We start from the raw sequence: 57671 nt of genomic DNA, 5'->3' as shown, positions 1-57671 counted from the left end.
ACGCAGGGCCTCCACGGCAACGTCGGGCCCTGCAGTCGACGACGCGGCTGCGACACCAACAGGGCACGTGCCAGTTCGCAGCCGAACGCAGGGCGGATGATTAACTTGAGCACGAAAGTTCGACAGTCGCTTTCGCCCCCGTAGAACACTGGGTCGTGGCGAAGCAGGTCGCCCTCCACAGCGGACCCGACTAAGGTCGTGATGGTGCCCGACCGTGGCCTGAGTAATGAAGCCACCGATCGACCTTAAGGCCGTACTGATCGGCCGTCAATAAGGCCCTTCACCTGGTATTTGATGGCCGATATGGGCCATGACACGGTCAAGGATGAAATCGTACGCATCGCCATCTCAGCAGGCCAGAAAGGTCGCGACGACGAAGAAACCCCTCGAGTCGCCTATCCAGCGCCCCTCGGAATACGTGTCGTGGTCGGCGTAGGGCGAGTTCAGAAACTGGCAGGCCACGGCATCGACCTCGGCGTCGGTCAATTGTGCGAACTGGGAAAGCCGTTCTGCGCCAGGCGCTTTATCCTCCTCAACCATGTCGACACTGAGTCGCTCGTCAATCCCGTTGGGAGCGTCGGGACGCCGAAACGGCGCTGCGCGCACCGGGCCGCCAGATTCGCGACGAATGTAATCGGCGTGCGGGGCTTTAGTCCCTTTCGCGGACTTCCGTCGAGTGCTCAGCTTGAAGTATCTAGCCGTCCTTTCGTCACATAGACGTCAGGGGCTCTCAGGAGGTACGACAAATGAGCTCGACACAGGTGCTGCCGAGAACGCGCATGTTCGCCCGCGTTCTCGGCCCGTTTGTGGGTATCCTCGGAATCGCCGTGGTGGCCCGCGCATCGGAGATGCGAGCGTTGGTCTCTGATTTCGAGTCGAATTCCGCATCGGTTTGGGTGACCGGTGCCCTCGTGCTCTTGATCGGCCTTGTGGTCATCGCGCTTCACCCGTATTGGCGTGGCGCAGCGGCAATTATGGTCTCCCTACTGGGCTGGATGATCGCGCTGCGCGGGTTGGTACTACTGGCATTCCCGGCCTTTTTTGTGAAGGCGGCCGATGCCACGATTGGCTTGGCGCCGTTGTGGATCGGTGTAAGCATCGGGCTCGCAGTGGTCGGGTTGTACCTGACCTACGTCGGCTGGAGGCCCACACCAAGGCATCCGAAGGCGTCGGCGGAAACATCAACCACCGATGAACTTCCGCATGCCGCGTGAATCGCGTGAAACCCGTTGATTCGCAACGAGTTCGATGCTGTTCCTGGGGAATAGATCGAGAGGCGACGTCGAGAGTGGACCCTTGATCAGCGCCGCGGCCGATTCGCGGGCGCCGGCCGCAAATAATCTCGTTCGGTGTGCAACGACCTTTTGAGGTCACAACGCGCTATCGATACAAAGGAGAAATCAATGATCGAGGTACTGCCGGACATGCCGGAGGGAGTGACCGGCATTCGGGTGTCGGGTCGGCTGCGTGGTGACGACTTGCGGGAGTTCAAGCCCGCTATGGAGGAGCTGCTGAACGCCGGGGAAATCAGGATTGTGGAGGTCATCGCGTCCGATTACGAAGGCTTCGGGCCCGGCGGACTGGCCGAGGACCTAAAGCTGGGCTTTGGAGCCCTCTTCCAGCACCATTCGGCGTTCAAGCGAATCGCGGTGGTGACCGACAAGGAATGGGTTGCCCACACCCTGCACGCGCTGGCGTGGATGGTCCCCGGCGAGCTCGCCCTGTTCCGCCTCGACGAACTCGAGCGCGCCAAGGACTGGGCCGCCCGCTGAGCCGGCAACTCTTGGAACAGCTGTCGCGAGTGGACGGTCGCGTTTGTTCTCAAGCCACGCGTCAACGCGGGCGTCATGCGAAGGTGGATTCGTCATCTCACTCCGGACCGAACTTGAATCGCCGGCCGGTGATCTCCAAGGCGATCAGCCGTACGTAGAGCGGCTTCAACGTCGTGGTCCACGACAGCAACTGCGCTTCTTGCGCGTCTAGGATCTCGGCAGTGGCGGACAGCAAATGCGCCCTGCCCTTGACGATCACGCTCCACCCTTCGGCGACGGTATGGTCGTCGGCCTCGAAAACCACACGGTCGGTCATCACAGCGCTAAACAACTTGGTGCCCTGGGCAGTTCGGAAGAGCACCGTCCGGCGTTGGATGGCGAAGTTGACCGGGAAGATCTCCGGTTGCCCGCCCAGGCACGTGACCAATCGGCCCAGAGACACCCTTGATAGCAAGCTCCAGCTCTCGTCTTCGCTCAGCACAGTCACCGGATCGCCGTCGGCGGACATGACTCAGCCTAACGCGATTGGTTCTCGGAGCGGTCAGGTACGCGGCCGGCGAGTGCCCAACGGCGCTCGCAGTCGATGACCAATGACCCTGGCGCCGTCGGCCGGCGTGTTCCACGATCGACGCAGACAGTAACCGGAGGTCTATCATGCCCGATACATTGTTGGATGCCGAGACAGTCAGGGCCGCGGTGCAGTTGGCGTGCCGGGCCCCGTCCTTGCACAACAGCCAGCCCTGGAAATGGGTCGCCGATGGGGAGGGACTGCACCTGTACCTGGATCGCAGCCGGATTCTCTACTCGACCGACAAGTCGGGGCGGGAGGCCAATATCAGCTGCGGCGCTGTGCTCGACCATCTACGCGTCGCGATCGCGGCAGCTGGGTGGGCCGCCAACACCCACAGATTTCCCAACCCGAACAGACCGGATCATCTCGCGACGCTTGATTTCAGCCCAATAAGCCTGGTCACCGATGGCCATCGCCGCCGGGCCGACGCGATCCTGCAACGCCGCACCGATCGCCTTCCCTTCGCCGAACCGCGGAATTGGGAGGCCTTCAAACCAGCGCTGCGCGCCGCCGTCGAATTCGAGACAGTTCACCTCGACGTGATAGCCGACGAGTTGCGTCCGGAACTGGCCAGGGCTTCACAACTTACTGAATCGCTGCGACTATACGATTCCTCATATCATACCGAATTATCCTGGTGGACTGGTCATTTCGAGAATTCTGACGGTATTCCGCGCAGTTCATTGCTGTCGGCGGCCGAAAGTGATCGCGTCGACGTCGGACGTATCTTCCCAGTGAGCGCGCACGACGAGCGGCGGGCAGGCGCTGGACAAGACCGTTCTAAAGTGCTTGTCCTGTCTACCGACGAGGACACCCGCGACGACGCGTTGCGGTGCGGCGAAGCGTTGTCCGCCGTGTTGTTGGAATGCACGTTGGCCGGGATGGCGACGTGCACTCTGAGCCATCTCACCGAGCTATGGTCGAGCCGCAACCTCATCGGCACCTTGACCGGACGGGCAGCTGAACCGCAACTTCTCATCCGCGTCGGCGAACCCCAGGTCTTCGGCGAACAACCCCCCATTACCCCGCGACGACCACTTCGCGAAGTCCTGACACTTGATGCCGATTGAGCAGTGGAGCGACCATCACGCGGTAGCCGGCGGTCGCAGAGTGGTCACCCGGTTCCTGCACTGATCGCAACCAATCGGGCCACCGCGCGTTCAATACCGGCAGCAAGCTCGTCGACGTCGGGTACCGCGTCATAGTCGGCGGTGATGCCGAACACCAAATCGTCGCCGTAACTCAGCATGGCGATGCCCGTGCGAAGGTGAAGTGCGATAGGTGGAATCGGTAGCAGGCGCTGCACATTCCGGCCCATCATGCGTACCTGGCGGCGGGGACCGGGCACGTTGGTTGCCAAGGCGACGATCCCCAGTTGAGGCAGCCGACTGAGTAACCGAACTGCCCAGGCCGTCAAGGCGAAGGGGATATGGTTCGCTGCCGCGAAAAACGCAGATCCGGCTTGCCGTTGCCCACTGGACTTAACTCGTGCCAATCGACGGTGCACTGCTTGCAGCTGTTCTACGGGATCCTCGAGCTCGATCGGAAGGCGTGGCAGCATGAGCGACACTCGATTGTCGAGTTTGTCGAGTGCGTCGGCCGACCGGACCGAGACGGGAACCAAGGTGCGCAATGCATTTCGGCGTGGGTGTTCGCCTCGGTGGATCAGCATTGCCCGGAAACTATCGGTAATACCAGCCAGCGCAACATCATTGATGGTCACGTCAAACTTGTGGCAGACCGTCGCGACATCGGCAAGGCGGACTTGTGCCGCACTGTAGCGCCGCAGATTGCTAACCGGGCCGACCAGCGAGGAATCCACCGGACTGGCGAGGCCGGCGACGATTTGAACAGCTCCCGTCGCCAATCGAGCAGCGGCACCCGTCACGGCGGCGGAAAAGTGCGAGATACCGCCAACCCAGTCCAGCGGATTCAGGCTGGGCCCAGACGGACGCAGCGCCGGCGAGCGGTTCGCCGCACGTATCCGATTTGCGAACGTCTCTCCATCCGCGCCGTCGCAAAGCCCCGCGAGCATGTGCGTCGCCGAGATTCCATCGGCGATGCAGTGATGCAGTTTTGTCAGGACCGCCCAACGATTCTCGGCCAGTCCTTCGATAAGCCAGCATTCCCACAATGGTCGATCTCGGTCGAGGCGGCGCTCCATTATCTCGGCGACGACTCGGAACAACATCGCATCGTCGCCGGGCTCCGGCAACCCAACGCGATGCAAATGATGGACGAGATTGAACTGAGCATCATCGACCCATTCCGGTGCCGCGAGGTCGAGCAGATGCGTGTGCACCACCTGCGTGAACCGGGGAATCTCAGACACCCGCCCGGCGAGCACCGAGACGAGGGAGGCGTATTCGGGAGCCGGACCTTCCATGACGGCCAGGCCACCGATTGCCAGACTCACGTGCCGGTCGGAATCTTCGACCTCCAGGAAGCCCGCATCAAGGGTTGTCAACTGTTTCACAGCGATCTCCAAAGTTGTTTCGGTTCAATCACTGTGCCCCTCGTACCGGCGCCCCGGCAGAGTCGAAAGTCCCGCGATCGACAGCATTGAGGCTCCCCGCGTGCTCGTCGTGCGGTAGCCATCCGAGACACGCTGCGTCCTGACTTCAGTCGCTAGCGATTAGGGTCCAAATGCCCTCGTGGCCCCTGCCGTCGCGGCCCATGCTGTGAAAGCGAAGGAGAGCGACGAATGCCCAAAAATTGGTTGGTGATGGAGACTGACGGCCCGCCGACGCCGTTTCGCGCTCGACTGGCCGGGGCAGGGCGGCATCTACCCGCCACTGTTCTCACGACAGACGAACTGATGGCGGCGACGCGTCATCACACCCATATCGATCTGGAACGCCTGACCGGTATCCGCGAACGTCGCGTCTCGGCAGGAGAAGAGGACTCCTATAGCCTAGCCACCTCCGCGGCACTGAGCTGCCTGGATAAGGCACAGCAGCAGGCCGCGTCGCTCGATGTGGTGATCAGTTGCAGTATCACGAAGTTTCGTGGCGGCCTGACGCAGTGGGTGGAACCGACGATGAGCAGTGCCGTCGCTCGCGCGATCGGGGCCGAGAAGGCAGTGACCTTCGATCTGTCCAACGCATGCGCCGGAATGCTGACAGGCGTGACGGTGCTCAACAATTGGATCCGTCAGGGAACCGTCAAGCGGGGGTTGGTGGTCAGCGGCGAGTACATCTCGCAACTCGGTCAAAATGCGGCCCGGCACATCCGCAACATCATGAGCAAAGAACTTGCGTGCCTGACGCTGGGTGATGCGGGAGCGGCGCTCCTTCTCGAGCGTGCCACCTCAGGGTCCGGTGGCATCAGCCTTGCCGGATTCACCACGGTTGCCGACTACAGCCGGCTGTGCCTTGCGTACCCGAAGGGGCATGACCCCGGTGCGAGGATGTTTACCGATTCGCGCGGGATCCAGCGCGCAGCCATCGCCGACACCCCGCTGCTCCTGCGGGAAGTCCTCGAGGCAGCCGGTATCGCAATGCACGACATCGACCATGTGATCACGCATCAGACCTCGGCCCGCGCCATACGCAAGGGGATGGCTGCGGTATCCGCTTCGTTCGGTGACAGTCCACAGCACGACGCCGTGATCACCGTCGATCGGTACGGAAATACGGCGTCGACCACCCATACGGTGGCTCTTGTCGAAGAACTCGAAGCCGGGCGGATCCGGCCGGACGAAACCATCGCCTTGATCGCTTTGGCATCAGGGCTGGAGATCGGCGTCGTTCTCCTCACCGTGGACGAGGATCTGGTGAACCGCTATGGGCACAGTCATTGATCGCCTCGACGTCGCCCGAAGTGGTTGGCGTACGCGGCACAGCGCACTGCATCTGGCGGTCGCGGCGGCCAAGACCTGCTTGCAACGAGCGGGCCGAAACCCCGACGACGTGGACCTTCTGATCAATACTGGTATCTACCGCGACAAGAATCTGGCAGAGCCCGCGCTTGCTGCGCTCATCCAACATGACATCGGGGCAAACCCCGAGGACCCACACGACGATGCTCACGGCACGTTCTCCTTCGACATTTCGAACGGAACCTGCGGAGCCCTCACCGCCTTGCAGATCATCGACGGATTCCTGCGGTCACACACCATCAACTGCGCCCTGCTGGTCGCCAGCGACGCCAACCCGGGGCGCGGGATGGCTGAGCATTTTCCGTTCTCCCCCGTCGGAGCGGCGCTGTTGTGCGGCTGGAGCGACGACGACTTCGGACTCGGCCGTGTGCACTGGGTGAACATCCCCGACGATGGTGAGAACTTCCGCGCCACCGTCGGACTCGAAGATACACGCAACGTACTTCGATTCAGCGGGTCGGCCGCGGTGGACGAGAAATTCGCGGCCGCTGGCGCCCAGGTGGCCCGCGGTTGCCTTCAGGAGGCCTCGCTCGGTCTTTCCGACGTCGACTTCATCGTGGCCGCGCCGGCCCGGCATGGCTATCGCGCAGCACTGGCCGCTCGGCTTGCGGTACCGGTGGAACGGATCATCGTCGCTGAGGACGAGAGCATGCATACCGCCTCCCTGATCGCGGCACTCCGTAGTGCGGCCGACGAACTTCCGGCTGGCGCCCGTGTTCTGCTCATTGCCGCCGGTGCGGGAGTCACTGCCGGTGCCGCTCTGTACCGCGTGGCGCCTTTCGCAGCCCAGAGACCATCGGGTCGGACCAATGCCTGATGACTCGGTGCCGTCCGTCATAGCAAAAAGGTTAAGGAGAATGCTTTGTCGAAACGCAGTACGCATCCGCGGGTCGTCGTCGGTGTCGACGGTTCGCCAGGCTCTAAGGTCGCGGTCCAATGGGCCGCCCGCGACGCCGAGTTACGCAATGTTCCGCTGACATTGGTGCACGTTGTTCCGGCGACAGCGGGGACATGGCTCGAATCGTCGATGGTCCCGGAATGGATGCGTGCGCAGCGCGCGCGTGGGCGCCAGGTGATTGACGAAGCGCTCAAGATCGCGCGCGAAAGCTGTCGGCGTGGATCAGCGCAGATCGAGTGCGAAATGCCTTCTGCGATAACCGTTCCCGCGCTAGTGCACCTGTCTAAAGATGCCGACTTGGTGGTGGCGGGTTGTCTCGGTACCGGCACGTTGCGGGGTCGTCATTTGGGCTCGGTGAGCTCCGGGCTTATCTATCACGCGCGCTGCCCGGTCGCGGTTATCCATGATGGCGTCCAGCTGACTGCCGATGTCGCGCAGGCCCCGGTGCTACTCGGGATCGACGGATCGCCGGAGTCGGAGTTAGCGACCGCGATCGCGTTCGAGGAAGCCTCGCGTCGGAAGGTAGGCCTGACGGCTTTGCACGCATGGAGCGATGTGAGCGTGTTCGATGCCATCGTCAGTTTGCCCGGTCCCGGCTGGCGGGAGCTGAGGGCGGTAGAAGACGAGATACTGGCCGAGCGTCTGGCCGGCTGGGGTGAGCGTTACCCCGATGTGCCTGTGCGCCGGCTGATTGTGCGCGATGAGCCGGCTCGTCAACTCATAGATGCCTCTGAGTCGGCTCAGCTCGTGGTGGTCGGCAGTCAAGGCCGGGGCGGATTTGCCGGAATGTTGTTGGGTTCGGTCAGCGCGGCAGTGGTGCTGATGGCCCGCGTGCCGGTCATCGTTGCGCGCGAACCGCTGGCCTAACGGTGCCGCCACGCCACGACGCACGGCATCACGGTCGTTTGATTCAACACCTCCGAACGGCCCCCTGACGCGGGACTTCCGTCCCTACCGCCGGCGTCCTTCAACTGGTCGGATTCAGTTGTGTCTCCCTACGACCCCGACGGAGCGGAACTCATCACAATGAAGACACCGTCGAAGTCGGGAACCCCGATTGCGACCCTGACGATGAATCCGGCGCTCGACATCACGACCGACACCGATCGGGTCATTCCGACCGACAAGATGCGATGCGGGCCGCCCCGTTACGATCCCGGCGGCGGCGGAATCAACGTCGCGCGAATCGCGCATGTACTCGGCGCGGCAGTATCGGCGCTCTTTCCGGCGGGCGGCCACGCCGGCGACAAAGTGACCGACCTTGTCGCCGACTGTGGTGTGCCCGTGGAACGGATCAACGTGGCCCGCTCCACCAGGGAAAGCTTCACGATCGACGAGCGCAGCACCGGGCAGCAGTTCCGGTTCGTGCTCCCGGGTCCGCAGCTCACCGATGCCGAGCAGACCGAGTGCCTGGACAAACTCAGCGCCACTGCAGAATCCGCGGACCTCGTCGTGGCGAGTGGCAGCCTGCCACCCGGTGTGCCCGCCGACTTCTATCAGCGGGTGGCCCGCATCTGTGACGAACGAGGCGCGCGGCTCATTCTCGATACCTCCGGAGCGGGACTGCGACACATCATTTCCGGCGTCTTTCTGCTCAAGCCGAGCGTGCGAGAACTCCGCGAATGTGTCCAACGCCCGCTCGTCAACGAGTCGGAACAGCTCACCGCGGCGCACGAACTCGTCCACCGCGGCTGCACTCAGTTCGTCGTCGTGTCACTTGGGTCTCAGGGCGCTCTGCTTGCCACACCGGATGGAAGCCAACGCTATTCGCCGGTGACGGTGCCCTCCGGCAGCGGCGTGGGCGCCGGCGACGCGATGGTCGCCGGCATCACCGTAGGCCTCAGCCGCGGCTGGCAACTTGAGAAGGCGGTGCGGCTGGGCGTGGCAGCCGGTGCGGCCATGCTGCTGACTCCTGGCACCGCGCCGTGCACCCGCCCGGATGTCGAGCGGTTTTTCGAGATGGTCGCCGACCCAATCGACATCGACGCGCCGACGCCCGGCGACGGGGAACGGCGTTCTGACACCGCAGACCAATGGTTGTCGGCTCGAGCATGGACAACACCATGAGGCCGCCCGTCACCGTCGACCCGCGCCACCACGATGCCGTGGTCTTCAACATCGACGTCGCGCTGACCGGTACCGGTGTTGATCCTGTGTTCGAGGTGACCATCAACCTGGTGCGAAAGTTGCTCGACGAAGGGGTCGCCACGGCGGTCTACACGCTGTCATCGGGCGGTCAACAACTCTTGAAAGCCGCGGAAGTAGATGACCTGTTCGGCGTCTGCGTCGAAGGGTTCCCAACTACGGCCCTCGCCGAAGCCCCCCACCAACTCGGTGTGCGTGCGGAACGTTGTGTCGTCGTCGACGATGCCGCTGACGGGATAGCGGCGGCCCACGACGGCGGTTTCGCACTCGTCATCGCTGTCGACCGCGCCGGGCAAGGCGACAGGCTGCGTGGGTGCGGCGCCGACACCGTCGTTGCCGACCTGACGGAGGTCGCTGTTCGCGCGGGTGATAAGCGTATGTCGGAGCTCCCCGATGCGGTGACGTCATACGGTCAGCTAGTCGGTGTTCTGGGCGCCCGAGAGCCGGTATTGTTCGTCGATTACGACGGGACCTTGTCTCCCATCGTTGCCGATCCCAACGCGGCCAGCCTGGTCGAGGGAGCGGCCGAAGCGCTGGAAAGCTTGGCGTCGCGATGCCCGGTCGCCATACTAAGCGGCCGCGACCTTGAAGATATCCGCTCCCGGGTACCGATACCGGGTATTTGGTACGCGGGCAGCTACGGCTTCGAGCTAACCGAACCGGACGGAACATATCACCGAAACGAAGCGGCCGCCGCGGCGATCGGTGTCGTCGAGCGGGCGGCGGCCGAGTTAGGTGAGAGCCTGGCAACGATTCCCGGAGTGCGGGTGGAACACAAGCGCTTTGCCGTCGCGGTCCATTATCGCGAGGTCGCTGCGGAGCACATCGGCGAAATCGTGGCCGCCACAAAAAAGCTCGGACAACAAAGCGGTCTAGGTGTGACGAACGGGCGCAGGCTCGTCGAATTGCATCCCGACATCGACTGGGACAAAGGGACCACACTGGCCTGGATTCGTGATCGCATCGACGCTACGGGTTCTCTGCTGCCAATCTACATCGGCGACGATCTCACCGACGAAGACGCTTTCGACGCAGTCCAATTCGACGGCATCGGGATTGTAGTGCGGCATGACGAGGACGGCGACCGCAAGACGGCCGCCCGTTTCGCTGTGCAAAGTCCCGATCAGGTGCGCGAGTTCATCCGGCGCGGGTCGAATTGGTTGGCAAAAAAACACCCGGCGTTGGCAAAGGCTTGGGACGTTACCTTTGACGGGTATGACCCGCAGAGCGAGAAGCTTCGTGAAGCGTTGTGTACGTTGGGAAATGGCTACTTCGCGACGCGCGGCGCCGCCCCCGAATCGAAATCCGGCCGGGTGCACTACCCGGGAACGTATGCCGCCGGGGTTTACAACCGTCTCGTCGATGACGTATCGGGTACCGAAATCGACAATGAGAGTTTGGTCAACCTGCCTAACTGGTTGGCCCTGACCTTCCGGGTGGACGGCGGCAGCTGGTTCGACATCGACGCGGTCCGCGTGCTGTCTTACCGACAGACCCTCGACCTTCGCGGCGCGGTACTGACCAGACAGGTGCGCTTCTGCGACGGTGCCGGACGCACCAGTTCGCTGACACAGCAACGATTCGTCGCGATGCACATGCCCCACGTCGGCGCCCTTCAGACGACGATCGTCGCCGAGAATTGGTCCGGGACAATCGAGGTTCGATCGACGCTGGACGGCAACGTGACTAATTCGCTGGTCGAGCGCTACCGGGATTTGGCCAACGAACATCTTGAGTTGGTGGGCAAGTGGGAGATCTCCGACAACTCGGTGCTCCTGACAGTTCAGACGAGTCAATCGCGCATTCCAATTGCGATGGCGGCGCGAAGCATCGTGTGGCGTAATGGGATTCCCGTCCCGGCCACTTATCGCCTGGTCGGCGAGGCGGCAGAGATCGGTCACGATATCGCCGTCGAAGTGTCAGTTGGTGACGCGTTGACGGTAGAGAAGCTGGTAACCGTCTTCACCGGGCGCGATGTCGCGACCTCCGAACCCGCTGTCGACGCCGAGCGCTGGCTGGGCCGGCTCGCCCGGTTCGCCGAGTTGCGCGACGCGCACCTGAAGGATTGGGCACACCTCTGGGAGCGCCTGTCAATTGAGTTCGACGACTTTACCGACGAATTGCGCATACTGCGACTGCATCTCCTGCATCTGCTGCAGACGGTTTCACCCAACAGTTCTGACCTTGATGTCGGGGTGCCGGCTCGCGGACTGCACGGTGAGGCATATCGCGGGCACATTTTCTGGGACGAGCTGTTCATCTTCCCGGTACTCAACTTGCGGCTGCCCATGGTTACCCGCTCGCTGCTCAAATACCGCTACCGGCGCCTGCCCGAGGCGCGCTACGCGGCCAAAGCGGCGGGTTGCTCCGGTGCAATGTTTCCGTGGCAATCCGGCAGCGACGGGCGCGAGGAGAGCCAACGCCTGCACCTCAATCCGCGCAGTGGACGGTGGAATCCCGACTCAAGTGCTCGTGCGCACCACATCGGCATCGCCGTCGCCTATAACGCGTGGAAGTTCTATCAGGTCACCGGGGACCTCGCCTACCTGATCGACTACGGCGCGGAGATGCTGGCCGAGATCGCGCGATTCTGGGTGAGTAGGGCCACCTACGACCGAGAACGCCATCGCTACAGCATCCGAGGCGTCATCGGGCCCGATGAATTCCACTCAGGCTACCCCGACGCACCATACGACGGCATCGACAACAACGCGTACACCAACGTGATGGCAGTCTGGGTGATCTTGCGGGCCTTCGACGCACTAAAGCTGCTACCACTGCCGAACCGGCTCGATCTGATGGAGACACTCGGACTAGACAACGAGGAACTGGCGCACTGGGATGAGGTCAGCCGGCAAATGTACGTTCCATTCCACGACGGCGTCATAAGCCAGTTCGAGGGATATGGCGAATTGGACGAATTGGATTGGGAGCTATACCGGCGGCAGTACGGCAACATCCAGCGCCTCGACCGCATCCTCGAAGCGGAGAACGACGATATCAACCGCTACAAGGCTTCCAAGCAGGCCGACGCGCTGATGCTGCTCTATCTGATGTCGGTAACGGAATTGTGTGAGGTACTCGCGCGACTCGGCTACCGCTTCATGCCCGACCATGTCCCAAAAATGGTCGACTACTACCTGGCCCGCACATCGCACGGGTCGACGCTCAGCGGTGTGGTGCATACCTGGGTTCTCGCCCGGGCCAACCGGGATCGCGCAATGGAGTTCTTTCAAGAGGCGTTGAAATCGGACATCTCCGACATCCAAGGCGGCACCACGTCAGAAGGCATTCACCTGGCGGCCATGGCAGGCAGTGTCGACCTCATGCAACGATGCTTCACCGGGATGGAGACCCGATCCGACCGGATCATTCTTTCTCCGCACTGGCCGGAAACACTTGGCGTGCTGGCCTTCCCGATCCACTACCGGGGTCTGCACCTGCACCTGCGGGTCAGTGGAAAGGGCGTGATCATCAGTGTGGACCCACGCGATGCTGCCGGAGTCGCAGTTGAATGCCATGGCCGAGTCGTTCAACTGATGCCCGGGACCACCGTGCGATTCCCCGGCTGAAGGCTGCCAGTTGCCTGGGTGCGCTTGATTTCGGCCACCGCCATGCGGACAACTTCTGGCACGGCAGCTGCGACTTGACGCGTCATGCCGATGCCATGGCCGGTGTCGGCTACTTCGATGGTGAATACCACCAGCGCGTCGGGTACTCGGCGAAGCGCCCGAGCCAATGCATAAGTACGGGTGATATCAACGTCGTGCGAACTCAATCCCTCCGATACGACGACCACATCGCTTGCAGCGCAGCGCCTGACGCGGCCCGGCGTGGCCGGGTTCGCGACTGCGGCGTCGATCACCACGGCCAGCCCGGCTCCTGTCCACGCCTCGATCAAACTCATGGGTTCGGCAATATCGGTCACCACACGAACATCGGGCAACGCGAGTTCGTCTAGTGCGGCGGCGACGGCAATTCCCACGCCGTCGTCACGTCGGTAGCGGTTGCCCAGGCCAAGGACAACAGTTTCAGCCCTCATTCTCGCTGCAACCTCAGCGTCAGGAAGTGCGCGGAGCATGAAATGCAGGGGTCGTAGCTGCGAATCAGCTTTTCGCACAAAGTGGTCAACGCGGCATCGTCGAGCGCAAGATTGCCGGCAACCAGGCGAGCAAGGTCAGCTTCGATGGCCGCCTGGTTTTGCGAAGTGGGCGGGATGATTGTTGCCGCGGAAACCAACCCGTCGTCGATCCGGTACCGGTGATACAGCAAGCCGCGGGGGGCTTCGCTGACGCCGTGGCCCACGCCGGCACGTGCCGGAACGTCGACGAACGGGCGCGACGGCCGCTGGTAGTCCTCGATGATCCGCAATGCCTCTTCGATCGCGTAGACCACTTCGACAGCACGGACAACGATGCTGCGGAATGGGTTTCGGCATTCTGTCGATAGCCCGGCCTGGGCCGCGGCCCTTGCGGCGATGGGTGACAGTGCCGCTGAGTTCAGCGAGAACCGGGCCAGTGGTCCGGTCAGATAGCAGCCGCCGTCGAGCGTCGCGTGCAGGGCGGTGGAGTGCGGCACCTGCGACTCGGAGACGTGATCGGTGAAATCAGCCACCTCAAATGACGGGCCGGTGCTGCGCGCGATTGTGCCGTTCTCGATCGGATACTGCCCGAACGCCGTCAGTGCCAAAAACTCATGGCCGAGCTCGAGGTCGGGGAACTCGAAACCGGAAACCCATTTGACGGTGGCGAGCGCGTCGTCGAGGGCGTGGCGCAACTGTTCGGCAATCGGCTTGAACTCTAATCGTGTTGGAACGGAATAGAATCCGCCTACTCGAACATTGACGGGATGGATTGCCCGCCCGCCGACGAACTCCATCAAGCGGTTGCCCGCCTTCTTCAGCGCCAAGCCGCGCTCCACGATCTCGCGCTCGTCGCGGGCCAAGGCGATCGCGTCGGGATAGCCGAGGAAGTCCGGTGCGTGCAAAAGGTAGATGTGCAGAACGTGGCTGTGGATCCATTCGCCGCAATACAGCAACCGCCGCAGCGCGACCAGGTCGGCATCCACCTCGACACCACAGGCGTCTTCGATTGCGTTGCAGGCACTGACTTGATATGCGACCGGGCAGATTCCGCAGACCCGCGCCGTGAGGTCCGGCGGCTCGGTGTAGGCACGCCCCCGCAGAAAGGCTTCGAAAAACCGCGGTGGCTCGTAGATGTTGAGCTCGACGCGTTCCAGTGTCCCATCCTTGAGCGTGACGTAAAGCGCCCCTTCGCCTTCCACCCGGGTCAGGGTCCCGACATTGAGATTTCGCGTGGACGGAGTCACTGCGTGCTCCGCTCGGCGGCGAAACTTGTGACGTTGAACGTTGAGAAAACCCGATCAACATCGCCTTCGGACATGCCGTCTCGGCGCAGCAGGGGGATCAGCGTTGCGGTTCTCGGCGACGCTGACGGGCCGAAACAGCCGTAGCAGCCTCGATGATGGCTGGGGCACAGCGCTCCACAGCCGGCGTGGGTGACCGGGCCGAGGCACGGGGTTCCGTCGGCGACGATTACACATGTCACCCCGTGAAGTTTGCATTCCGTGCACACGGTCTTGGCCGGCAACCGGGGTTTGCGTCCAATCAGCAAGGCCGCGAGCGTGTCTAGCAGCTGTCCGCGGTCGATCGGACAGCCCGGCAGCTGGTAGTCGACCTTCACGTGCGCCGATGCCGGCGTGGAGGTGGCCAGCGTGTCGATGTACTCGGGCTTGGCATAGACGACGGAGGCAAATTCAGCGACGTCGGCGAAATTACGTAGCGCCTGCACTCCCCCGGCCGTCGCGCACGCCCCGATGGTGACCAGCAGCTTGGACTGCTGCCGGATTTCGAGGATGCGCTGTTGGTCGTGCCGGGTGGTGACGGATCCCTCGACCAGCGACACATCGTACGGCCCACCGACCATCGCGCTGGAAGCCTCGGCGAAGGTCGCGATTTCAACTTGATCGGCCAGCGTCAGCAGCTCGTCCTCGCAGTCCAGCAGGGTCAGCTGGCAACCGTCGCAGGAGGCGAACTTCCACACGGCCAGCGTGGTTGGGCTCATCTACAGCTCCTTCACTTGCAGCAAGGGGCCCGCCACGTCGTAACCAACGACGGGCCCATCACGGCACAGCAGCAACGGACCCAGCTGGCAATGGCCGCACCAACCGATACCACACTGCATGTTGCGCTCCAGCGAGACCCGAATATCTTGAGCGGCTATGCCTTTCGCTATCAGTGTTTCCGCGCCGAATCGCAGCATCGGCTCCGGACCGCACAGAAACGCAGTCGTGCGATCCGGCCGTAGCACCAATCTTTGCAGCGGATCGGTGACGAGACCGACTTCTCCGGTCCAGCCGGGGGTTGGAGCGTCCACGATCAGGTGGACTTCGATGCGCGGATCTGCCGTCCACTTCTCAAGTTGGGCGGCGAACAAGAAATCCGACCGGGAGCGGGCACCAACGACAAGCATCATCTTTCTGTAGCGCGAGCGTTGCGCCAGCGCGCCAAGGATCGCCGGACGCAAAGGGCAGAGCCCCACGCCACCCGCGACCATGACCAGATCCCGGCCGGCAGCCTCGGACAGTCCCCAGCTCGTGCCGAACGGCCCGCGCACGCCGACAACGGTTCCCGGCTGGGCATCGTGCAGGGCACGGCTGACCGCACCGACGGCGCGGACGGTGTGTGTGATCGAGCCGTCCGTGACGGTCGGGTCGCCGCTGATCGAGATCGCTACCTCGCCGACCCCGAACGCGTAGAGCATCATGAATTCGCCCGGCTCCGGCGGGCGCAACGCGGTTTCGACTGGTGCCAAGCACAAGGTAGCCGAATCCGGACTCTCCACAACGCGGGTGCGCACTCGATACGGAACGGGCGCCATAGCCGAAACCATTGGCGCAGAACCGGTCACGGCGTCAATCATCGCCGGCCATCTTGTTCATTTCCGCGGTGATATCGATGCCAGTGGGGCACCAGGCGATGCATCGCCCGCAGCCGACGCAGCCTGACATGCCGAACTGGTCGTGCCAGGTACCCAATTTGTGCGTCAACCAATGCCGGTACCGCGATGCACCGGACTGGCGCACGCTGCCACCACCGTGGACGTAGGTGAAGTCGAACTCAAAGCATGACGACCAGTGCCGCCAACGCTCGGCGTGCTCACCGGTGAGATCGCTGACGTCTTCGGTGCTGGTGCAGAAGCAGGTGGGACACACCATCGTGCAATTGCCACAGGTCAGGCAGCGACTGGCCACCTCGTCCCATTGCGGCGACTCGCGCGACCGCATCAGCAGCTCCCGCAGATCGGTATCCGGCATTTGGCGGCCCATCCGATGCGCCGCGGCCTCGACATCTGCGCGCGCGCAACTGATATCGCCGCCATTGGCCGGTCGGTGCGGCAGTGCCGCGAGCACGTCGGCGCCTTCTTCGCTGCCGACTTCGACTAAGTAGGTCACCACGTCGACCCCGAGCCGTTCGGTCAGCGCCAAGTCATACCCGGGCCCGACCGCGGGTCCGGTGCCCATTGACGCGCAGAAGCATAGGCCGCCCGGTTCTGTGCAATTCACCGCGACGACAAAGAGCCGACGTCGACGGGCGGCAAAAGACTGGTCGGGATATTCAGAGCGGCCCAGGACGCGATCGAGGGTCGCAATCGCGGCCAGGTCGCATCCGCGGACTCCCAGGAACGCGTACCGCGGAACTTCCTCGGATTCAACGTCATAGGACCCGTCGCGGGCGCCGGCCCACAGCCGCTGCCGTGGTGGGTGCAGGAACTGCTTCCACGACTGTGGTCCGGCCGAATGCCCGAATACCGCTTCGTCGTCGCGGCGATGCACGCGATAGCGGCCCGGACCCACGTCTACGCCCCAACCGCGTGGAAGATCGCGCGCGGACTCGAGTTCGGCGAGCACAATTGCGTTGTCGCGCAACGTCGGACCGACCACCCGATAACCCCGCTCGATCAGGACGTCGACGAGGCAGTCCAGCCCGGCAGCGTCTAACAGTGCAGTGCCGGGATCTTCGCGTGCCATGTTCATTGCCACATCATCCGCTACCTTTGTCGGCTATGTAAGAGGCGTGGAGCCGAAGTTCCGCTTGGCGCCCAGCTCGCTCGTTAAACCGTTGTTTTCCAACATGTTTCCGTGCATCGAAGCTTCAGGCGGACGTACCACGCGCTGCCAAAAGTCATGTCGAACGCTCACTCCGACCGCGATCGGACGACGATCACCGGGATGCTCGCGGATTGAGCCACTGCAGCACCCACCGAGCCCAGAAGCATGTCGGCAAATCCCCCGCGGCCGCGGCTTCCAACTGCCACCAGCTGCGCCTGTTCGGATTCCTTGATTAGCCAGCGGGCGGGCTGGTCGCAGACGACCCGCCGCCGCACGCTGACGTCGGGATACCGTTCTTGCCAGACGCCCAGTCGTTCGGCGAGGATTTCGTGGCCTTGTTTTTCGTAGTCCCGCCAGTCCATCCCGAGCACCGCAAATACCCCTACGTCGCTCCACGCGTGCAACGCGATCAGGTGCACGCCTCGACGGGAGGCTTCGTCAAAGGCCATCGCGGTCGCCGCTTCCGACCCCGGGGACCCGTCAATGCCGACCAGAACGGGTGCATCATGGTCAGCGCTCTGATCGGCGTGAATCACCGCGACGGGGCAATGGGCATGACGGATCAGGTTTGCGCTCACCGAACCGAACAATGCGCGGCCGACCGCACCAAGCCCGGTACTGCCCACGACCGTCATCCAGGCGCTCTTCGAAGCCTCGATCAACGCCGGCACCACGTTTGCATATGACACCTCGGTATGCACGCCCAGCGACGGGGATTCACCAGAACTGGCCTCCACCACCTTGCGGGCCTGGGCAATGACCTGCTGGGCTGCTTCATTCTGCCAATCCGGCATATCGTCATAGAGCCGGCCGACAGGCCACCCGACGACGATCGGGGCTACGACGTGCAGCAAGGTGACGGGCATGTCGCGCATCACGGCCTCGCGCGTCCCCCAGGCCACCGCCGCGTCGGATGCCGCCGACCCATCAACGGCTACCAGAAGCCCGTGTCCAGTCGCGGTTTCGGACATTCCCCACTCCTTCCACGCCAGATTCGGCGGCGTCGGATAAGTCCATCGGCAGATGAGGTACCGACCCGACCGTGGCTCCTCCTCGACAACGCGTGTACCGCGTCCGAACGGCACAACGTTATGGCGCGCGCGGATGCGTCACCAGGGCCATTGGACTCCTTTTGGCGGCCATTGGTCTACCGTCGGCCACGACATCGGAACGACACCGGGTCTCATTCGTGAGCGCGGGGAGCCTCAGGTGTTGATCCGCGCTGGCATAGCACCACCCCTGAAAAGACCTGCCCGCGTCCACACCACGACGGTCACCCGGCGAGATACTCCAAATCTGTCGACCGCCCAATACGTCGGTGGGGTTCCTGCACCACCCGGGCCGCGGGCGCGCGGCGGATGCCGCCCCAGACTCTTCCCTGTGATTGAACGCCTGGGCTCACCACCGCGGACGTACCGATGGTCAGTCCGACGGGGATCCGAGACTTCTCGATAGGCTTGGCTCTCATGACCGCGTCACTCGCCGTCGGACTCACCGACGCCGAAGTGGCCCAACGGGTTGCAGATGGCAAGACCAACGATGTTCCGAGCCGCGCGACCCGCAGCACGGCCGACATCGTGCGGGCCAATGTCTTCACCCGCATCAACGCTATTCTCGGTGTGCTGTTCGCCATCGTGTTGGCGACCGGCTCGCTGATCAACGGACTATTCGGGCTATTGATCCTCGCCAACAGCATCGTCGGCATGTTCCAGGAACTTCGGGCGAAGCAGATGCTGGACAAGCTAACCATCATGGGTCAGGCCAAGCCGTTGGTTCGCCGGGCGAGCGGCAGCCGAGAACTGTTGCCCAACCAGGTGGTGCTGGATGATGTCATCGAACTGGGGCCGGGTGACCAGGTTGTAGTCGACGGGGTGGTACTCGCGGAATCCGGCCTGGAAGTCGACGAGTCACTGCTCACCGGTGAAGCCGACCCCGTTTTGAAGAACACCGGTAACGCCGTGATGTCCGGAAGTTTCGTGATCGCCGGCATTGGCGCCTACCGGGCCACGAAGGTCGGACGCGACGCCTACGCCGCTCGGCTGACCGAAGAAGCCAGCAAGTTCACCCTGGTGCGCTCGGAACTGCGCACCGGAATCAACAAGATTCTGCAGTTCATCACCTATCTCTTGATTCCAGCAGGGCTGCTGATCATCTACACACAGCTGTTCACCACCCACTCCGGCTGGCAACAAGCGGTGCTGCGCACGGTGGGGGCGCTGGTACCGATGGTTCCCGAAGGCCTGGTGTTGATGACATCGGTCGCGTTCGCTGTCGGCGTGGTCCGCCTTGGGAGGCGCCAATGCCTGGTCCAAGAACTGCCCGCGATCGAGGGACTCGCGCGGGTCAACGTGGTGTGCATCGACAAGACCGGCACATTGACCGAGAACCGGATGCACGTGACCGAACTGCGACAACTCGACGCGGGTCTGGACAGCATCGCTGAAGTGCTGGCGTCGATGGCCGCCGCCGACGCGCGCCCGAATGCCAGTGTCCAGGCCATCGCCGAGGCCTATCCCAACCCGCCGGGCTGGACCATTACGGCGAGCGCCCCGTTCACGTCGGCCACCAAGTGGAGCGGGATATCTTTTGGAGCACAAGGCAATTGGGTACTCGGGGCACCCGACGTACTGCTGGACCCGTCCGCAGCGGTCGCCAGACAGGCCGAACAGGCCGGATCGCGGGGGTTGCGGGTGCTGCTGCTAGGCCGAACCGACCTACCGGTGAACCATCCCGAGGCGCCGGGTCGCGTCGTTCCGGCCGCCTTGATTCTGCTGGAGCAAAGCATCCGCCCCGATGCCCGCAAGACATTGGATTACTTTGCTGCCCAAAAGGTATCCGTAAAAGTGATTTCGGGCGACAACGCCGTCTCGGTGGGTACAGTGGCATCGGCGCTGGGCCTTCCCGGTGCGACGGTCGACGCTCGTACGCTCCCCACCGAGCCTGATCAATTGGCCGAAACGCTGCCGAAGTACACCGCTTTCGGCCGGGTCCGCCCCGACCAGAAACGCGCGATCGTCCGTGCGCTGCAATCACGCGGCAAGACGGTAGCAATGACTGGTGACGGCGTTAACGACGTGCTGGCCCTCAAAGACGCCGACGTCGGTGTCGCAATGGGAGCCGGCAGCCCTGCGTCGCGGGCGGTCGCCCAGATTGTGCTGCTGGACAACAGGTTCGCCACTTTACCGTATGTTGTGAGCGAAGGACGGCGAGTGATCGGCAACATCGAACGTGTCTCGAATTTGTTCCTGACCAAGACGGTGTATTCGGTGCTGTTGGCGCTGCTGGTAGGCATCGCGGGACTGGCTGCCAAGGCGGTGGGAGCCAAATCTCTTATGTTTCCGTTCGAGCCGATACAGGTCACCATCGCGGCTTGGTTCACCATTGGGATCCCTGCGTTCATTCTGTCCCTGGCGCCCAACAACGAACGCGCGCAACCCGAGTTCGCCCGCCGCGTAATGACGGCGGCGGTACCGAACGGCGCGGTCGCCGGCATCGCCACCTTCGCGTGCTACCTGTTGGCTTTCCGAGGCTCTGCAGCCACCCACCCGCAGCAAATCCAGGCGTCGACCTCGGCGTTGATCACCCTGCTAGTGATCGCGGTGTGGGTGTTGGCGGTGGTGACCCGGCCCTACACCTGGTGGCGTGTGGTGTTGGTTGCGCTGTCGGCCTCAGCCTACGTGGCGATCTTCAGCATTCCGTTGACGCAGCACAAGTTCGGGTTGGATCCGTCGAATACCGCGTTGACCGCCACCGCCCTGGCGATCGGTGTCTTCGGCGCATCGATTGTCGAGGCACTGTGGTGGTGGCAGGGCTCCAAGCATGGAGTATCCGCGCACTTGTGGCGCGGGCCGGAAGTCGCCGAATCTCTGATTGAGGAATCCCAATAGACGAGATGAGGTGGTCGCGGTCAACCTGCTCGAGGCTGACGCCAAACCACCGCGGATTTCGGCGCGCTCATCAGTGTCCATGCACCATGTCCCACCAGTAAGGCTATGCCACTTGTGCCTACGCGAGGGCGCGCTCGAATCGCCGGAAAGCAGCGCGACGAGCACATCGCGCTGTGGGCGATGTAGATATTCATGCCGCGGCGATGGAGTCTGCGAGTTCAAGACACAGGGGGCGGAGCATGACGACGACCCACAGTCGATTCAGCACAGCTCATCGTATATTCATCGCGAATGACCACGACGCCGCCGTAAACGGCCGGCTCTCACCCGTGCCGATCCCCGGCCAAACATGCTGTAGCACAAACAAACACGAGCATATTCGGGCGACTATTAGAGTTCGCTATTGCCAATCCTGGACACTCCCTGGATGAGGGAGTTATGGGCGGCTGAGCCGGGGTATCAAGCGGTGATGGCGGTGATTGCGGATGGTTTGCCGGTGTCGCAGGCCGCCGAGAAAGCCCATCGTGACTCAGCAAATCAGCGTCGGGTTTGCCTCGAGGACCGCCCGCGCCGCGATCCGGCCCGCCTCTAGGGCGGCATCAATCTTCTTGAAGTCCAACGCCGCAATTTCCGTGACATTCGGCTTGATCACGGCCACGACCTGGGGAAGTGCGCGCAGGTTCCCGCCGGCGGCAGTAAGGCTGACGGTGCGAAGCAACGTCTCCTGCAGCGAGGGGAGGACGACGTCCGACCCGGTTACCAGCCGTCGGACCAGCCCCGGCAGCGGCCCGGCTTGCGGCAGCGAACCAAATCTTTTCGACGGCAAGAACTTCCGGCGTAGATCTACGCAGACGACGTCACCGTCCGGATCAGCGCACATCACGTCGGCCGGGAGATTGTTCAACAGTCCACCGTCGACGAGCATCTGCTCGCCATGTTGCAGCGGCGGGATCAGACCGGGGATTGACATCGATGCGCGCACCGCGATCGACAGGCGACCGCGTCGGTGGACGATCTGATCGCCGGTGACCATGTCCGCGCAGACGGAGAAGAATCCTCTGGACAGATGCTCGATCAAAGTGTCGCCGAAGAAGTTTTCCACCAGCCGATCGACGCGTCCTCCCCGCGTGAACGCTACCGCCGGGATCGTGTAGTCGAGCAGGTTGCCGCGCGTCATGTACTGTCGCGCCGCGGCTATCGCCTCTCGGGCGTCCAACCCCAGCGCGAAGACCGCGGCGGCGATAGCACCAGCACTCGTTCCGCCGAACCGATCGATGACGACGCCTGCGCGGGTTAGCTCTTCGTAGACACCGAAATGTGCGAGTCCCCTGGCTCCACCACCCGCCAAGACCAAACCCAGGGATCGGCCCGCGATTCTGCGGGCCAGGGCACCGATGCCATCGGCGTCGGCGGCGTGATGTGAGACCGGCTGTAGCAAATCCCACCAACTTGGGTCCGGGTCTACCGTGCACGTGACCAGGTGGACAGGCCGCCCCTGGACGACAGGTAAATCGAAGGCCTCCGGTGGATGCTATTGAGCCACAAGGACTACGAGTCGGTCACATTGCGCGGCAACATATCTTCGCCAGAGATCGCCTGAGCCCCGGTCGGCGACCATTAAAACCCAATCGTTGCTTCGCTCTGCTCGATCGAGGATTTCGTTGAACCCGTCGACGAACTCGCCGTAGTTACTGATTTCAGCAATAGTCTCGACGGGCGGAGCGACCACAGCAGTCCGACCGTGGGGACCCAGTCGTGTCACGATTCCGTCAACAATCAGTCCTGCCGCAGCGTCCCCGGTCGACAGCAAGCCAATGACCCGGGGACGCTGAGACACCTGCGCAGACTGGGACTCGCGCAGCATCCGCGCCATCGCGCGCAGCATCACCGACTGCAGTCGGGGGGCCTTCGCGAGTACCTCGCTGAACGTGTCGGCGCCGATCCTCCATACGACGCCGTCCCGAAGAGCCCGTACGCCGGCGGAGCGAGGAGCGTCCTCGATCACACCCAGGTCGCCAATCGAGTCCCCCGATGCCATCTCCCGAATCACACGGCCATCGACACCAACAGCCGCGAACCGTCCGGAAGCAATCACGTAGATGGCGTCCGATGGATCTCCAAAACGAAAGAGCCACTCGTTGGCGGGGATGTGAAGGCGGTCGATGACGCGGGAAAGTTGATCGAGTTGTTCGTCATCGACATCAGCGAGTATCGGAACACTGCGGAGCGCGGCTCGCGCATCAGCCGCGCTCTCTTGGGAGGGCTGCCGTATGGCGCTCACTGGGTGCGGTTCCTGCACAACACGCTAGCTCCGGGCCAAGTGGCAGGGTGCGATGTATTCGAACTTTGCGCGAGACGCGATCAGCGGGTCGAGATTGCGGTCGGCTAAGGACCAATTCCAGCGAGACGTAGATGTCGGCGGCATCTCCGTCAGTTCGCGCATCTGGGTTTCTGCACTCACCGGTATCCCGTTCGCCCACTGATCAATATGAAAGTGCTCCACGATTGCCTCACATCTTAATTCCACAGGCCAGGCACGACGGGCAATCGTCCAACGACCCGGACGATAATCGGCTTGCGCCGTCGTCGTTCTTTCGATCTCTACTCATCCGCGCAATGGTGACAATGTCCGATTCCTCGGTGGCCAGAGGAAACCAGTCAACTTGTGCGCGACGGTATTTCGGCTTTTTCTTATTCGACACCAATGCCTCGATCGTGGAAGGCCGCCCGGCACCTCTTGGCCATCTGCGTCGACGGAGATTTGACTGCGCGTCATCTACTGCGGACGGCGGCCTCAAGCAACCGTGTCAGCTTTGCCTCACAGGATTGGTGCACCGATGTACTCTTCGACTTCCTGCAGCTAATGAGGAACAATCGCGCTGATGACGAATCCGCAAGCGCCTTCGGGCGGCGACCCGTCGGAAGGGGCTCGTCCACCTGTTCCGGGTGGCCCCGGCAGGCGAGCTGTGCCCCCGCGGCCTCAGGGTCCTACGCCGCTGTCCGAATCAGAGACTCGCCAACTGCCCGTGTTCGGCGGTTCACCGGATGCACCTACTCGCAAGGTGCCTCGACTCGAACAGCCCGGTCCCCCGCCGGGTCGTCCCCCACAACCACCGGGCCGACCCCCGCAACCACCGGGTCGGCCCCCGCAACAGCCCGAGTTTTCGCGGAGCCCGCAGGTGCGCCAGCCCGGTCTCGCGCCGCAGCAGCCGGAACCGGCCACTACCAACCTGTCCGCGCCGGCACCATCGCAGAACACACCGGCGACGGGCAAGCGCCGCTTTCCGCGCAACCGGAAATCGCGTATTGCCCTGATCCTCGGCATAGTGGTAGCCGTTGTGGCCGCCGCCCTGATCGGCGCCGAGCTATACGCGCGCCACGAGGCCGGCAACAGGGTGGCGAAGGCAGTGGCGTGCGAGGTACAGGACACCGCAAACGTCTCCTTTGCCGCGACGCCGCCGGTCCTGTGGCAGTACGCCACCCAGCACTACACCGGCGTCTCCGTCCAGACCGCGGGTAACCAGATCCGCGACGCCAAGGGAATGAAGATCAGCATCGATATTCGGGATATCCGGATAAACAAGACCAGCAACTCCTCGGGCACCATCGGGTCGTTGAATGGAACCATCACCTGGTCGACAGTTGGGATCAAGGAGTCGATTCAGAGCGCAGTGCCGGTAATCGGCAGTTTTGTCACCGGCGAGGTGACCACCAACCCCAGCGAAGGCACGGTTTCGCTGAAAGGCCTGCTCGACAGTGCCACAGTCAAGCCGCAGATCGTCAACAACGGCTTATCGCTGCAAGTGGTCAGCTTGCGCGCGTTGGGGTCCAAAATGTCGACCGATAGCGTCCAGAAAAAACTGGACGACCTCACCTCGAAGGCGACCAAGAATTATCCGCTGGGCATACATGCCGACGGAGTCAAAGTCACCGACAGCGGCATTGAAGCGACCTTCTCGAGCAGCAACGCCACCATTCCCGCAAGTAGCGGCGGCAACCAGGACAGCTGTTTCGCAAACACCTGACGGCGGCCTTGGCCCATAGCGAATTGCGTTATGGCACAAGGCTTTCAAGTCATGCGCTGGGGCCATCAGTGCTTTTTGAGCCGCGTCCGCCACCACACGATGCCGGCGTAAATCACAGACAACAGCACGAGCATGCCCATATCGAATAGCCACTTGCCCGGCTTGTGCAGCCAGTGGCTGTCCTTCGAACCGAGCGGACCGGGCATCAGCGTCCAGAGGTCGACGGTGGACGCCGACGCCGCATATCCCCACCGCGAGGGCATCGTCCAGGACAGCTGGTCAAGAAAGAACCGGCCGGTCACTGGCACCATGCCACCGCAGAACACCAACTGCGCCATCAGCGACACCACTAGCAGCGGCATGATCTGCTCGTTGGAGCGCGCCAACGACGAAAACACCAAGCCGAATATCGCCGCCGCCACACAAACTGCCGCGACGGTGACGTAGAGCTCGAATGTGGCGTTACCGAGCATCACCGCCGGCCGAGTTGGCGCGCCGTTACCCATGATCGTGATGGTGGTCAGGATCACCGACTGGACGATCGCGAACACGCAGAATACGGCGATCTTGGCTCCCAGGTAGGCCGTGGTGGACAGGCCGACCGCCTGTTCTCGGCGGAAGATAGGGCGCTCGCCGATGAGGTCGCGAATCGTCAGCGCGGTACCCATAAACACGGCACCCACGATGAGGAGCGTCAACAGTGTCATAGGTTTGGTCGGCACCGCACCTCTTGGGTTGGCAATCTCGAAACCGGTCCTGCCGGAGCCGGGGACGGTCAGCGAGAGCAACCCCATCACGAGCGGAAGCAGGGCCAAGAATATGAAGTACGCGCGGTCGGCGACGATCAGCCGAACCTGACGGCGAGCGATCGTGGAGAACTGCTTCCGCACGCTGGTGTGTGCCGGTTCGCCCAGGTCGGCCGGCTTCGCCCCGGCGGGCACGGGCGGGAGTGGCTTGGCCTGAGCCAGGAAGCGGCGATTGGCCTCCTCGGGATCCGCACCCACGCTGCTGAAGATTTCGGCCCAATCGGTGGTTCCCATCGCTTCACCGATATCTTTCGGCGAGCCGCAGTATGCCGTCTTGCCGCCGGGCGCCATCAGCAGCACCTGATCACAGAGGCTGAGGTAGCTCAGCGAGTGTGTCACCACCAGCACCACCCGACCGGCGTCGGCGAGCTGGCGCAGCATCTTCATGACTTGAAGGTCCAGCGCCGGGTCCAAGCCCGAAGTCGGCTCGTCGAGTATCAGCAGCGACGGTCCGGTTAACAGCTCCAGCGCCACCGAGGCCCGCTTGCGTTGGCCTCCGGACAGCTTGTCGACGCGGGTGTCCGCGTGCTTGGTCAGCCCGAGTTCTTCGATGACCTGGGCCACGACTTGCGCGCGGTCTTCCTTGCTGCTGTCCGGCGGCAGCCGCAGCTCCGCGGCGTAGCCCAGCGCCTGGTTCACGGTCAGCTGCCGATGCACGACGTCGTCCTGGGGGACCATCCCGATTCTGCTGCGCAGCGACGCGTACTGCTCGTGGATGTTGTGACCCTCGAAGGTGACCGAGCCCGAGGTGGGGCTGGTGGATCCCGAGATCAGCCGGGCCAGCGTGGTCTTGCCCGCACCCGACCCGCCGATGAGCGCGGTCAGCGTGCCCGGCCTGGCGGTCAGTGCGACGTTCTCGAGCAGCCGCTTGCCCTCGATTTCGAAGTTGACGTCGCGCACCTCCAACCCGCCGGTGCGCGCCGCCGCTTCCGTCTGGCGTACCAGCACACCACCGGTGAAAACCAAGTCGACGTTGCCGATGGTGACGACATCGCCCTCGGTGAGCAGCGCGGAGCCGACGCGGGTCCCATTGACGAACGTCCCATTGGCGGTGTGCTTATCCCGGATCTCAACGCCGATGGACGTCGGTTTGAGGGACGCGTGATAACGGGACGCCAAGACGTCCGGAATGACGATGTCGTTGTCGAGGGCCCGACCGATCGTCGCAGCGGACGTGCGTCCCTCTCCGTCCGGCGGTGGGACCTGAGTGGTGGGAATCTTGACGGTCTCGCCTTGCGGTGGCACGGCGGTCGAACCGTCTCCGGCTGCCCCATCCGCGACCGCCGGCGCCGCCACCTGGGTTGGCTGCATCGAGTTGCTCGGCTCCGCTGCCGGCAGGGGGCCAGTCGACGTCTGCCGCGCCGCGGGCTGCCGTCGCCTGGAAGATGACCGGACGGCGCCTTCCGATGCGGCGGCCGGCGGCCTTGCGGCGGCGCGCGGATTGATGACGGGAGCCGCAACCGCAGTCGGCGGTAGGTGGCCTACCGCGCCTCGGTGGTGTCCGACCTCAAAGCTCAGCCGTGGCCCGTCGGGCTTGGCGAGGTTGATGGTCTGGCCGTCGCGGATGTCGACTGCCGGCATGCGACGACCGTTGACGAACATCCCGTTCTTGGAAGCGTTGTCAATCGCTGTCCACTTGCCCTGATCGAAGCGCAGCAGGAGGTGTGCGCGGGAGACCAGCGGATGAGCGACGCGCATGTCGGCGCGGACGTCGCTGCCAACGATCAAATCGTCGCCTGTCGCGAAACTGTGTTGCGCAAAGTCGGAGTGAACCGTGAGCACCGGCGCGGGTGAAGTCATGGCATCAGTATTGGATGAGCGCCAGGGATTATTTGTACTTTTGCCTAATTTGCGTATCGCCCCGTACGAACGGGGGTCACACCGATGCGGAGCCTGCCGGCTGGCACATTCTCTGGCCATCCTTTTGGGCGAGGATGTTTTGGATGGAATCGCGTTGCCTTTACGCGATTTGACCAATTCCCCAGTGGGCTGACAGGGCCAGTGCGATAGATGCTGAAGTCGATAGTCAATTTTCGCTATGGCCACATACTGCGCCAACGCAAATCGTTGAGGCCACGATGATCGTGCCGACAAACCACAGCACAAATAGCGTCGCGGCAATGCCGATCAGCACTTTGCGATACGTCTCGAGCGGTTCCCGCCGCTGGGTGAGTTGGCCGTACTCGTCGACAGTCAAAGTTTGGCGACGCTCGCCACCAATCGCCGAGATGAACAGCCACACCGGCGCCCATACGCCGCAACACAAGAGAGAGCAGATGGTCAACACCAAGTGCAAGACGTGATTGACCGGCCTGCCCACCAGCACGACAGCGGTGAATTCACCGCGATCCACCAAGCGTCCACCCTCGCCGACAAAACCGGCAATTGCCTGGTCGAGCATCGTCTTGCGCTCTTGCGGAGAAGATGGCTCTCGGTCGCCCTGAAGGCCGCCGTTCGTCACCATGCGATCTGTGGCTCCTACGTCTCCAAGCGCATATACCGCCGTCGTTGGATTGTCGATTGGAGCGTACGTGCAGAATTTTCTCCGCCGCACAGCCGGCGAGTTTGCCCGAAGCGATGACCCCGACGCTTTGTGAGGCTCATCGTAGCGGCATTTTCCGGGACGCGCGTCGCGACCCATGGGGAACCGTGCGTGCGGTCAGGGCAGTCGTCTTCGCGTGGTCACTCAGGTTAAAAGTGGTGAGTCCCAGGCCGCAGCACTGGGCGGCACGGGTGGTTAAGCCGTCAGCTTGCCAGGCGTGTGGGCAGGTAGGAGGCGGTCGACCGTACCCACCAGGCGGTGCCGTCTTCCACGGCTAGGTCGACGGCGATCTCCTCCAGGCTGGCCAGCAGATCGCTGGGGATCTCCGCCATGCCGTAGGAGTTCACGGTGGCGATCAGGTCTTTGGCGATCGGGTTGGCGCGAAGCGACTCACTCGTCATGACACTTATGTTGAGGCCAGCGACTGTGTAGGTCCTATGAGCCGACCTATGTGGGGTCGAAGAATATGCTGAGAATTCGCTGAGCAAAGGCCGTATCCGCGGCACGCGCCTCGTCTAGCACCTGGTCCAGCGGTGGTCACTGGTTCGCCGGATCGCCTTGGCAGTGCGTGTGGTCCTGCAGGACTTTTCCCCCGCGGGCATTCGCCAATGCTGCGGCCTCCGCGTCAACGCGAGTCGCACCCCATCCCCCGTAGTATTTGCTGTTGGCCGCGTTTAGCGCGATCGCGACGCATCCGCCCTGCCCGCTCGCCAAAAGTCGACAGTCGCTGATGGTCTTGCGACACGCCTGCATCGCCGTCTGCTGGGCAGAGGCTTCACTGTTTCCGTTGTAAGTGACCTTGATTTGCCCTGTTGAGTCCGAGATCGCCATCGCGATCCAGTCGTCGTCGGCGTGCGCCGGCGGCGCTGCTGCCAACGCCATGCCGACTCCGATCGCAACCAACCCTCGTTTGATCATGGGCTTCCCAGGTTCCCTTGCGCTGCGCCGTGGGTGGCGCAGGTAGACGCGATGCGAACAATCCTCGCCCGCCGCCGGCTGCGACGCGACCGCTCAGCGAACTTCGCTAGCCGCCAACGCATCATGCGACCCATGAGCCCCATGGGCCACACGGCACCCTAGGCTTGGGTCCTCGAATCACGCACCGGCAAAGTGTTGCCTGCCTGCGCCGAGCCGATGAAGTGCGCGCCCGACAGCGGCCATCGAGAAAGTTGAAAATGCTGTCCCGCGCTCACGCCGGTCCCCTCGGACCTTCCCACTGGCGAAGCCCCTGGGCGCGGTGCGATAGCCCATTTCGGCGGGATCGATCTCGACGAAGTGCGGGTCGGCGGTGAGTTGCGTCCACGCAGCACCGGCAAGGGCAGCGGAGGGCGGTTCCGGCGCGGCGACGCGGTTGAGGGTGCCGAAGTGGGTGAAGTCGTGAACTCGCAACATTGCGTCCTCCTTGAGGCCGATCCGTGACGGATGCGTGATAAAAGCGTCCGCCGGACGCGTTGACGGATTCTTGAAAGATTCTTGGAACGCGTGCGACAGGAGTCTTGAGCGCCGGCCGGAGGGCACAGAGACGAGCTCGTCCGTCAGACGGCTCGATGCCTTAAGGATTTGTCAAGGATGCGCCAAGGGGCTGTCGCAATTGTTTGTTTCAGTACATCAACCCACGACTCCCAAGGAGTGAAACAACATGAACAACAACCGCATCCGCACCATCGTTCGCACCGCAGTCGGCTCGGGCCTGATCGCCTCGGCTCTCGGCCTGTCGGCTCTCGGATTGAGCAGCGTGGCAAACGCCGCCCCGACGGACAACGCCCCCAAGGCGGTGTACTGCCAGGTCTACGACCGCAACGGTGTGCCGATCTACTGGTACTGGGGCCCCTGCCGCTAATCCGCCAACCCACGATTGGACCCAGCCCGGATGGGCTGGGTCCAATTGTTTGCGGCGCGACCGTCCGCATTTGTACGGCAAAAGGGCCGTCTGGCCGGCAATTCGGGGACGCTCGCTGACGACTCGAGCCACAGGCGGCGCCTGGTCAGCCGATGGAGACCAGGTGGTCAAAGCCGACCAACGCGACGGTTTCCGGAAGGCGGCGGATTGCCCCGTTCTGAGCCCACTGGCCCTCGGGCACTTCGTGGATGACGCAAGACGTGACCACCAGCCGGTCGCTGTCGCCGTCGACCGCCGACTTCGCCGCGTCGTGGAGTTCGCGCGCGAACCGTTCCTTGCGTGCCCCGTCGAGGACTCCCGTACTCACCTGCCAATCGATGAACACACCCGCCACCGCCGTATCGGCCTGAGCACCCGCGGAATAGAAGCTTCCCGGTGCCAGCTCCTGGAAGAGCACCAAGGCGCGCATCCGGCTCTGCGGCAGATCGGGAACCGATTCGGCACGGCAGCCGGCCTCGGTCAGGGCGATGGCCAGACGCTCCTTCTGCGCGTCGTCAAATGCCCCTGGCGTCAGGGTTACTCGCATCAACGGCATGGTGTTTCCTTCGGTAGTAATGACTGACAACTGAAATGTCCTCCTGACTGCCTCCGGCCACCAGTGGCAGGAATGACAGTTTTCTTGCATACTTCGCCACATGATTGGTATCGATGTTCTGGTTCTCGAGGGAGCCAGCGCCAGCGCGGTGGGCACCACCATCGACGTGGTGTCCGCGGCGAACCGCATCATCGGTACACCCACGTACGATCTGCGCTTTGTCTCCCCTGGGGACCGAATTGCGTTACGGGGCGGGCTGTTCGCCACAGCGCAGCCATGCGCCCGCGCCAGACCGCGCGACGTCGTCGTCCTGCCTGGGCTCGGCGCTGCCACCGCGCAGGAGATCTGCAGCCGGCTCAACGCGGACGACGTCGCCGAGGCCGGCAGGTGGCTGGTGCGGGCGAATACTCGCGGCGCCGATATCGCCGCGTCGTGCACCGCCGTGTTCATCCTCGCCGCCGCCGGTCTCCTGGATCATCGGCGCTGTGTCACGACGTGGTGGCTCGGCACAGAGCTCAGGGAGGTCGCGCCGGCGGCGCACGTCGTCATCGACGAGATGGTGGTGCGTGACGGGTCGATCTGGACGGCGGGAAGCGCGTTCGCGCACATCGACCTGATGCTCGCGATCATGCGTCACCTTGGCGGCGCCGCCTTGGCCGACGAACTGGCGAGTCGCCTCGTCATCGATCAGCGCACCTCGCAGGCGAGCTTTCTAATTCCCTCACACCTGGCGGCTCGCGACGACTCGGTGGCCGCGCTGGAATCGTTCGTGCGAAGCCATTTACACCAATCGCACACGCTGGAGTCGTTGGCCCACCGATGCGGCGTCAGCCCGCGCACACTGGCACGACGAACCAGCAATGCCGTCGGTCTCAGCCCCCTGCAACTGGTGCAGCGGGTACGCCTCGAGCGCTCGCTGCACCTGCTGCGAACCACCCGGATGTCGCTCGAAGAGGTCGCCGCGGCGGTCGGGTTGGGAGATCCTGCGACGCTGCACCGGCTGGTGAAGAAGCACACCGGCCGCTCGCCGGGGGCCCTTCGACCGAGCGCGGCGGCCAAGTCTGCATAGTCTTAAGAGCCACCAAGCCGGGTAGCTAGCCGCGCTCGTTCTGCGTTTCCAACTCCGAGTCCGGCATGTATTGCCAAACCAGCTCGTCGCTTCCGGGCATCTTCGGATCGCATGACATTGCGTGCCCGCCAGCGTCCTGTGTCGCGGCGTGTGCCACGGAGCACGCGTCGCCCCGTGACGGAGCATTGAGAGAAAGAAAACCGATCCCTATCGCAGCGACACCCGCAGCGACGAACAAGACCATCGCCAACCTGAGGTAGGCGGCCCTTCTATTGATGGCTTTCGGCTGTGCCGCGGTCGTCACAAGTGGTTCCCGTCGATTCCGGAGCTCCTGAGAGCTAAGCCTTGGCGTGAGGCCTTGAAGGATTCTAGAAGGCAAACGTGCTTTCGCCCACCCGCAGTCATTCGACCGAGTGGCCTGCCGCTGAAGGCGACGAATATTGCCTTGCCAGGCAATAGAATTAGCGACATTATGCTACGGGCTGCCAGGCGGGCCGCAACGCGGTCATTCGCCGCGGTCGATTGTCACTAGGGGGTGGAGACTATGAAGCTCGCGGAAGCGCTGGCGCTGCGGGCAGATTCGGTACGCCGGGTCGAGCAACTACGCAGTCGAATCGTGAGCAATGCCCGCTTCCAGGAGGGCGAGGACCCTGCCGAAGATGCCGTCGCGCTGCTTGCCGAAGCTGGCGACGTGCTCAGCGAGTACGAAGTGCTGATCAGGCGGATCAATCGCACCAACGCCGCGAGCGAGATCGGCGCGGACGGCACGCTGACCGATGCGCTAGCCCGTCGAGACGCACTGCGGCTGCGTCACTCGGTGCTGATCGCTGCCGCAGATGCAGCCGCCGGAACAAACCAGCCCGGGTATGCGCGTCAGCTGCGTTCCGAGCTGAAGATGCTGTCCGCTCTGCCCGTTGCCGAGCTACGCGCACAGGCCGACGATGTCGCTCGAGAACTCCGTGAGCTGGATGTGCGAATCCAACGCTCCAACTGGGAGGTAGAACTGCTCGATTGACGAACGAGGTGACGCAGGTAGTTGTCGCGGAGGCGTGCACGAGCCCCTGACCGGCGGGCTAAGCCGGTCTCCTGGCGCACGAAGGGCAGTGCTGAGGGTTCGACTCCCTCTTCACATCGCAGCCCCGCATCGCGTACAGGTGACTGCGCATGGCGCATCGCGCACCACCGTGTGCAGATTCGCGACGACGAGGGTGGGCAAGGGGCACACACCTCGGTGTTCGGCTACAAATCCAACAGCGCGGTCTCTGGCGACTCGACGAGATCGCGCAGCTCGCACAGGAATCGGGCTGCCTGGGCGCCGTCGGCCACCCGATGATCGAAGACGCATGTCAGTGTCATCGCCGGCCGCGCAACTACCTCGCCGCCGACCACCACCGGCCGCCCCTTGATCGCCCCCATGCCCAAAATCGCGGCCTCGGGGTGATTGATCACCGGCGTGCCGTCGTCGACGCCCAGCGCCCCGAAGTTCGACACGGTGAACGTCGAGCCTCGCAGTTCAGCCGGCGTCAGGCTGCCATCACGTGCTGAGGCAATCAATTCTGCAGTCCGACATGCTAATTCACGTGTCGACTTGTTCTGAGCGTCGGTGATCACCGGAACGAGCAACCCGCGGTTGGTGGCCACACCGAAACCCAGATGCACTGCCCGATGGACGCGCACCTGCGGGCCTTCAGGGGCATCGACCCAAGTCGAGTTGAGAACCATGTTGTGAGACAACGCGATAATGAGTAAGCGCAGCGTCAGCACAAAAGGGGTGATCTCCTGGCCGGCGGAGCGGAACCGGTCGCACAGCTGTTGCAGACCGGTGCAGTCAACCGCCACGCTAACGCGTGCGTCCGGAATCTCGCTGTGGGACAACGCCATTTTCTCTGCCATCCGGGCCTGCACGCCGTGCACCGGTCGCACGTCTGGTTCCGTTCCGGACGCATCGGCAGCGGCCAGCACGTCGGCGCGGGTGATCACATCGCCCGCACCGCGCTGCAGGGAAGCGAGATCGACTGACAGCTCCTTGGCCAGCTTGCGCACCGGCGGGGCGGCCAGCGGGCGGTCACGCCGCCGGCTGGCATCGATGTTCGTGTTGGCTCCGTAGCCCACCAGAGTCGGAGTCTCAGCTTCGCCATTGAGCGCTTCTACCGCAGCGGTGTCGATGCGGACCAGAACCGCTCCCACTTTGAGCACATCGCCTTCGCTGCCCCGCCTTTCGACGATCCGGCCGCAGTAGGGACTCGGTATTTCGACCTCTGCCTTGGCCGTCTCCACCGAACACAGAATCTGGTTGAGTTCGACGTGGTCACCGACCTCGACATACCAATACGACATCGTCACTTCTTCAAGTCCCTCACCGAGGTCAGGAACTCGGAAAGACTTCACCCGCTCCTGCGACACGTCGGCGCTCACGGCTGTTCCAATGCGCGCCGGACGCAGTCCACCAGCCGGTCGGGACCCGGCAGCCACAACCGTTCCAGTCGTGCCGGCGGGTAAGGAGTGTCGAAACCGCAGGCACGCAACACCGGCGCCTCGAGCTCGTAGAACATCTCCTCCTGGATTCGCGCTGCCAGACCGGCGCCGTAGCCCAAGCTTCGCGGCCCCTCGTGCATCACCACGCAGCGCCCGGTCCGATGGATCGACGCGGCGACGGTGTCGAAGTCCAGCGGGACCAGCGACCGCAAATCGATGACTTCCAGGCTCCAATCACGTTGCTGTGCAGCTTCTTCCGCGGTAGCCAACGCGGTGCTCACCAGAGCGCCATAGGTCACCACTGTTACGTCGTTGCCGTGCCGACGCACCACTGCCCGCCCGATCGGCGGTTCACGACGGGTGGTGTCGACCATGCCGCGGCCCTGATAGCGACGCTTGGGTTCAAGGTACATCACCGGGTCCGGGCACTCAACCGCGTATCGCAACAGCCAGTAGGCGTCGGCCGGACACGACGGGACCACCACTTTGAGGCCGGCGGTGTGCGCCCAGTACGACTCGGTGGAATCCGAATGATGTTCGGCCGCACCGATACCACCGAACGACGGTATCCGGACGGTGACCGGCATGTTGACCTCGCCGCGGGTGCGGGTGCGGTACTTCGCCAGATGACTGACCACTTGATCGAAAGCGGGGTAGGAAAACCCGTCGAACTGGATCTCGGGCACCGGCACGAAACCGCGAAGCGCCAGCCCTACCGCGATCCCGATCAAGGCGGACTCGGCCAGCGGCGTGTCGAAACAGCGCTTCTCACCGAATGTTTCGGCCAGGCCCTCGGTCACGCGGAACACTCCACCGTCGACGGAGACGTCCTCGCCGAACACCAGGACCCGGTCGTCGGCTGCCATGGCGTCATGCAGGCCGCGGTTGAGCGCCTGCACCATGGTCAGCGGCTGCGCGCCGAGTGCCACCGAAGGGTTTTCGTCCGGCCGGGCCGGCGGATCGGCGAGTTGGGTCATCGCTCCTCCTCAATCGGTCCGGGCCAGTTCGTCGCGCAACTGTTGTCGCTGCGCTTGCAACCCAGGTGTGATGTCGGCGTATACGGTGGTGAAAACGTCGTCGACGTCGAAATCCGGTGCGCCGAAAACAGCGTCACGCAGTTCGGTACGCATTCTCTTCGACCGGTTCGCGACTCGTTCCTCAACACGGTCCGACCACAATCCCCTGCCTTGCAAATACGTGCGGTACCGCGAAATCGGATCCAGTGCGGCCCAACGTTCCACTTCCTGCTGGGTTCGGTAGCGCCGTGGGTCATCGGCGGTGGTGTGCGGGCCGAGCCGGTAGGTGACCGCTTCGATCAACGTCGGGCCCTGGCCTGCGCGGGCCCGGGCAGCGGCCTCCGCCATTACGGCGTAGCACGCCAACACGTCGTTGCCGTCGACCCTGATACCCGGCATCCCGTAGCCAATAGCCTTGTGCGCGATGGACGGTGCTGCCGTCTGCCTGGATACCGGGACCGAGATCGCCCACTGATTGTTCTGCACGTAGAACACGCACGGCGCGGTGAAGACCGCCGCGAAGTTCAGCGCCTCGTGCACGTCACCCTCGCTGGTGGCGCCGTCGCCGATAAAGGCGACGGTGACCGAGTCTTCACTTAGGCGCTGGGCTGCCATCGCCGCGCCGACGGCATGCAAAGCGTGGGTGCCGACCGGAACCGATATCGGAGCGCAGCATTTCTTGGTGAATTCCAGCCCGCCGTGCCAGGTTCCGCGCCAGGCCGCCCCGACATGTCCGGGCGGGATACCGCGCACGAGGTAGACACCAAGTTCGCGGTACTGCGGAAACAGCCAGTCGGTCTTGCGCAGGCACGCCGCAGCGCCGACCTGGGCGGCTTCTTGACCGCGGCATGGCGCGTACAGCGCCAGCTCCCCCTGACGCTGCAGGCTGATGAACTCGGTATCGAGCTCGCGGGTGACCACCATCATCTCGTAGAGCCAGCACAGTGTCTCTGCGGGAAGGTCGCGGCTGTAATGGCATTTGGCAGTCGGCGTCCCGTCCGGGGCCACGAGTTGCACCGGCTCGAGGTCGACCGTCGCGGGCATCTGCGAATTTCCGGCCATACTGCCCAATCTTTCGCTTCGGCGCGGGTGCTGCGGCGGGTCGTGACCAAGACCTAGCAAAATTCCGGATCGCGAGCTGCCGCGAGCCGGAGTCGGCCGTCGCCCAGATGATCAGTCCTTGACCGCTCGGCTCACCGCAACACGCGCGCTCTTTCCATTATGCTCCAAATCGCAAGACAGCGGGGGGAACAGCGGAAGCGCCGCAATCGTCTCGCAACCAATCCGACCAACCGGGTCGGTTGGCCCCGGCAGCGCTGTCGGCCCGCTGAACGCGGGTCGGCTAGCAACCTTCAGCCCGACGCCGGTTCACCCGCCCGCCGCAGCATCGTTTCGGCGTGCTTGAGCACCGGAGAGTCGACCATCCGCCCTTCGAACGCGAACACCCCGCGCTCGGTCTTCGCGGCCGCCAAAACCCGCCGCGCCCAATCGAGCTTCTCGTCGCTGGGCCGGTACGCTTCGCGCACCACCTGGATCTGACTCGGGTGAATACACACCGTCGCGTCGAAGCCGACCGCCACGGCGTCGTCGGCCTCGGCGCGCAAACCCTCGATGTCCTGGATGTCCAAATGCACGGCGTCCAGCGCGATCCGGCCGAATCCGGACGCTGCGAGCAAGACCGTCGACCGGGCATGGCGGGCAACGTCGCGGTAGGAGCCGTCGGCTTGCCGGCTGGAGCTGCCGCCCAGGGTGGCGACCAAGTCCTCGGCGCCCCACATCATTCCCACCGTGCCCTCGGCCGCGGCGATCTCGGTGGCGAAGACCACCCCGCGAGGGGTTTCCACCAGCGCAATGACGTGGCGCGGCGCAAGCGCCACCACCTGGGCCGCCGATTCGGTCTTCGACAGCATCACCGTGGTGTACGCGGTCTCGGCCAGGGCCTCCAGATCATCGGCCTGCTCGCCGCTGTCGGCCGCGTTGATCCGCACCACGGTGCGCTCAGGATCCAGCGGAGTGTCCCGCAATGCCTTGCGGGCGGCGGCTTTATCCGCGGGCGCCGCACCGTCCTCCAAGTCGAGGATGACGACGTCGGCGGCTGCGGCGGCCTTCGCGAACCGTTCGGGGCGGTCGGCCGGGCAGAACAGCCAACCCGGACCCGCGGCACGCAAGTCACCCAGGTTCATGGGGCCTCTCCCGCACTCGGCCTCTTTTGCACCAGCGTGGTCCGTACCGCGCGGGCAACCACTTCGCCATGCTGATTGCGGCCCGTGTGCTCCAACGTGACGATGCCTTCACCGGGCCGGCTCTTCGATTCCCGCTTGCCGCTGCACGTCGTCTCCGCGTACAGCGTGTCGCCGTGGAACACCGGTTTGGGAAACGAGACTTCGGAGAAGCCGAGGTTGGCGACGATGGTGCCCAGGGTCAGCTGTGCAACCGAAAGCCCGACCAGCGTGGAGAGGGTGAACATCGAATTCACCAGCCGCTCACCGCGAAAGCCCGGCTGCTCGGCCGCCCACGCGGCGTCGAGGTGCAGCGACTGGGTGTTCATCGTCAGCGTGGTGAACAGCACGTTATCGGCCTCGGTCACCGTGCGGCCGGGCCGGTGCAGATACGTCGTACCGATTTCGAACTCTTCAAACCACAAGCCCCGCTGGATAATTGACTTGTTTTCCGTCACGACAGCCCCAGCGACCGTGCGATGAGCATCAGCTGTACCTCGGTGGTGCCCTCACCGATCTCGAGGATCTTGCTGTCGCGGTAATGGCGGGCCACCGGGTACTCGTTCATGAAGCCGTAGCCGCCATGTATCTGGGTGGCGTCGCGGGCGTTGTCCATCGCCGCCTCCGAGGAAATCATCTTCGCGATCGCGGCCTCCTTCTTGAATGCCTTGCCCGCCAACATCTTCGCTGCTGCATCGTAGTAAGCAGTGCGGGCGACATGCGCGCGTGCCTCCATTCGCGCGATCTTGAAGCTGATCGCCTGATAGGAGCCGATCGGCTGGCCGAACGACTGGCGCTCCTTGGCGTACTTGACGCTCTCGTCGACGCAGCCCTGCGCCGCCCCGGTCGCCAGGGCCGCAATCGCGATGCGGCCCTCGTCCAGAATGGACAAGAAGTTCGCGTATCCGCTACCGCGGGGGCCCAGCAGATTTTCCTCCGGCACCCGCGCGTCGGCGAAGGACAGCGGATGGGTGTCCGACGCGTTCCAGCCGACCTTGCTGTACACCGGTTCGACGGTGAATCCCGGTGTGCCGTTGGGCACGATGATCGCCGAGATCTCTTTCTTCCCCTCGCCGATGGTGCCGGTGACGGCGGTGACGGTGACCAGCGACGTGATGTCGGTGCCCGAGTTGGTGATGAATTGCTTGCTGCCGTTGACAATCCACTCGCCGTTCTCCAGACGGGCGGTGGTTCGGGTGCCGCCGGCATCCGAGCCCGCTCCAGGCTCGGTGAGGCCGAAACCGGCAAGCGCCCGGCCGGCGACCAGATCCGGCAGCCACTGCTGCTTCTGCTCCTCAGACCCGAACCGGTAGATTGGCATTGCGCCCAGGCCTACCGCGGCTTCCAGCGTGATCGCCACCGATTGGTCGATCTTGCCAAGCTCTTCGAGCGCGAGCGCCAATGCGAAGTAGTCGCCGCCCATGCCGCCGTAGTCTTCCGGGAAGGGCAGGCCGAACAGGCCCATCTCACCCATCTTCGCGACGACTTCGTACGGGAAGCTGTGCTCCTCATCGTGTTTGGCCGATACCGGCGCGACCACGGTACGTGCGAAATCGGCGACCGTCTCCCGAAGATCCTCGTACTCCTTGGGCAGCGTCCCCGCCGTGATCGTCGTCGTCATTTCCCTTCAGTCCTCTTCTGTTGAATCCGGGATCAGCCGGGCCAGCACCTGGTCCACCGTCACTTGATCCCCGACGGACACCAAAATCTCCACTCGCCCCGAAACCGGCGCCGCGAGCGAATGTTCCATCTTCATTGCCTCGACGACCACCACCACGTCGCCCTCTGCCACCTCGTCGCCCGAACTGACCTGCACCGCGATCACGCTGCCGGGCATCGGACTGACGACCTCGGCGGCCCGCTCGCCCACCGCCCGATGAATCTTCTGCTCCTCGGCCTCCCGGATATGCCAGGTTCCCCGTTCGTCGGCGATCCAGAGGTGCCGATCGGCCTCGGCCCATCGGTACTCACGTCGCATCCCGTCCAGTGTCACGCTCAGTTTTCCGTGCTCGACTTGCACACTCGCGGAAAGGATCTCGCCGGCGCCTACCTGAACCTTCGCGGTTTCGGGCAGCCCCCACACCGACACCGTCTCGGTACGCAATGAGGTTTGCATCGCGGTGCGCACCGCGGCGGTAGCGGCGCCGGCCCGCCATCCGGTCGGCGCAGCCCACAGGCTGTCCGTGGCGCGACGAGCCAGGACCCATTGCACATACAGGCCGCCGGCGGCGAACACATCGTCGGGCGCGGGCAGCGGTGTGAAGTCGGCCAGTCGCTCGTCCAGCAGCGCGGTGTCCAGGTCGCCGGCTCGTACGCGGTCGTCATCGAGCAGAAACCGCAGGAACTCGACGTTGGTCTGCACGCCCAGGACGGCCGTCTGCGCGAGAGCGTGGTCCAGGCGCAGCAGGGCCTGTTCGCGGTCGTCGCCGTGTGCGATCACCTTGCTCAGCATGGGGTCGTAATCGCTGCCGACCACCGTGGCGGCCAAGAGCGAAGAATCCACTCGCACTCCGGGACCGGACGGCTCGAATATGTCCAGCACCCGGCCTCCCGTGGGCAGGAATCCCCGCCCGGGATCCTCGGCGTACACCCGGGCCTCGATCGCGTGCCCGGTCAGCCGAATGTCGTCCTGAGCGAACGGCAGCTTCTCGCCGGCCGCTACCCGCAGCTGCCACTCGACGAGGTCAAGCCCGGTGACCGCCTCGGTCACCGGATGTTCCACCTGCAGACGGGTGTTCATCTCCATGAAGAAGAACTCGTCGGGGCGTTCGGCGGACACGATGAACTCCACCGTGCCGGCGCCGACGTAGTCGACGCTGCGGGCGGTGTTGCAGGCCGCTGCCCCGATCCGCGCGCGGGTCTGCGGGTCGAGCAGCGGCGAGGGCGCTTCTTCGATGACCTTCTGATGACGGCGCTGCAGGCTGCACTCACGTTCACCGAGATGCAGCACGTTGCCATGCGTGTCGGCGAGCACCTGCACCTCGATATGCCTGGGCCGCAACACGAATCGTTCCAGGAACAACGTGTCGTCGCCGAATGAGGACGCCGCCTCGCGCCGTGCGCTGACGAGCGCCTCACGAAGCCGCGCCGGGTTCTCGACCATCCGCATACCCTTGCCGCCACCGCCGGCGGACGGCTTGACCAGGACCGGATAGCCGACCTCGTCGGCCGCGGCAACGAGCTCGTCGTCGGTCAGTCCCGGCTTGGCCACCCCGGGCACCACCGGAACGTCGAAGGCGGCGACAGCATTTTTGGCGGTGATCTTGTCGCCCATCACTTCGATCGCGCGCGCCGACGGCCCCAGGAAGGCAACGCCGGCCCGTTCGCAGGCCGCGGCGAAATCAGCGTTCTCGGAAAGGAACCCGTAGCCGGGGTGGATGGCTTGAGCGCCAGTAAGCGTGGCGGCGCCGATCACCTTCTCGATGTTGAGGTAGCTTTCGCGGGCCGCTGCGGGGCCCAAGCGGACGGCAGTGTCCGCCTCGAGCACGTGACGGGCCCCGCAGTCTGGGTCGCTGTAGACAGCAACAGACCGGATGCCCAGCCGGCGCAGGGTACGGATCACCCGCACCGCGATCTCGCCGCGATTGGCCACTAAGACGGTGTCGAACATCTCGTCACATCCGGAAAACGCCGTAGGAGACCGGTTTCAGCGGCGCGTGAGCGCACACGGAAAGGGCAAGCCCGACACACGTTCTGGTATCGGCCGGGTCGATGATGCCGTCGTCCCACAGCCGGGCCGTCGAATAGTAGGGGTTGCCCTGGTCCTCGTACTGATCGCGGATGGGCGCCTTGAACGCCTCCTCCTCGTCGGGCGACCACGGCTTGCCGGCTGCCGACAATTGCTCGCCACGCACGGTAGCCAAGACCGACGCGGCCTGCTCACCACCCATCACCGAGATCCGCGCATTCGGCCACATCCACAAGAAGCGGGGCGAATAGGCACGTCCGCACATCGAATAGTTGCCCGCGCCATACGATCCGCCGATCACCACGGTGAGCTTCGGTACCCGGGCGCACGCCACCGCGGTGACCATCTTGGCCCCGTGTTTGGCGATGCCGCCGGCCTCGTAGTCGCGGCCGACCATGAAGCCGGCGATGTTCTGCAAAAACAACAGCGGGATCCTGCGCTTGTCGCACAGCTCGATGAAATGTGCACCCTTCAAAGCGGATTCGCTGAACAGCACACCGTTATTGGCGACAATGCCGACGGGGTGACCGTGGATACGGGCGAAGGCGGTCACCAGCGTCTTGCCGTAGTTGGCTTTGAACTCACTGAATTCGCCGCCGTCGACCAGCCGAACGACGACTTCGTGCACGTCATAGGGCACCCGTGGGTCGGGGGGTACGACGTCGTAGAGCTCAGTCTGCGCGTACCTCGGTTCGACGCCACGGCGCACGTCCCACTGGGCCGGCTCACGCGGCCCGAACGTGGCCGCGATCGAACGGACGATCCGCAGTGCGTGCTCGTCGTCGTCGGCAAGGTGATCGGTGACGCCGGATATCCGCGAATGCAGGTCTCCGCCGCCGAGCTCCTCGGCCGTGACGACCTCGCCGGTAGCAGCCTTGACCAGCGGCGGTCCGCCCAGGAAGATCGTGCCCTGGTCGCGAACGATGACGGCCTCGTCGCTCATCGCCGGCACGTAGGCGCCCCCGGCCGTGCATGAGCCGAGCACCGCGGCAACCTGCGGAATTCCCTTGGCGCTCATGGTCGCCTGGTTGTAGAAGATCCGCCCGAAGTGCTCGCGATCGGGAAACACCTCGTCTTGTCTCGGCAGGAAGGCGCCGCCGGAGTCGACCAGGTAGATGCAGGGCAGCCGATTTTGCAGCGCGACTTCCTGTGCGCGCAGGTGCTTCTTGACCGTCATTGGGTAGTACGTGCCGCCCTTGACCGTTGCGTCGTTGGCGACGATCACACACTCGCGCTGCGATACCCGTCCGATTCCGGTGATGATGCCGGCCCCCGGCGACTCGTCGCCGTACATGCCGTTAGCGGCCAGCGGGGCCAGCTCGAGGAACGGGCTGCCAGGGTCGAGCAGGCGGTCGACCCGTTCACGGGGCAACAGCTTGCCCCGGCTGACGTGACGTTCCCGCGCGCGCTCGTTACCGCCGAGCGCCGCGGCGGCCAGCTTGTCGTTGAGCTCGGCGACCAGCCGACGGTGCTCGTCGGCGAACGTAGGGGCGATCGTCGTCATTGAGCTGCCAAATCCCGAATCACCAAGGGCGGTTGGGTTTTCGCGACCACCTCTTCGACGGATACGTCTGGGGCGGTTTCGACCAGGTGCAGGCCGTCGTCGCAGACGTCGATCACCGCGAGTTCGGTGACGATGCGGTTCACGCAGCCCACGCCGGTCAGCGGCAACGTGCATCGTTCCAGGATCTTCGGACTGCCGTCCTTGGCGGCGTGCTCCATCATCACGATCACCTTGCGGGCGCCGTGCACCAGGTCCATGGCGCCGCCCATGCCCTTGACCATCTTGCCGGGGATCATCCAGTTGGCCAGATCGCCGGTGACCGAAACCTGCATGGCCCCAAGCACAGCCACATCCAGATGCTCGCCGCGGATGATGCCGAACGAGGTCGACGAACCGAAGAACGCGGCCCCCGGTAGCGTGGTGACCGTTTCCTTGCCCGCATTGATCAGATCGGCGTCGAGGTCCTCGCGGCTCGGATAGGGACCGACGCCGAGTATCCCGTTCTCCGAGTGCAATACGACGTGCACGCCGTCAGGAATGTGGTTCGGGATCAGCGTGGGCATGCCGATGCCGAGGTTGACGTACTGGCCGTCCTCGAAGTCCGCGGCCACCCGTGCGGCCATGCCTTCTCTGGTCCAGCTCATATGGCGCCACTCTCCCCCGCAAGCGGGAGGTGCCCCCACCTCATCGCTTCGTCCCCCTCGCCGCTGCGCGGCTGGGGGTGCCCCCACTGCATCGTCGTCGGCGCGCTCACCGGACCGTCTCCTTCTCGATCCGCTTGATGGGGTCGGGGACATGCACGACGCGCTGCACGAACACACCGGGAGTGTGCACGGTGGCGGGATCGATCTCGCCGGGCTCGACGAGATGCTCGACTTCGGCGATGGTGATCCGTCCGGCCGGAGCGCACTCCGGGTTGAAGTTGCCGGCGGCGTAGCGGTACACCAGGTTGCCGTGCCGGTCACCCTTCCATGCATGCACCAGCGCGAAGTCGGTCCGGATGCCTCGCTCGAGAACGTAGGTGACTCCGTCGAACTCGCGGGTCTCCTTGGGCGGCGACATCACAGCGACCGCACCCGACGCGTCATAGCGCCACGGCAATCCGCCGTCGGCGATCTGGGTCCCAACCCCGGCCGGTGTGAAAAACGCCGGTATGCCCATGCCACCTGCGCGTAAGCGCTCGGCCAGGGTGCCCTGTGGAGTCAGCTCAACCTCGAGTTCACCGGAGAGGAACTGACGGGCAAACTCCTTGTTCTCGCCCACGTAGGACGAAATGGTGCGGCGAATCCGCTTGTGCTGCAACAGCACTCCAAGGCCCACGCCGTCGACGCCGCAGTTGTTCGACACGGTTTCGAGGTCGGTGACGCCGCTGTCGGCGAGCGCGGCGATCAGCGCCTCGGGTATGCCGCAGAGGCCGAACCCCCCGACCGCCAGGGACGACCCGTCGGTTATGTCCGCGACCGCCTCCGCGGCGGAAGCCACCACCTTGTCCATTACCTCCGAGCCTCCCGATTCAGTTAATCTTCATTAACTGGCGCTGAGAATACCATTGCCCGCTCCGTGCGTCCAGAGACCCCCGGGCCCACGCTGATGTTCAGTCCTGTCCGCGCAGGTACTCGATTGCCCGTTCGCGCATCTCCACTTTGCGGATCTTGCCGGTTACGGTCATCGGGAATTCGTCGACGATCCAGAAATAGCGTGGGATTTTGAAGTGCGCGATTTGGCCACTGCAGAAGTCGCGCAAGCCGTCGACGGTCAGCCCGTCCGCCCCGTCGCGCAGCTTGACCACCGCCATCAGCTCCTCGCCGTAGCGCGCGTCGGGCACGCCGATGACTTGGGCATCGACGATGTCGGGATGGGTGTAGAGAAATTCCTCGATCTCGCGCGGAGAGATGTTTTCGCCGCCGCGGATCACGATGTCCTTGATCCGGCCCATGATCTCGACGTAGCCGTGCTCGTCCATCGCGGCCAGATCTCCGGTGTGCATCCAACCGTCGGCATCGATGACCTCGGCCGTCTTCTCAGGCTCGTTCCAATAGCCGGCCATCACCGAATAGCCTCGGGTGCAGAATTCTCCCGCCACCCCGCGCGGAACGGTCTTGCCGCTGCCCGGGTCGATCACCTTGATCTCCAGGTGAGGACCCACCCGCCCGACGGTTGCGACGCGCCGGTCCAGCGGATCGTCCGTGCGCGTCTGGGTGGACACCGGCGACGTCTCGGTCATGCCATAGCAGATCGAGATTCCCGCCATATGCATGCGGTCCACCACCTTGCGCATCACTTCGACCGGGCACGACGAGCCGGCCATGATTCCGGTACGCAAGCTGTCGAGCTGGTAGTCGGCGAAGTCGGGCAGGCCGAGCTCGGCGATGAACATCGTCGGCACGCCGTAGAGGCTCGTGCAGCGTTCGGCCTGCACGGCGCGCAGGGTTGCGTCGGGCTCGAAGCCAGCAGCCGGAATCACCATGCAGGCGCCGTGGCTGGTGGCCGCGAGATTGCCCATCACCATCCCGAAGCAGTGATAGAACGGCACCGGGATACATATCCGGTCTGCCTCGGTGTACTCGAGCAGCTCGCCCACCAGGTAGCCGTTGTTGAGGATGTTGCGGTGGCTCAGCGTAGCACCTTTCGGGGATCCCGTTGTGCCAGAGGTGTATTGGATATTGATGGGATCGCGGGGGTCCAGGGTCGCTGCGATGTTCGCCAGCGCCCCCGGGTCCGCGTCGGTCGCGGTCAGTTCGGCAAAGCGATCGCTTTCCATCAGCACCACGTCGCGCAGGTCCGGGCAACGTGGAGCGACCTCCGCCAGCATCGCCGCATAGTCTGTGGTCTTGAAACTCGGGGCGGCAATCACCATCGCCACCCCGGATTGCCTTAGCGCATAATCCAATTCTCGGGCTTGATAGGCGGGATTGATGGTTACCAGAATCGCGCCGATCTCGGCGGTCGCGTACTGGACCAGCACCCATTCCCACCGGTTCGGCGCCCAGATGCCGACCCGATCACCGGTTCCGATCCCTGCCCGCAATAGGCCCGTCGCGAGTCGGCGCACAGCAGCGAGCAGTTCGGCATAGGTCCACCGGCGGCCTGCCCAGACGTCGACCAGCGCGTCCCGGTCCGGGTATTCCGCGCCGGCGGCAGCGAAGTTGGCGCCGATTGTGGTCTCGAGCAGCGGAGGCTGGCTCGGTCCCCGGTCATAGGACAGCGGCTCTTGAGGTGATGGCGTTGCCACGGTTCCTCCGCCTGGCGCTTACCGTGCGAATTGAGTTAATTGCACGTAACTCGTGCTACGTTAGTGACGATTAACCGAAGTGTCCAGGACGAGTTAGACGGAGGTCCGTGGTGACAGCGTCCGCTTCGGAAGGGCGGCGGGGCCCCACCGAAGCGCCGAACCGGCGCAGCCAGTTGAAGTCTGACCGACGCTTGCAGCTGCTGTCGGCCGCCGAACGGCTATTCGCCGAACGCGGCTTCCTGGCCGTGCGGCTGGAAGACATCGGCGCCGCGGCCGGGGTCAGCGGTCCAGCCATCTATCGGCATTTCCCCAACAAGGAATCACTGCTGGTCGAGTTGCTTGTCGGAATTAGCGCACGGCTACTCGCCGGAGCGCGAGAGGTAACGGACCGTCATCGCGACGCCTCCGCCGCACTGGACGGCCTGATCGATTTTCATCTGGACTTCGCGCTGGGCGAACCGAACCTGATCCGGATTCAGGACCGAGACCTTGCCCACCTGCCTGCGGCGGCGCAGCGGCAGGTGCGCAAAGCTCAGCGGCAATACGTGGAGATCTGGGTCGGCGTGCTGCGCGAATTGAATCCCGAATTGGCCGAAGCCGATGCCCGGCTGATGGCGCACGCTGCCTTCGGACTGCTGAATTCGACGCCGCACAGCATGAAATCGGCTGATGCCAAGCCGGTGGGCGCGCTGCGTTCGCGCGCCGTCATGCGGGCGATGACGGTTGCGGCGCTATCGGCCCGCGACCAGCGGGTCAGCTGATTGGTCTGAGACGGCGTACCTGCGCGAACTCGCCAAACCGCCGGTCCCAGGTACCCTGCAATCCATGAGGTGGGCATGACCGATCCACGTCGTCCCGAGTGGTTGAGTGCCCCTCAAGAGGGGTCTGACGCGAGCGATCCCCAGGATCAGCCCTATGTCGACCCTGCGTACGCCGACCAGGCGCCGTATGCGCAGACCTACGCCGGATCGGCTGCCCAATGGGCACCGACCCACACCGAGGCCAACCCGACCCTGGAGCTGCCCGCGTACTGGCAACAGGAGCAGGCGCTGTCCGGAGAACTGCCTCGGCAAGACCTGGCAGCCCCGCTGCCGGAAGGACCGAAATCACCGCGTTGGTTGTGGTTCTTGGCAGGCGCGTCGGTGATGCTGGTTGTCGGCCTGGTCATCGCACTGTTCTTGGCCAATGACGCGGTCAAAACCCAGACCGCCGTCCCGCCGTTGCCCGCCATGCCCGAGTCGAGCTCGACTACGCCGTCCCGGTCGACAGCACCGTCGACCTCACGTCACCCCCGGCCTCTGCCCCCGCCCACGGCGGCGCCGACTGAGACAACCGGGCCAGCCGTCGTGCAGAGCGTTGTCTACAACGTCGCCGGCGACGGCCGGGCGATCAGCATCAGCTACATGGACACCGGCGATGTGATGCAAACCGAGTTCAATGTCGCGCTGCCGTGGAGCAAAGAGGTCAGCCTGACCAAGTCGTCCCTGCACCCGCCGATCCTGACGATCATCAACATCGGCCACAACGTCACCTGCACCCTCACGATCGCGGGCGTTCAGGTGCTGCAGCGCGAGGGCGTGGGTCTCACGATCTGCAACGCCCCGCCGAGCTAGATCGGCTCTTCAACGGCAACGCGTCTCGGCGGGACTCGCACTACCAGCATCGCCAAGATGCCGGCTACCAGAACCACCGCGATTCCACCCATTCCGGCGCGCGGAGCGCCGAAGACGTCGACGAACACGGAGAACAGCGACGGCGCCACGAACGCCACCGCGCGCCCGGTCATCGTGTACAGGCCGAAGGCCACGCCCTCCTTGCCTTCCTTGGCCATATGCAACAACAACGTGCGCGACGACGATTGCGCCGGTCCGATGAACAGGCACAAGATCAAGCCGCCCACCCAAAACGCCACGGGGCCGGACAACCCCATCAGGGTGACTGCGACGCCGAGGATCATCAGCAGTGACCCGACGATGACGCGTTTGGACCCGATCCAGTGATCGACGAAGCCGCCGAGCACCGCCCCGACCGCGGCTACCACGCTGGCCGCCACCCCGAATATCAACACATCGGCTTGAGAGATCCGGTAAACGAGTACACCCAGCACCGGGCCGAAGGCGAAGATCGCCGACAACCCGTCGCGGAACAGCGCGCTGGCAACCAAGAAGAAAACCAGGTTGCGGTCGCGTTCCCATTCCGCGCTGACCTCCCTCCACAGCTTGCGGTAACCGCCGAGGATGCTCGTTTCGTGCGAAACCTCGTTGACGTCGGGTAACCGGTGTGCGGCCAACATCAGTGGCAGGGCCAAGACGGCCAGCCAGGCGGCGGCCAGCAGCATCGCCGTCCGGACGTAGAGGCCGTCTTGAGCCGGCACCTGCAGTAAGCCACGGTGGTCGCCATTTCCGGCGATGAATCCGAAGTAGACGAGCAGGAGCAGCAGCACACTGCCGAAATAGCCTGCCGCCCAGCCGAAGCCAGAGATTCTTCCGGCTGTCTGAGGTGTCGACAGTTCGCGCAGCATCGCGTTGTAGGGGACGCTGGCCAGGTCGGTGCACGCCGCGGTCCCAGCCATCAGCACAAGCCCGGCCCAAAAGTAGGCGGGTTGTGGGCGGATCAGATACATGGTGCAGGCCAGTGCGACCGCCATGCCGGTCAATACGCCGAGCGCCACCCGTCGGCGGTGCGGCGATTCCACCCAAACGCCGACGCCCGGCGCCAGCACCGCAATAGTGAAGCCGGCGACGGCTGCGGCACGACCCAGCCAGCTCGCCGGTGTGGTGCCCCCGGGGATGCCGACACCCACCGCCTTGGTCAGGTAGACGGCGAAGACGAAGGTGGTGACGATCGCGCTCAGCCCGGTGGTCCCGGAGTCCCAGAGTGCCCACGCAACGACCCGAGAGCGCGTGATCGTGCCCGGCTGGCGCATGCCCGGGACTCTATTGGTTGGGCAGACGACCCGCAGCGCCCGGCTACGCCGCGCTCGCGATCGCTGCGAAGTGGTCGGGCAGACGACCCGCAGCGCCCGGCTACGCCGCGCTCGCGATCGCTGCGAAGTGGTCGGGCAGACGACCCGCAGCGGACTGGTCGGGCTGAGCGCCCGCTCCGGCGAGTCCGCGGCCCACCGCTGACCCCACCAGTCACTCCAATCACCGCAGAGCGCCGCGCCTCTTGTTGTCCACCTCAGCGCGACAAGTAGCTGCGGTCTCGCAGTTGTCGCGCTGAGGTGGACAAAAAGGGCACACCCGACCTTTCTGTGACAGGTGGGACTCACGAGGAACGCTCCCCCGGCCGTAATCACCTACGCGCCAACCGCGCCGCCGGTACCCGCTGGCTACGCGGCAACCGCGCGGGGCGCCCTGTCTACGATTGGCGGCATGCCGATACCCGCTCCCAGCCCCGAGTCGCGCGCCGTTGTCACCGGAGCTTCGCAGAACATCGGTGCAGCACTGGCAACCGAACTTGCCGCACGCGGACACAACCTGATCGTCACCGCGCGGCGCGAGGACGTGCTCACGGAGCTGGCCGCACGGCTGGTCGACAAATACCGCGTCGCCGTGGAAGTGCGACCCGCCGATCTGGCCGACCCGGAGGAACGGGCGAAGATCTGCGACGAGTTGGCCAACCGCCCCGTCTCGATCCTGTGCGCCAATGCTGGCACCGCGACTTTCGGGCCGGTGGCCACCCTCGACCCGGCCGGTGAAAAGGCCCAGGTACAGCTGAATGCCGTTGCGGTGCACGACCTTACGTTGGCGGTGCTCCCCGGCATGATCGAGCGCAAGGCCGGCGGCATTTTGATTTCCGGTTCGGCGGCGGGCAATTCGCCGATTCCCTACAACGCCACCTATGCCGCGACCAAGGCGTTCGCGAATACCTTCAGCGAATCGTTGCGCGGCGAACTACGGGGTTCCGGCGTGCACGTCACGCTGCTGGCGCCGGGACCGGTGCGCACCGAGCTGCCCGACGAATCCGAAGCCTCCCTCGTCGAACGACTGGTGCCCGAATTCCTGTGGATCTCGACGGAACACACCGCCCGGGTATCACTGGATGCGTTGGAACGCAACAAGATGCGCGTCGTCCCAGGCCTGACGTCGAAAGCCATGTCGGTGGCCAGCCAGTACGCTCCTCGTGCCATCGTCGCTCCAATAGTGGGGAGCTTCTACAAGAAACTCGGCGGCTGACCGACCGTCACTTCCTACGCCGCCGCCCTGTGCCGAATATATTGCGGGTGATCTCGCGTACTCCGGTGTTGATCGCACTTTTCACGGTCGGGTCGTGCAATACCTGCTCAAAGATGCTCGGGCCTTTTTTCTCCGCCGGCGGGGGCATTGGCGGCACCTCGCTGTCCGACGGCGCCGGCTCGCCGGGCTCCGACGAGGGCGGCCCGGCGGCCTGCTTGGCTCGCAACATCTCGTAGGCCGAGTCGCGGTCGATGGTCTGGCCGTACTTGGCTTGCAGCGGGCTGTCTTTGGCCGCCGCGCCGATCGCGTCGGCGCCGATCGCGGCCATCAGCGAACGGGGCACCCGCATGCGCGTCCATGCGACCGGCGTCGGTGCCCCCTTCTCCGACAGCACGGTGACGACGGCCTCGCCGATACCCAACGACGTCAGCGCTGATTCCAGGTCGTAGACATCGGTTTTCGGATAAGTGCGTACGGTTCGGCTCAGCGCCTTCTGGTCGTCCGGCGTGAACGCGCGCAACGCGTGCTGAACGCGGGCGCCCAGCTGGGACAGCACGTCGTTGGGCAGGTCGGTGGGCAGCTGGGTGCAGAAGAACACCCCGACGCCCTTGGAGCGAATCAGCTTGACCGTTTGCTCGACCTGTTCGAGGAAGGCCTTGGACGCGTCGGCAAACAACAGGTGCGCCTCGTCGAAGAAGAACACCAACTTGGGTTTGTCCGCGTCACCCACCTCGGGCAAATGCTGGAAAAGGTCGGCCAGCACCCACATTAGGAAGGTGGAGAACATGACCGGGCGCGCGGCCTGCGCCCCGAGCTCGAGCAGTGAGATGACGCCGCGCCCTTGGTCATCGAGGCGCAGCAGGTCGTCGGGGTCCAGCTCAGGCTCTCCGAAGAATGTGTCAGCGCCCTCGGATTCCAGGTTGACCAAAGCCCGCAGGATCACTCCAGCTGTCGTAGACGAAACAGCCCCAAGGTTTTTCAGCTCAGGCTTGCCCTCATCGCTGGTCAAATAGGTGATGACTTCCCGTAGATCTTTCAGGTCCAACAACGGTAAACCCCGCTGGTCGGCGTAGTGAAAGATCAACCCAAGCGTGGATTCCTGGCTGGCATTGAGCCCCAACACTTTTGACAGCAGAATCGGCCCGAAGCTGGAGATGGTTGCTCGCACCGGCACGCCGACTCCGCCGGTGCCCAACGACAAGAACTCCACCGGGAATCCGGTGGGTTGCCAGTCGTCGCCGGTGTCCTTGGCCCGCGCGGCCGTCCTGTCGTTGGCGTCCCCGGGCCGGGACAGACCGGACAGGTCGCCTTTCACGTCGGCCATCACGACCGCCACACCTGCGGCACTGAGCTGTTCGGCGATCAGCTGCAGCGTCTTGGTCTTGCCGGTACCGGTGGCTCCGGCCACGAGACCATGCCTGTTGATGGTGGCCAGCGGAATACGGATCTGGGCGTCCGGATCGGCCTCGCCGTCGACGACGACCGTGCCCAGTTCCAGCGCCTGCCCGGCTACCGCGTAGCCCGCCGCGATCCGCGTGGCGGGCCCACCGCCCCCTTCAGCCGACGATTCCGTGCTCATCGTGCCGCGCCCCTCTCCCCCGCCTGGTTCCCGTCGCAAAGCCCGAGCCTACTTCCTCAGGGGGAACCGGGGGCAGAGCCCGGCGTGCGCCTACTGTAGAGCGCTGTGCGCGACGAATTGGTGTGGATCGACTGCGAGATGACCGGTCTGGATCTGGGCTCGGACAAGCTGATCGAAATCGCGGCGCTGGTTACCGACGCAGAGCTGAACGTTCTCGGCGAGGGAATCGACGTGGTTATTCACACGGACGATGCCTCGCTTGCGTCGATGATCGACGTGGTCGCCGAGATGCACTCGCGCTCGGGGTTGATCGACGAGGTGAAAGCCTCCACGGTGGACCTGGCGACCGCCGAGGCGATGGTGCTCGACTACATCGGCGAGCACGTCAAGCAACCTAAGACCGCCCCGCTGGCGGGCAACTCGATAGCCACCGATCGCTCGTTCATCGTCCGCGACATGCCCCAACTCGACTCGTTTCTGCACTACCGGATGATCGACGTCAGCTCCATCAAGGAACTCTGCCGGCGCTGGTACCCGCGGATCTACTTCGGCCAGCCGACCAAGGGGCTCACGCACCGCGCACTCGCCGACATCCACGAATCCATCCGCGAACTGCAGTTCTACCGGCGCACCGCATTCGTGCCGCCACCAGGGCCGTCTACCAGCGAAATCGCCGCAGTGGCCGCCGAACTGCAAAACGGGTTGGACGCGCAGGAAGCAATCGATTCGGCCGAGGAGCCGCCGACCGGTTAGTATCGACGTCGCCGCGCATGTGCCCGCAAGCTCGCTGGACCGGCGCGGCCACGGTGGCTGTAGTTCAGCTGGTAGAGCACCAGGTTGTGATCCTGGGTGTCGCGGGTTCGAGTCCCGTCAGCCACCCCAACTGCGCGAACACCTCAGGTGTTGGCGTTGCCCGCCTTCCACTGCGGCCAGGGAATGTTCCAGTCACCCAGACCCTCGGTGCCTGGCAGCGTGCCGCCCACGGTGTTGATGACCTCGACGATGTCTCCGCGCTTGACGTGCTCGTAGAACCACACGGCGTTGCTGGGGCTCACATTCAGACACCCGTGGCTGGTGTTCGTGTTGCCTTGGGCGCCGACCGACCACGGCGCCGAGTGCACGAAGATACCGCTATAGGAAATCTGCGTGGCCCAGTCGACGTCGGTGCGATATCCGTTGGGCGAGTTGACCGGAACCCCGTAGGTCGACGAGTCCATGATGATGTGCTTGAACCGCGCGCCGACGATGTAGATGCCGTTGGCGGTCGGGGTGCTGTTCTTGCCCATCGAGGTGGGCATGGTCTTGACGACTTCGCCATTGATGCGGACGGTCACCATCTTCGTGTTGTCGTCAGCGGTCGCGATGACCTCGTCGCCGATGGTGAAATGCGTCTTCACATTGTCTTCGCCGAACATGCCGTCACCCAGGTCGACGCCGTAGGTGTTGACGGCGACGTCGACAGTCGTGCCCGGCTTCCAGTAATGCTCTGGGCGCCAACGCACTTCCCTGTTGTTCAGCCAGTAGAAGGCGCCTTCGACCGGCGGATTGGTGGTGATAGTGATGGCCTTCTGGGCTGCCATGCGGTTTGCGATGTTCTCGTCGAACCGGATCGCCACCGGCTGGCCGATGCCGACCACCTCACCGTCGCTCGGGTTGACGTAGGGCATCGTCAGGTGCTCGGGCGAGCTGGTCGCGAAGCTCATCTGCCGATTCGCCGTACCGCCGAGTCCATGCGCCTTCACGTTCAGCGTGTAATGCCGGTTGTAGCCCAGTTGCTCGGTGGTCGACCAGCGCAATCCGTCGGGGCTCAGCTGACCGGCCACCGACCTGCCGTTGTCGTTGACCATGGTGACCGAGGCCAGTACACCGTCGGCGACGCTGACCGTGACGGGTGCGTCCACGGTGACGCCGACGGCACCGTCGGTAACCGAGGCGGTGAGCTTGGGGACCAGCAGGTCAGCGAACGGCGTGCCCTTGTCCGTGATGGCTTTGACCGGCGCGGCGGCCGGGCTGCTGCTGCAGGCGACACCGAACACAGCAACCGAGATTATCGCCACTACCAGCGATAATCGTGGTCTGCGCAAGGGCGTCATCAAGCCGCCTTTCAGGAAATATGGCTTAGTTGGTCACCAGTGACCCCGAATAGTTGAGAATATTCTAAGGGGTTACGGCCGGTGCCCTGACCAATACGGGCCGCAATGCCCCAAGTCCTGGCTTTTCGGACACAAGCTCGTGACCCTAAGCGAGCATCCGGACGTCCGCAAACGCTAGACGCCTACGCCGGTTGGCGGATGGCGACCTTTCTGCTTCGCCTTGGGCCCGCTGCGGGTCGCCATAGTCGCCATAGCCTCGACGCGCGCGAGTTTGACCACTGCTGGCCGGGGGCCCGACAGGACGCTAAACGCCAGAGATCGCTGGTGGCTCAGCAGCTATCCTGGACGGGTCCGAGATTTCGCGCCGCGGCAGGACGCCTGTTATTGTCGCGTACGCGGTCTCGGCCGTCTAAAGCGCCGTTAGCTCAGTTGGTAGAGCAGCTGACTCTTAATCAGCGGGTCCGGGGTTCGAAACCCTGACGGCGCACAATTGACATCTCAAACGGCTGTTAGAGCCGGGTCGAGATCCTCTTGACTAAGCCCGCACCCTCGGGGATTGAGTCGGTCGACTTGGCCGTCGCGGATTAGCAGTCGAAACGGTGGGTCAACCATTCGAGGCGCCCCAAGGGGTGAAGCGCAGGCGCGTCACGATGTCATGCGCGGCAATCGAGGCGAGCAAAGCCGCCGCAATGAGCAACGAGGTGTCGGCGGCGGTGGCGGTCCGCCCCGATGATTATTGCGGATGAGCAATCATGGCAGAGTCGCAACATCGCCCTCGGCTTCGTCTCTTCGGCCAAAAATCTCACGCCTCAATGCGGTTGATCAAAGCGTCGAGATGCACTGCGCAGGAAGCGATCTCATCGATACACCGCTGGACGGACTTGTCGGAGCGGCCGCCGGATCGTCATCACCCAGCGGGCGGTCGTAACCGCGCCACGATGCGCCGAAGGATCCCAACGCGTCAAGCAAGAGCCTCGATCGCCGAGGCCAGCCGGGTTGGGCGAAGGGATTGCACGTCGACGTTGACACCGCGAACCTGGTGCAAGACGGTCGGTTTGGGGTAGGTTTTGCATTGGTGCGCCGGGAAGTCGGGTCGGCAGTAATCGCCGTCTCGTGAAAGGCCTTTCCTGGTGTCCGTCTCCCAAGCGGTTTCCGTGCATGTGACGTTCCGCTTAGGCATCCGCATCGACGATGTTCTCAAACCGCTGATTATCAACCCGGTTGCGGACTGCTGATGAACGTCCTTGCGATCACCGTGTTTGTGGTCGCCTACGGCTTGATTGCCAGCGATCGGATCAACAAGACGCTCGTTGCCCTTATCGGCGCGGCCGTTGTGGTCAGTATCGGGATCGTCGGTTCCGACGATGTTTTCTTCTCCCGGCAGACCGGGATCGATTGGGACGTAATATTTTTGCTGTTCGGGATGATGGTCATCGTCAGCGTGTTACGCCAGACCGGCGTATTTGAGTATGTCGCAATCTGGGCAGCCAAACGCGCGGGTGGCGCGCCGCTGCGGATCATGATCCTGCTCGTTCTGGTCACCGCTGTGGCATCGGCGTTGCTGGACAACGTCACGACGGTGTTGTTGATCGCGCCGGTCACGCTGCTGGTCTGTGATCGACTGGCAATCAACCCCGCGCCGTTTCTGATGGCGGAGGTGTTCGCATCCAATATCGGCGGCGCGGCCACCCTGGTCGGCGATCCGCCGAATATCATCATCGGCAGCCGGGCGGGCTTGTCGTTCAACGACTTTCTGATCCACATGACGCCGATCGTGATCGTCGTGCTGACTGTTTTCGTCGCGATGCTGCCACGCCTGTTCCGCGGTTGCTTTACCGTCGATTCCGACCGGGTCGCCGATGTCATGTCGCTCAACGAGCGCGAAGCTATCCGTGATCGTTCGCTATTGATCAAGTGCGGCGTTGTTCTCGTTCTCGTGTTCGCGGCGTTCATTTTGCATTCGGTACTGCATATCCAGCCTTCTCTGGTTGCCCTGATCGGTGCGGGCGTCCTGGTGCTCGTGTCGCGGCTGCAGCAATCCGATTATCTGTCCCTTGTCGAGTGGGACACGCTGCTGTTCTTCGCCGGCTTGTTCGTCATGGTCGGTGCGCTGGTCAAGACCGGCTTCATCGCTGACGTGGCACACGCAGCGGTCCAAGGAACCGGGGGAAATGCGCTGCTGACCGCAATGCTGACCCTCGGGGTCTCCGCGCCGGTGTCGGGCATCATCGATAACATCCCCTACGTCGCCACGATGACACCGATCGTCAGCGACCTCGCCGCGAGCATGCCCAGCCACGTCCATCCCGCTGCGTTGTGGTGGACCCTTGCCCTGGGCGCGGACTTCGGCGGCAACCTAACCGCCGTGGGTGCCAGCGCCAACGTCGTCATGATCGGAATCGCGCGCCGCGCAGGCCATCCCATCTCCTTTTGGCAATTCACCCGGAAGGGCGCACTGGTCACGACGGTATCCATCGCGATATCGGCCGTCTACGTGTGGCTGCGGTATTTCATCTTGGCTTAGGAAGAGGAGGCGATCCCTATGTCGGTAACGTTGATAATCCTGTTGACCGCCTTCTGTGTGCAGGGACTTGTGAAGTTCGCTGTCGGGTTCCTGGTGCCTTACCGCACCCGCATTCAGCGCATCGCGACCTACTACGGTCGCGATGGTCGCATCATCAGCATCTACGACACCCTCACCCTCGCCGTGATCATGGTGCTCGTCACCCTGCTGTTCCTCACCGGCATGCACGGACTAAGCTTCATCACCGGACTGATCACGGGGATGCTGCTCATCCAGATCTTCTTTCACCGCTTCGCCAAACCACTACCACCAGAACAGGCGCCACCCGAATCACCGCCGCCGCCACGCAAACTCATGTCGTATGCGATCCAAGCCGCCCCCGCGCTGGCCTGGCGCGAGATCATCATGATGACCGCACTGTTCGCGTGGGCGCTTTACGAACTCACCGCCACGCTCGTCGGCTAGGCCACCTGCCTAGCTGGCCTGGCATTTTTGTCACCGTGGTTCAACGTGACAGCGCAAGTCCGACTCAGGTGTTCTTGGCGGCGAAGCGGCGAAATAGCGGGCAGGCGACGATCACGTTGTAGGCGACACCAGCTACCACGTACGGCCACCAGGTGCCGTGGTCGCTGGCGACCCAAAAAGCTTTGGCGGCCCAATACGGTGGCAGCACACCGAAAGCCAGATTCCAGGCGGAGTGGATGAACCACGGCAGGCACGGTAGGCCGGCGATCAGCATACCGATTCCACGGACCATGGCCAGGCCCTGAATCTTGTTGCTCGCTAAGGCAAGGATGAGCAGCAGCGTCACCACCGCCGACAACCCGGCGAGCAGCCCGATCGGAATCAGCGTTGGGACCAGCCCTGGCCTTAGGATGCCGCTGAAGGACATCGTCGCGATGACGTATGCGGTGGTGACCACAATGACCGTGCCTGCGCGATACGCAAAGAACGTGGCCAGCGGGACTGGTGTCACACGCAACGCGGTCAAAGTGCCGGCATC

Annotated in this window: 50 protein-coding genes, 2 tRNA genes and 1 pseudogene; 21 read left to right on the top strand and 32 right to left on the bottom strand. The window is 64.0% G+C overall.

Annotated features, from left to right (window positions below; genetic code table 11):
• Positions 1-348: 348 nt before the first annotated feature.
• A complete protein-coding gene (locus A5791_RS00550) occupies positions 349-540 on the bottom strand; it encodes a hypothetical protein (protein WP_082966656.1) in 192 nt (63 codons plus the stop codon).
• A 239-nt stretch (positions 541-779) separates the two neighbouring features.
• Between A5791_RS00550 and A5791_RS00545 the strand changes: the two genes are divergently transcribed.
• Both A5791_RS00545 and A5791_RS00540 read left to right on the top strand, forming a co-directional pair.
• On the top strand, positions 780-1214 hold the full coding sequence (locus A5791_RS00545; protein WP_156660925.1) for a hypothetical protein: 435 nt from the start codon (positions 780-782) through the stop codon (positions 1212-1214).
• Between the two features lie 189 nt (positions 1215-1403).
• A complete protein-coding gene (locus A5791_RS00540; protein ID WP_067229234.1) occupies positions 1404-1772 on the top strand; it encodes an STAS/SEC14 domain-containing protein in 369 nt (122 codons plus the stop codon).
• Between the two features lie 97 nt (positions 1773-1869).
• On the opposite strand, the gene A5791_RS00535 is transcribed toward A5791_RS00540, so the two are convergent.
• The gene (locus tag A5791_RS00535) at positions 1870-2280 is read right to left on the bottom strand and encodes a pyridoxamine 5'-phosphate oxidase family protein (protein WP_067229230.1); all 411 of its coding nucleotides are present in this window, start codon (positions 2278-2280) and stop codon (positions 1870-1872) included.
• 146 nt (positions 2281-2426) lie between these two features.
• On the opposite strand from A5791_RS00535, the gene A5791_RS00530 reads away from it, so the two are divergent.
• Positions 2427-3413: an NAD(P)H nitroreductase gene (locus A5791_RS00530; RefSeq protein ID WP_067229227.1), complete on the top strand. Its 987-nt coding sequence runs from the start codon at positions 2427-2429 to the stop codon at positions 3411-3413.
• Positions 3414-3457: 44 nt separating this feature from the next.
• Here the strand turns inward: A5791_RS00530 and A5791_RS00525 are convergent, their stop codons facing one another.
• Positions 3458-4819, bottom strand: a complete 1362-nt coding sequence (locus A5791_RS00525) for a wax ester/triacylglycerol synthase family O-acyltransferase (RefSeq protein ID WP_067229223.1) — start codon at positions 4817-4819, stop codon at positions 3458-3460.
• A 228-nt stretch (positions 4820-5047) separates the two neighbouring features.
• On the opposite strand from A5791_RS00525, the gene A5791_RS00520 reads away from it, so the two are divergent.
• The 5 genes from A5791_RS00520 to otsB all read left to right on the top strand — a co-directional run bounded on the left by A5791_RS00520 (position 5048) and on the right by otsB (position 12838).
• Complete coding sequence (locus A5791_RS00520; protein ID WP_067229220.1) at positions 5048-6145, top strand: 3-oxoacyl-ACP synthase III family protein; 1098 nt, start codon at positions 5048-5050, stop codon at positions 6143-6145.
• On the top strand, positions 6129-7040 hold the full coding sequence (locus A5791_RS00515; RefSeq protein WP_067229216.1) for a 3-oxoacyl-[acyl-carrier-protein] synthase III C-terminal domain-containing protein: 912 nt from the start codon (positions 6129-6131) through the stop codon (positions 7038-7040). The genes A5791_RS00520 and A5791_RS00515 overlap by 17 nt, the downstream gene beginning before the upstream one ends.
• Positions 7041-7085: 45 nt before the next feature.
• Positions 7086-7988 (top strand): universal stress protein, encoded by a 903-nt coding sequence (locus tag A5791_RS00510; RefSeq protein ID WP_067229213.1) that lies wholly within the window; start codon positions 7086-7088, stop codon positions 7986-7988.
• Between the two features lie 153 nt (positions 7989-8141).
• Entirely contained in the window at positions 8142-9188 is a 1047-nt protein-coding gene (locus A5791_RS00505) for a 1-phosphofructokinase family hexose kinase (RefSeq protein ID WP_369827992.1), read from the top strand.
• Positions 9185-12838, top strand: a complete 3654-nt coding sequence (gene otsB / locus A5791_RS00500; protein WP_067229284.1) for a trehalose-phosphatase — start codon at positions 9185-9187, stop codon at positions 12836-12838. The genes A5791_RS00505 and otsB overlap by 4 nt, the downstream gene beginning before the upstream one ends.
• On the opposite strand, the gene A5791_RS00495 is transcribed toward otsB, so the two are convergent.
• The 6 genes from A5791_RS00495 to A5791_RS00470 all read right to left on the bottom strand — a co-directional run bounded on the left by A5791_RS00495 (position 12799) and on the right by A5791_RS00470 (position 18367).
• Positions 12799-13308, bottom strand: coding sequence for a hydrogenase maturation protease (locus tag A5791_RS00495; protein ID WP_067229206.1), 510 nt, complete (start codon positions 13306-13308; stop codon positions 12799-12801). The two genes, otsB and A5791_RS00495, sit on opposite strands and share 40 nt — an antisense overlap.
• Entirely contained in the window at positions 13305-14594 is a 1290-nt protein-coding gene (locus A5791_RS00490) for a Ni/Fe hydrogenase subunit alpha (RefSeq protein ID WP_067229203.1), read from the bottom strand. The genes A5791_RS00495 and A5791_RS00490 overlap by 4 nt, the downstream gene beginning before the upstream one ends.
• Entirely contained in the window at positions 14591-15349 is a 759-nt protein-coding gene (locus A5791_RS00485; RefSeq protein WP_067229199.1) for an oxidoreductase, read from the bottom strand. Before A5791_RS00485 ends, A5791_RS00490 begins: the two co-directional genes overlap by 4 nt.
• Positions 15350-16207, bottom strand: a complete 858-nt coding sequence (locus A5791_RS00480) for an FAD/NAD(P)-binding protein (protein ID WP_067229194.1) — start codon at positions 16205-16207, stop codon at positions 15350-15352. It lies immediately after the preceding gene.
• The gene (locus A5791_RS00475) at positions 16200-17321 is read right to left on the bottom strand and encodes a 4Fe-4S dicluster domain-containing protein (RefSeq protein ID WP_067229190.1); all 1122 of its coding nucleotides are present in this window, start codon (positions 17319-17321) and stop codon (positions 16200-16202) included. Before A5791_RS00475 ends, A5791_RS00480 begins: the two co-directional genes overlap by 8 nt.
• A gap of 161 nt (positions 17322-17482) precedes the next feature.
• Positions 17483-18367, bottom strand: coding sequence for a universal stress protein (locus tag A5791_RS00470; protein WP_067229187.1), 885 nt, complete (start codon positions 18365-18367; stop codon positions 17483-17485).
• Between the two features lie 495 nt (positions 18368-18862).
• On the opposite strand from A5791_RS00470, the gene A5791_RS00465 reads away from it, so the two are divergent.
• Entirely contained in the window at positions 18863-21283 is a 2421-nt protein-coding gene (locus tag A5791_RS00465; RefSeq protein ID WP_067229281.1) for an HAD-IC family P-type ATPase, read from the top strand.
• A gap of 529 nt (positions 21284-21812) precedes the next feature.
• Here the strand turns inward: A5791_RS00465 and A5791_RS26955 are convergent.
• The gene (locus A5791_RS26955; RefSeq protein WP_231995754.1) at positions 21813-22721 is read right to left on the bottom strand and encodes a patatin-like phospholipase family protein; all 909 of its coding nucleotides are present in this window, start codon (positions 22719-22721) and stop codon (positions 21813-21815) included.
• A gap of 93 nt (positions 22722-22814) precedes the next feature.
• Positions 22815-23564, bottom strand: a complete 750-nt coding sequence (locus tag A5791_RS26950; protein ID WP_231995753.1) for a cyclic nucleotide-binding domain-containing protein — start codon at positions 23562-23564, stop codon at positions 22815-22817.
• A gap of 898 nt (positions 23565-24462) precedes the next feature.
• On the opposite strand from A5791_RS26950, the gene A5791_RS00455 reads away from it, so the two are divergent.
• Positions 24463-25308 (top strand): LmeA family phospholipid-binding protein, encoded by an 846-nt coding sequence (locus tag A5791_RS00455; RefSeq protein WP_067229184.1) that lies wholly within the window; start codon positions 24463-24465, stop codon positions 25306-25308.
• A 65-nt stretch (positions 25309-25373) separates the two neighbouring features.
• Here the strand turns inward: A5791_RS00455 and A5791_RS00450 are convergent, their stop codons facing one another.
• The 5 genes from A5791_RS00450 to A5791_RS00430 form a co-directional block, all read right to left on the bottom strand.
• The gene (locus tag A5791_RS00450; RefSeq protein WP_067229181.1) at positions 25374-27914 is read right to left on the bottom strand and encodes an ATP-binding cassette domain-containing protein; all 2541 of its coding nucleotides are present in this window, start codon (positions 27912-27914) and stop codon (positions 25374-25376) included.
• A gap of 226 nt (positions 27915-28140) precedes the next feature.
• Positions 28141-28578, bottom strand: a complete 438-nt coding sequence (locus A5791_RS00445) for a hypothetical protein (RefSeq protein WP_067229177.1) — start codon at positions 28576-28578, stop codon at positions 28141-28143.
• 281 nt (positions 28579-28859) lie between these two features.
• Complete coding sequence (locus tag A5791_RS00440) at positions 28860-29057, bottom strand: hypothetical protein (protein WP_067229174.1); 198 nt, start codon at positions 29055-29057, stop codon at positions 28860-28862.
• 136 nt (positions 29058-29193) lie between these two features.
• Positions 29194-29574 (bottom strand): DUF4189 domain-containing protein, encoded by a 381-nt coding sequence (locus A5791_RS00435; protein ID WP_067229170.1) that lies wholly within the window; start codon positions 29572-29574, stop codon positions 29194-29196.
• A 177-nt stretch (positions 29575-29751) separates the two neighbouring features.
• Positions 29752-30048, bottom strand: coding sequence for a hypothetical protein (locus A5791_RS00430; protein ID WP_067229167.1), 297 nt, complete (start codon positions 30046-30048; stop codon positions 29752-29754).
• Between the two features lie 247 nt (positions 30049-30295).
• Between A5791_RS00430 and A5791_RS00425 the strand changes: the two genes are divergently transcribed.
• Positions 30296-30496 carry a hypothetical protein gene (locus tag A5791_RS00425; RefSeq protein WP_067229162.1) on the top strand — a complete coding sequence of 67 codons (201 nt, stop codon included), beginning with the start codon at positions 30296-30298 and terminating at the stop codon, positions 30494-30496.
• Positions 30497-30641: 145 nt separating this feature from the next.
• On the opposite strand, the gene A5791_RS00420 is transcribed toward A5791_RS00425, so the two are convergent.
• Positions 30642-31082 carry a hypothetical protein gene (locus A5791_RS00420; RefSeq protein ID WP_156660920.1) on the bottom strand — a complete coding sequence of 147 codons (441 nt, stop codon included), beginning with the start codon at positions 31080-31082 and terminating at the stop codon, positions 30642-30644.
• 109 nt (positions 31083-31191) lie between these two features.
• Here A5791_RS00420 and A5791_RS00415 point away from each other — a divergent pair, with 109 nt between their 5' ends.
• A complete protein-coding gene (locus tag A5791_RS00415) occupies positions 31192-32160 on the top strand; it encodes a GlxA family transcriptional regulator (RefSeq protein ID WP_067229155.1) in 969 nt (322 codons plus the stop codon).
• 544 nt (positions 32161-32704) lie between these two features.
• Positions 32705-33175, top strand: coding sequence for a DIP1984 family protein (locus A5791_RS00405; RefSeq protein ID WP_067229152.1), 471 nt, complete (start codon positions 32705-32707; stop codon positions 33173-33175).
• Positions 33176-33399: 224 nt separating this feature from the next.
• Here the strand turns inward: A5791_RS00405 and A5791_RS00400 are convergent, their stop codons facing one another.
• The 11 genes from A5791_RS00400 to A5791_RS00350 form a co-directional block, all read right to left on the bottom strand.
• Complete coding sequence (locus A5791_RS00400) at positions 33400-34563, bottom strand: dihydrolipoamide acetyltransferase family protein (RefSeq protein ID WP_082966660.1); 1164 nt, start codon at positions 34561-34563, stop codon at positions 33400-33402.
• 8 nt (positions 34564-34571) lie between these two features.
• Positions 34572-35612 (bottom strand): 3-methyl-2-oxobutanoate dehydrogenase subunit beta, encoded by a 1041-nt coding sequence (gene bkdB, locus A5791_RS00395; RefSeq protein ID WP_067229144.1) that lies wholly within the window; start codon positions 35610-35612, stop codon positions 34572-34574.
• A 9-nt stretch (positions 35613-35621) separates the two neighbouring features.
• Positions 35622-36713, bottom strand: a complete 1092-nt coding sequence (gene pdhA / locus A5791_RS00390; protein ID WP_067229140.1) for a pyruvate dehydrogenase (acetyl-transferring) E1 component subunit alpha — start codon at positions 36711-36713, stop codon at positions 35622-35624.
• 290 nt (positions 36714-37003) lie between these two features.
• A complete protein-coding gene (locus A5791_RS00385) occupies positions 37004-37834 on the bottom strand; it encodes a CoA ester lyase (protein WP_067229137.1) in 831 nt (276 codons plus the stop codon).
• The gene (locus A5791_RS00380) at positions 37831-38328 is read right to left on the bottom strand and encodes a MaoC family dehydratase (protein WP_067229134.1); all 498 of its coding nucleotides are present in this window, start codon (positions 38326-38328) and stop codon (positions 37831-37833) included. The genes A5791_RS00385 and A5791_RS00380 overlap by 4 nt, the downstream gene beginning before the upstream one ends.
• On the bottom strand, positions 38325-39491 hold the full coding sequence (locus tag A5791_RS00375; protein WP_067229131.1) for an acyl-CoA dehydrogenase family protein: 1167 nt from the start codon (positions 39489-39491) through the stop codon (positions 38325-38327). The genes A5791_RS00380 and A5791_RS00375 overlap by 4 nt, the downstream gene beginning before the upstream one ends.
• A 6-nt stretch (positions 39492-39497) precedes the next feature.
• Complete coding sequence (locus A5791_RS00370; RefSeq protein WP_067229128.1) at positions 39498-41480, bottom strand: acetyl/propionyl/methylcrotonyl-CoA carboxylase subunit alpha; 1983 nt, start codon at positions 41478-41480, stop codon at positions 39498-39500.
• A 4-nt stretch (positions 41481-41484) separates the two neighbouring features.
• On the bottom strand, positions 41485-43062 hold the full coding sequence (locus A5791_RS00365) for a carboxyl transferase domain-containing protein (protein WP_067229124.1): 1578 nt from the start codon (positions 43060-43062) through the stop codon (positions 41485-41487).
• The gene (locus tag A5791_RS00360; protein WP_067229121.1) at positions 43059-43706 is read right to left on the bottom strand and encodes a CoA transferase subunit B; all 648 of its coding nucleotides are present in this window, start codon (positions 43704-43706) and stop codon (positions 43059-43061) included. The genes A5791_RS00365 and A5791_RS00360 overlap by 4 nt, the downstream gene beginning before the upstream one ends.
• A 106-nt stretch (positions 43707-43812) precedes the next feature.
• Positions 43813-44556, bottom strand: a complete 744-nt coding sequence (locus A5791_RS00355; protein ID WP_067229117.1) for a CoA transferase subunit A — start codon at positions 44554-44556, stop codon at positions 43813-43815.
• A 100-nt stretch (positions 44557-44656) separates the two neighbouring features.
• On the bottom strand, positions 44657-46294 hold the full coding sequence (locus A5791_RS00350) for an AMP-binding protein (protein WP_067229114.1): 1638 nt from the start codon (positions 46292-46294) through the stop codon (positions 44657-44659).
• Positions 46295-46404: 110 nt separating this feature from the next.
• Between A5791_RS00350 and A5791_RS00345 the strand changes: the two genes are divergently transcribed.
• Together A5791_RS00345 and A5791_RS00340 are read left to right on the top strand one after the other, a co-directional pair.
• Complete coding sequence (locus A5791_RS00345; protein WP_067229274.1) at positions 46405-47055, top strand: TetR/AcrR family transcriptional regulator; 651 nt, start codon at positions 46405-46407, stop codon at positions 47053-47055.
• Positions 47056-47130: 75 nt separating this feature from the next.
• Positions 47131-47907, top strand: a complete 777-nt coding sequence (locus A5791_RS00340) for an MmpS family transport accessory protein (protein WP_067229111.1) — start codon at positions 47131-47133, stop codon at positions 47905-47907.
• Here A5791_RS00340 and A5791_RS00335 read toward each other — a convergent pair.
• On the bottom strand, positions 47904-49220 hold the full coding sequence (locus A5791_RS00335; RefSeq protein WP_067229108.1) for an MFS transporter: 1317 nt from the start codon (positions 49218-49220) through the stop codon (positions 47904-47906). The genes A5791_RS00340 and A5791_RS00335 overlap by 4 nt on opposite strands.
• A gap of 448 nt (positions 49221-49668) precedes the next feature.
• Here A5791_RS00335 and cmrA point away from each other — a divergent pair, with 448 nt between their 5' ends.
• The gene (gene cmrA / locus A5791_RS00330; RefSeq protein ID WP_067229103.1) at positions 49669-50472 is read left to right on the top strand and encodes a mycolate reductase; all 804 of its coding nucleotides are present in this window, start codon (positions 49669-49671) and stop codon (positions 50470-50472) included.
• Between the two features lie 7 nt (positions 50473-50479).
• On the opposite strand, the gene A5791_RS00325 is transcribed toward cmrA, so the two are convergent.
• Positions 50480-52051 carry a helicase HerA-like domain-containing protein gene (locus tag A5791_RS00325; protein ID WP_067229100.1) on the bottom strand — a complete coding sequence of 524 codons (1572 nt, stop codon included), beginning with the start codon at positions 52049-52051 and terminating at the stop codon, positions 50480-50482.
• A gap of 105 nt (positions 52052-52156) precedes the next feature.
• On the opposite strand from A5791_RS00325, the gene orn reads away from it, so the two are divergent.
• Both orn and A5791_RS00315 read left to right on the top strand, forming a co-directional pair.
• Positions 52157-52804: an oligoribonuclease gene (gene orn, locus A5791_RS00320; protein WP_067229098.1), complete on the top strand. Its 648-nt coding sequence runs from the start codon at positions 52157-52159 to the stop codon at positions 52802-52804.
• Positions 52805-52857: 53 nt separating this feature from the next.
• A tRNA-His gene (locus tag A5791_RS00315) sits at positions 52858-52933 on the top strand.
• A gap of 14 nt (positions 52934-52947) precedes the next feature.
• Here the strand turns inward: A5791_RS00315 and A5791_RS00310 are convergent.
• Positions 52948-54144, bottom strand: coding sequence for an Ig-like domain-containing protein (locus A5791_RS00310; RefSeq protein ID WP_082966653.1), 1197 nt, complete (start codon positions 54142-54144; stop codon positions 52948-52950).
• 414 nt (positions 54145-54558) lie between these two features.
• On the opposite strand from A5791_RS00310, the gene A5791_RS00305 reads away from it, so the two are divergent.
• From A5791_RS00305 to A5791_RS00295, 3 genes are all read left to right on the top strand, one after another.
• Positions 54559-54631 (top strand) — tRNA-Lys (locus A5791_RS00305).
• Positions 54632-55378: 747 nt separating this feature from the next.
• The gene (locus tag A5791_RS00300) at positions 55379-56668 is read left to right on the top strand and encodes an ArsB/NhaD family transporter (RefSeq protein WP_067229092.1); all 1290 of its coding nucleotides are present in this window, start codon (positions 55379-55381) and stop codon (positions 56666-56668) included.
• 18 nt (positions 56669-56686) lie between these two features.
• Positions 56687-57133, top strand: coding sequence for a hypothetical protein (locus tag A5791_RS00295; RefSeq protein WP_067229088.1), 447 nt, complete (start codon positions 56687-56689; stop codon positions 57131-57133).
• A gap of 64 nt (positions 57134-57197) precedes the next feature.
• On the opposite strand, the pseudogene A5791_RS00290 reads toward A5791_RS00295, so the two are convergent.
• Positions 57198-57671: pseudogene (locus A5791_RS00290) on the bottom strand (ABC transporter permease); the annotation flags it as partial.

It is taken from the genome of Mycobacterium sp. 852002-51163_SCH5372311, assembly GCF_001667115.1.
GTDB lineage: Bacteria > Actinomycetota > Actinomycetes > Mycobacteriales > Mycobacteriaceae > Mycobacterium.
This window is presented reverse-complemented; position numbering and strand designations above follow the sequence as displayed.

Excerpts from the sequence above, each read along its gene's own strand:
- A5791_RS00550 (WP_082966656.1), bottom strand. The coding sequence starts at position 540 with ATGGTTGAGGAGGATAAAGCGCCTGGCGCAGAACGGCTTTCCCAGTTC.
- A5791_RS00545 (WP_156660925.1), top strand. The coding sequence starts at position 780 with ATGTTCGCCCGCGTTCTCGGCCCGTTTGTGGGTATCCTCGGAATCGCC.
- A5791_RS00540 (WP_067229234.1), top strand. The coding sequence starts at position 1,404 with ATGATCGAGGTACTGCCGGACATGCCGGAGGGAGTGACCGGCATTCGG.
- A5791_RS00535 (WP_067229230.1), bottom strand. The coding sequence starts at position 2,280 with ATGTCCGCCGACGGCGATCCGGTGACTGTGCTGAGCGAAGACGAGAGC.
- A5791_RS00530 (WP_067229227.1), top strand. The coding sequence starts at position 2,427 with ATGCCCGATACATTGTTGGATGCCGAGACAGTCAGGGCCGCGGTGCAG.
- A5791_RS00520 (WP_067229220.1), top strand. The coding sequence starts at position 5,048 with ATGCCCAAAAATTGGTTGGTGATGGAGACTGACGGCCCGCCGACGCCG.
- A5791_RS00515 (WP_067229216.1), top strand. The coding sequence starts at position 6,129 with ATGGGCACAGTCATTGATCGCCTCGACGTCGCCCGAAGTGGTTGGCGT.
- otsB (WP_067229284.1), top strand. The coding sequence starts at position 9,185 with ATGAGGCCGCCCGTCACCGTCGACCCGCGCCACCACGATGCCGTGGTC.
- A5791_RS00495 (WP_067229206.1), bottom strand. The coding sequence starts at position 13,308 with ATGAGGGCTGAAACTGTTGTCCTTGGCCTGGGCAACCGCTACCGACGT.
- A5791_RS00485 (WP_067229199.1), bottom strand. The coding sequence starts at position 15,349 with ATGAGCCCAACCACGCTGGCCGTGTGGAAGTTCGCCTCCTGCGACGGT.
- A5791_RS00480 (WP_067229194.1), bottom strand. The coding sequence starts at position 16,207 with ATGATTGACGCCGTGACCGGTTCTGCGCCAATGGTTTCGGCTATGGCG.
- A5791_RS00475 (WP_067229190.1), bottom strand. The coding sequence starts at position 17,321 with ATGAACATGGCACGCGAAGATCCCGGCACTGCACTGTTAGACGCTGCC.
- A5791_RS00470 (WP_067229187.1), bottom strand. The coding sequence starts at position 18,367 with ATGTCCGAAACCGCGACTGGACACGGGCTTCTGGTAGCCGTTGATGGG.
- A5791_RS00465 (WP_067229281.1), top strand. The coding sequence starts at position 18,863 with ATGACCGCGTCACTCGCCGTCGGACTCACCGACGCCGAAGTGGCCCAA.
- A5791_RS00450 (WP_067229181.1), bottom strand. The coding sequence starts at position 27,914 with ATGACTTCACCCGCGCCGGTGCTCACGGTTCACTCCGACTTTGCGCAA.
- A5791_RS00445 (WP_067229177.1), bottom strand. The coding sequence starts at position 28,578 with ATGGTGACGAACGGCGGCCTTCAGGGCGACCGAGAGCCATCTTCTCCG.
- A5791_RS00440 (WP_067229174.1), bottom strand. The coding sequence starts at position 29,057 with ATGACGAGTGAGTCGCTTCGCGCCAACCCGATCGCCAAAGACCTGATC.
- A5791_RS00435 (WP_067229170.1), bottom strand. The coding sequence starts at position 29,574 with ATGATCAAACGAGGGTTGGTTGCGATCGGAGTCGGCATGGCGTTGGCA.
- A5791_RS00430 (WP_067229167.1), bottom strand. The coding sequence starts at position 30,048 with ATGTTGCGAGTTCACGACTTCACCCACTTCGGCACCCTCAACCGCGTC.
- A5791_RS00425 (WP_067229162.1), top strand. The coding sequence starts at position 30,296 with ATGAACAACAACCGCATCCGCACCATCGTTCGCACCGCAGTCGGCTCG.
- A5791_RS00420 (WP_156660920.1), bottom strand. The coding sequence starts at position 31,082 with ATGCGAGTAACCCTGACGCCAGGGGCATTTGACGACGCGCAGAAGGAG.
- A5791_RS00415 (WP_067229155.1), top strand. The coding sequence starts at position 31,192 with ATGATTGGTATCGATGTTCTGGTTCTCGAGGGAGCCAGCGCCAGCGCG.
- A5791_RS00405 (WP_067229152.1), top strand. The coding sequence starts at position 32,705 with ATGAAGCTCGCGGAAGCGCTGGCGCTGCGGGCAGATTCGGTACGCCGG.
- bkdB (WP_067229144.1), bottom strand. The coding sequence starts at position 35,612 with ATGACCCAACTCGCCGATCCGCCGGCCCGGCCGGACGAAAACCCTTCG.
- pdhA (WP_067229140.1), bottom strand. The coding sequence starts at position 36,713 with ATGGCCGGAAATTCGCAGATGCCCGCGACGGTCGACCTCGAGCCGGTG.
- A5791_RS00385 (WP_067229137.1), bottom strand. The coding sequence starts at position 37,834 with ATGAACCTGGGTGACTTGCGTGCCGCGGGTCCGGGTTGGCTGTTCTGC.
- A5791_RS00375 (WP_067229131.1), bottom strand. The coding sequence starts at position 39,491 with ATGACGACGACGATCACGGCGGGGACGCTGCCCAAGGAGTACGAGGAT.
- A5791_RS00370 (WP_067229128.1), bottom strand. The coding sequence starts at position 41,480 with ATGTTCGACACCGTCTTAGTGGCCAATCGCGGCGAGATCGCGGTGCGG.
- A5791_RS00365 (WP_067229124.1), bottom strand. The coding sequence starts at position 43,062 with ATGACGACGATCGCCCCTACGTTCGCCGACGAGCACCGTCGGCTGGTC.
- A5791_RS00360 (WP_067229121.1), bottom strand. The coding sequence starts at position 43,706 with ATGAGCTGGACCAGAGAAGGCATGGCCGCACGGGTGGCCGCGGACTTC.
- A5791_RS00355 (WP_067229117.1), bottom strand. The coding sequence starts at position 44,556 with ATGGACAAGGTGGTGGCTTCCGCCGCGGAGGCGGTCGCGGACATAACC.
- A5791_RS00340 (WP_067229111.1), top strand. The coding sequence starts at position 47,131 with ATGACCGATCCACGTCGTCCCGAGTGGTTGAGTGCCCCTCAAGAGGGG.
- A5791_RS00335 (WP_067229108.1), bottom strand. The coding sequence starts at position 49,220 with ATGCGCCAGCCGGGCACGATCACGCGCTCTCGGGTCGTTGCGTGGGCA.
- cmrA (WP_067229103.1), top strand. The coding sequence starts at position 49,669 with ATGCCGATACCCGCTCCCAGCCCCGAGTCGCGCGCCGTTGTCACCGGA.
- A5791_RS00325 (WP_067229100.1), bottom strand. The coding sequence starts at position 52,051 with ATGAGCACGGAATCGTCGGCTGAAGGGGGCGGTGGGCCCGCCACGCGG.
- A5791_RS00310 (WP_082966653.1), bottom strand. The coding sequence starts at position 54,144 with ATGACGCCCTTGCGCAGACCACGATTATCGCTGGTAGTGGCGATAATC.
- A5791_RS00300 (WP_067229092.1), top strand. The coding sequence starts at position 55,379 with ATGAACGTCCTTGCGATCACCGTGTTTGTGGTCGCCTACGGCTTGATT.
- A5791_RS00295 (WP_067229088.1), top strand. The coding sequence starts at position 56,687 with ATGTCGGTAACGTTGATAATCCTGTTGACCGCCTTCTGTGTGCAGGGA.